This window comes from Deltaproteobacteria bacterium, assembly GCA_020848745.1.
In the GTDB taxonomy this organism is placed as follows: Bacteria; Desulfobacterota; Binatia; order UTPRO1; family UTPRO1; genus UTPRO1.
The window spans coordinates 230,686-276,862 of sequence record JADLHM010000098.1 but is presented as its reverse complement, the minus strand read 5'-3'; the positions used below and the strand labels follow the sequence as shown (position 1 = coordinate 276,862).

General features: G+C 72.2%; 41 protein-coding genes (1 of these 41 cut by a window edge). 21 read left to right on the top strand and 20 right to left on the bottom strand.

Translation table 11 applies throughout. From position 1 onward, the window contains the following. Nucleotides 1-383, top strand: a 383-nt coding sequence (locus IT293_15110; GenBank protein ID MCC6765986.1) for a phosphoketolase, incomplete at its 5' end; no start/stop codon positions are given. Beyond that, a complete protein-coding gene (locus IT293_15105) occupies nt 380-2,683 on the top strand; it encodes a hypothetical protein (protein ID MCC6765985.1) in 2,304 nt (767 codons plus the stop codon). The genes IT293_15110 and IT293_15105, both read left to right, overlap by 4 nt. Before the next feature lie 109 nt (nt 2,684-2,792). Here the strand turns inward: IT293_15105 and IT293_15100 are convergent, their stop codons facing one another. The 4 genes from IT293_15100 to IT293_15085 all read right to left on the bottom strand — a co-directional run bounded on the left by IT293_15100 (nt 2,793) and on the right by IT293_15085 (nt 6,835). Beyond that, the gene (locus tag IT293_15100) at nt 2,793-3,416 is read right to left on the bottom strand and encodes a hypothetical protein (GenBank protein ID MCC6765984.1); all 624 of its coding nucleotides are present in this window, start codon (nt 3,414-3,416) and stop codon (nt 2,793-2,795) included. A gap of 249 nt (nt 3,417-3,665) precedes the next feature. Next, entirely contained in the window at nt 3,666-4,943 is a 1,278-nt protein-coding gene (locus IT293_15095; GenBank protein MCC6765983.1) for a hypothetical protein, read from the bottom strand. A 118-nt stretch (nt 4,944-5,061) separates the two neighbouring features. After that, nucleotides 5,062-5,799, bottom strand: a complete 738-nt coding sequence (locus IT293_15090) for a hypothetical protein (protein MCC6765982.1) — start codon at nt 5,797-5,799, stop codon at nt 5,062-5,064. A 4-nt stretch (nt 5,800-5,803) separates the two neighbouring features. Further along, on the bottom strand, nt 5,804-6,835 hold the full coding sequence (locus IT293_15085; protein MCC6765981.1) for an SPFH domain-containing protein: 1,032 nt from the start codon (nt 6,833-6,835) through the stop codon (nt 5,804-5,806). A 226-nt stretch (nt 6,836-7,061) separates the two neighbouring features. Between IT293_15085 and IT293_15080 the strand changes: the two genes are divergently transcribed. Both IT293_15080 and IT293_15075 read left to right on the top strand, forming a co-directional pair. Then, complete coding sequence (locus IT293_15080) at nt 7,062-7,331, top strand: type II toxin-antitoxin system Phd/YefM family antitoxin (protein MCC6765980.1); 270 nt, start codon at nt 7,062-7,064, stop codon at nt 7,329-7,331. A 5-nt stretch (nt 7,332-7,336) separates the two neighbouring features. After that, the gene (locus IT293_15075; GenBank protein ID MCC6765979.1) at nt 7,337-7,732 is read left to right on the top strand and encodes a type II toxin-antitoxin system VapC family toxin; all 396 of its coding nucleotides are present in this window, start codon (nt 7,337-7,339) and stop codon (nt 7,730-7,732) included. 20 nt (nt 7,733-7,752) lie between these two features. Here the strand turns inward: IT293_15075 and IT293_15070 are convergent, their stop codons facing one another. Then, nucleotides 7,753-8,664: an LLM class flavin-dependent oxidoreductase gene (locus IT293_15070; protein ID MCC6765978.1), complete on the bottom strand. Its 912-nt coding sequence runs from the start codon at nt 8,662-8,664 to the stop codon at nt 7,753-7,755. Between the two features lie 168 nt (nt 8,665-8,832). On the opposite strand from IT293_15070, the gene IT293_15065 reads away from it, so the two are divergent. From IT293_15065 to IT293_15035, 7 genes are all read left to right on the top strand, one after another. Further along, on the top strand, nt 8,833-9,072 hold the full coding sequence (locus IT293_15065; protein MCC6765977.1) for a type II toxin-antitoxin system Phd/YefM family antitoxin: 240 nt from the start codon (nt 8,833-8,835) through the stop codon (nt 9,070-9,072). After that, nucleotides 9,069-9,455, top strand: a complete 387-nt coding sequence (locus tag IT293_15060; GenBank protein MCC6765976.1) for a type II toxin-antitoxin system VapC family toxin — start codon at nt 9,069-9,071, stop codon at nt 9,453-9,455. The genes IT293_15065 and IT293_15060 overlap by 4 nt, the downstream gene beginning before the upstream one ends. A 110-nt stretch (nt 9,456-9,565) precedes the next feature. Beyond that, the gene (locus IT293_15055; GenBank protein MCC6765975.1) at nt 9,566-10,363 is read left to right on the top strand and encodes a crotonase/enoyl-CoA hydratase family protein; all 798 of its coding nucleotides are present in this window, start codon (nt 9,566-9,568) and stop codon (nt 10,361-10,363) included. Between the two features lie 2 nt (nt 10,364-10,365). Next, nucleotides 10,366-11,892, top strand: a complete 1,527-nt coding sequence (locus tag IT293_15050; protein ID MCC6765974.1) for a hypothetical protein — start codon at nt 10,366-10,368, stop codon at nt 11,890-11,892. Between the two features lie 104 nt (nt 11,893-11,996). Next, nucleotides 11,997-14,732 (top strand): hypothetical protein, encoded by a 2,736-nt coding sequence (locus IT293_15045; GenBank protein ID MCC6765973.1) that lies wholly within the window; start codon nt 11,997-11,999, stop codon nt 14,730-14,732. Nucleotides 14,733-14,896: 164 nt separating this feature from the next. Beyond that, nucleotides 14,897-15,160: a hypothetical protein gene (locus IT293_15040; protein ID MCC6765972.1), complete on the top strand. Its 264-nt coding sequence runs from the start codon at nt 14,897-14,899 to the stop codon at nt 15,158-15,160. Between the two features lie 67 nt (nt 15,161-15,227). After that, nucleotides 15,228-15,695: a GFA family protein gene (locus IT293_15035; protein MCC6765971.1), complete on the top strand. Its 468-nt coding sequence runs from the start codon at nt 15,228-15,230 to the stop codon at nt 15,693-15,695. Between the two features lie 67 nt (nt 15,696-15,762). On the opposite strand, the gene IT293_15030 is transcribed toward IT293_15035, so the two are convergent. Then, entirely contained in the window at nt 15,763-16,113 is a 351-nt protein-coding gene (locus tag IT293_15030) for a type II toxin-antitoxin system PemK/MazF family toxin (GenBank protein MCC6765970.1), read from the bottom strand. Beyond that, complete coding sequence (locus IT293_15025) at nt 16,100-16,390, bottom strand: hypothetical protein (GenBank protein MCC6765969.1); 291 nt, start codon at nt 16,388-16,390, stop codon at nt 16,100-16,102. Before IT293_15025 ends, IT293_15030 begins: the two co-directional genes overlap by 14 nt. 110 nt (nt 16,391-16,500) lie before the next feature. On the opposite strand from IT293_15025, the gene IT293_15020 reads away from it, so the two are divergent. Genes IT293_15020 through IT293_15010 form a run of 3 tightly spaced genes read left to right on the top strand, consistent with a single transcriptional unit; the run spans nt 16,501 to nt 19,881 of the window. Further along, complete coding sequence (locus IT293_15020) at nt 16,501-16,911, top strand: EVE domain-containing protein (protein ID MCC6765968.1); 411 nt, start codon at nt 16,501-16,503, stop codon at nt 16,909-16,911. Nucleotides 16,912-16,930: 19 nt separating this feature from the next. Further along, a complete protein-coding gene (locus IT293_15015) occupies nt 16,931-18,751 on the top strand; it encodes an acyl-CoA dehydrogenase family protein (GenBank protein MCC6765967.1) in 1,821 nt (606 codons plus the stop codon). After that, complete coding sequence (locus IT293_15010) at nt 18,751-19,881, top strand: hypothetical protein (GenBank protein ID MCC6765966.1); 1,131 nt, start codon at nt 18,751-18,753, stop codon at nt 19,879-19,881. The genes IT293_15015 and IT293_15010 overlap by 1 nt, the downstream gene beginning before the upstream one ends. A 25-nt stretch (nt 19,882-19,906) precedes the next feature. On the opposite strand, the gene IT293_15005 is transcribed toward IT293_15010, so the two are convergent. Next, on the bottom strand, nt 19,907-20,863 hold the full coding sequence (locus IT293_15005; GenBank protein MCC6765965.1) for a DMT family transporter: 957 nt from the start codon (nt 20,861-20,863) through the stop codon (nt 19,907-19,909). 417 nt (nt 20,864-21,280) lie between these two features. On the opposite strand from IT293_15005, the gene IT293_15000 reads away from it, so the two are divergent. Continuing rightward, nucleotides 21,281-22,342 carry a 3-deoxy-7-phosphoheptulonate synthase gene (locus IT293_15000; GenBank protein ID MCC6765964.1) on the top strand — a complete coding sequence of 354 codons (1,062 nt, stop codon included), beginning with the start codon at nt 21,281-21,283 and terminating at the stop codon, nt 22,340-22,342. Between the two features lie 36 nt (nt 22,343-22,378). On the opposite strand, the gene IT293_14995 is transcribed toward IT293_15000, so the two are convergent. The 3 genes from IT293_14995 to IT293_14985 form a co-directional block, all read right to left on the bottom strand. Next, complete coding sequence (locus IT293_14995) at nt 22,379-22,786, bottom strand: hypothetical protein (GenBank protein ID MCC6765963.1); 408 nt, start codon at nt 22,784-22,786, stop codon at nt 22,379-22,381. 104 nt (nt 22,787-22,890) lie between these two features. Further along, on the bottom strand, nt 22,891-24,117 hold the full coding sequence (locus IT293_14990; GenBank protein MCC6765962.1) for a M20/M25/M40 family metallo-hydrolase: 1,227 nt from the start codon (nt 24,115-24,117) through the stop codon (nt 22,891-22,893). Between the two features lie 67 nt (nt 24,118-24,184). Further along, on the bottom strand, nt 24,185-25,168 hold the full coding sequence (locus IT293_14985; GenBank protein MCC6765961.1) for a hypothetical protein: 984 nt from the start codon (nt 25,166-25,168) through the stop codon (nt 24,185-24,187). A 68-nt stretch (nt 25,169-25,236) separates the two neighbouring features. Here IT293_14985 and IT293_14980 point away from each other — a divergent pair, with 68 nt between their 5' ends. Further along, nucleotides 25,237-26,187 (top strand): hypothetical protein, encoded by a 951-nt coding sequence (locus IT293_14980; protein MCC6765960.1) that lies wholly within the window; start codon nt 25,237-25,239, stop codon nt 26,185-26,187. 25 nt (nt 26,188-26,212) lie between these two features. Here IT293_14980 and IT293_14975 read toward each other — a convergent pair whose 3' ends face one another. The 4 genes from IT293_14975 to IT293_14960 form a co-directional block, all read right to left on the bottom strand. Beyond that, entirely contained in the window at nt 26,213-26,800 is a 588-nt protein-coding gene (locus IT293_14975; GenBank protein MCC6765959.1) for a Uma2 family endonuclease, read from the bottom strand. 37 nt (nt 26,801-26,837) lie between these two features. Further along, nucleotides 26,838-28,703, bottom strand: a complete 1,866-nt coding sequence (locus IT293_14970; GenBank protein MCC6765958.1) for an electron transfer flavoprotein alpha/ beta subunit — start codon at nt 28,701-28,703, stop codon at nt 26,838-26,840. A 4-nt stretch (nt 28,704-28,707) separates the two neighbouring features. Next, the gene (locus tag IT293_14965; protein MCC6765957.1) at nt 28,708-29,394 is read right to left on the bottom strand and encodes a 2-hydroxychromene-2-carboxylate isomerase; all 687 of its coding nucleotides are present in this window, start codon (nt 29,392-29,394) and stop codon (nt 28,708-28,710) included. A 61-nt stretch (nt 29,395-29,455) separates the two neighbouring features. Continuing rightward, the gene (locus tag IT293_14960) at nt 29,456-30,565 is read right to left on the bottom strand and encodes an S-(hydroxymethyl)glutathione dehydrogenase/class III alcohol dehydrogenase (protein MCC6765956.1); all 1,110 of its coding nucleotides are present in this window, start codon (nt 30,563-30,565) and stop codon (nt 29,456-29,458) included. A 134-nt stretch (nt 30,566-30,699) separates the two neighbouring features. Here IT293_14960 and IT293_14955 point away from each other — a divergent pair, with 134 nt between their 5' ends. Next, nucleotides 30,700-32,292: an ABC transporter permease subunit gene (locus tag IT293_14955; GenBank protein MCC6765955.1), complete on the top strand. Its 1,593-nt coding sequence runs from the start codon at nt 30,700-30,702 to the stop codon at nt 32,290-32,292. Then, nucleotides 32,289-32,960: an amino acid ABC transporter ATP-binding protein gene (locus tag IT293_14950; protein ID MCC6765954.1), complete on the top strand. Its 672-nt coding sequence runs from the start codon at nt 32,289-32,291 to the stop codon at nt 32,958-32,960. Before IT293_14955 ends, IT293_14950 begins: the two co-directional genes overlap by 4 nt. A gap of 38 nt (nt 32,961-32,998) precedes the next feature. On the opposite strand, the gene IT293_14945 is transcribed toward IT293_14950, so the two are convergent. The 4 genes from IT293_14945 to IT293_14930 all read right to left on the bottom strand — a co-directional run bounded on the left by IT293_14945 (nt 32,999) and on the right by IT293_14930 (nt 40,520). Then, complete coding sequence (locus IT293_14945) at nt 32,999-33,406, bottom strand: VOC family protein (protein ID MCC6765953.1); 408 nt, start codon at nt 33,404-33,406, stop codon at nt 32,999-33,001. 43 nt (nt 33,407-33,449) lie between these two features. Then, nucleotides 33,450-34,745, bottom strand: coding sequence for a DUF1329 domain-containing protein (locus tag IT293_14940; GenBank protein ID MCC6765952.1), 1,296 nt, complete (start codon nt 34,743-34,745; stop codon nt 33,450-33,452). A 157-nt stretch (nt 34,746-34,902) separates the two neighbouring features. After that, entirely contained in the window at nt 34,903-36,585 is a 1,683-nt protein-coding gene (locus IT293_14935) for an alpha/beta fold hydrolase (GenBank protein ID MCC6765951.1), read from the bottom strand. A gap of 113 nt (nt 36,586-36,698) precedes the next feature. Next, entirely contained in the window at nt 36,699-40,520 is a 3,822-nt protein-coding gene (locus IT293_14930; GenBank protein MCC6765950.1) for a DEAD/DEAH box helicase, read from the bottom strand. 690 nt (nt 40,521-41,210) lie between these two features. On the opposite strand from IT293_14930, the gene IT293_14925 reads away from it, so the two are divergent. Both IT293_14925 and IT293_14920 read left to right on the top strand, forming a co-directional pair. Further along, nucleotides 41,211-42,830, top strand: coding sequence for a carboxylesterase family protein (locus IT293_14925; GenBank protein MCC6765949.1), 1,620 nt, complete (start codon nt 41,211-41,213; stop codon nt 42,828-42,830). A 150-nt stretch (nt 42,831-42,980) separates the two neighbouring features. Next, the gene (locus tag IT293_14920; protein MCC6765948.1) at nt 42,981-43,892 is read left to right on the top strand and encodes an alpha/beta hydrolase; all 912 of its coding nucleotides are present in this window, start codon (nt 42,981-42,983) and stop codon (nt 43,890-43,892) included. Between the two features lie 18 nt (nt 43,893-43,910). On the opposite strand, the gene IT293_14915 is transcribed toward IT293_14920, so the two are convergent. Then, nucleotides 43,911-44,162 (bottom strand): DUF2442 domain-containing protein, encoded by a 252-nt coding sequence (locus tag IT293_14915; GenBank protein ID MCC6765947.1) that lies wholly within the window; start codon nt 44,160-44,162, stop codon nt 43,911-43,913. Nucleotides 44,163-44,432: 270 nt separating this feature from the next. Between IT293_14915 and IT293_14910 the strand changes: the two genes are divergently transcribed. Then, nucleotides 44,433-46,177, top strand: the 5' portion of a protein-coding gene (locus IT293_14910) for a tetratricopeptide repeat protein (protein ID MCC6765946.1). The gene runs 112 nt beyond the window's last position; only the first 1,745 of its 1,857 coding nucleotides appear in the window; its start codon is at nt 44,433-44,435; its stop codon lies off the right edge, out of view.

Sequence of the window (46,177 nt, the reverse complement as noted above, 5' to 3'; positions counted from 1 at the left end):
TCTTCACGACCGACAAGCCGGTGATCTTCGCCTTCCACGGCTACCCGTGGCTGATCCACCGCTTGACCTACCGCCGCCACGGCCACGAGAACCTGCACGTGCGCGGCTACAAGGAGGAAGGCACGACGACGACACCCTTCGACATGGTCGTGCTGAACGACCTCGACCGCTTCCACCTCGTCGGGGACGTCATCGACCGCGTCCCCGAACTCGCAACGCGCGCCGCCTACGCGAAGCAGGCGATCCGCGACAAACTCTTCGCGCACAAGCAGTACATCGCGCGCTTCGGCGAGGACATGCCGGAGATCCGCGACTGGCGCTGGGGCGGTGCGGGCGGCGGCGCGCCAAGCGCTGGCAGCGACACGGCGGCCGACAACACGTGAGCCGTCGTCGCGCCGCGGCCGCAACGCCTCAGCGCACGGCGCCTCGTCACACGACGCCGCCCGTCGCGGCCACCCCGCGGCCGCTGGTCGCGACTCGTGCGGCCGCATGGACGGCCGTCGCGCTCGTCGGCGCCGCCTTCGGGATCCACCACCTCATGGATCCCGACCTCTTCCAGCACATCGCCGTCGGGCGCGAGATCCTCGCAAACCCGCGCTCGCTCGGGGTCTCGAACTTCATCGAAGCCTACCCCGACTACCCGTACGTCGAAGACAAGTGGCTCGCCTGCGTCGTAGTGGCGCTCGTCGAGCGGCTCGGCGGCATCGACGGCGTGATGCTCTACCAGATCGCACTCTGCGTCGCGGTCGCAGCGGCGTGGTACGACATGCAGCGCGCCTGGGGAGCGTCACGCGCGGTCGGCGTCTTCGGGGTCGTGGTGGCGCTGCTGGTTTGCGCGTTCCGCCTGGAGCCGCGACCCGACACGGTGAGCCACGCGCTCCTCGCGCTCACGATCGCGATGGTCGCGCGGCCCGTCCCCTTCCGGCGCCTCCTCGCGCTCACGGCGGCGCTCTTCGTCGTCTGGATCAACGTGCACGGCTACTTCGTGAACGGGATCCTCGTGCTCGTCGCGGCGGCGGTCGCGACCGCGCTCGGCGACCGGAAGCTCCGTGCGCCCGGCATGCCGACGGCGGGCGAGCGCACGCTCGTCGTCGCGGCCGCGCTCGCCGCCTGCCTCGTTCACCCGCAAGGCTGGTGGGCGCTCGCAGGGCCGGTGCTGCAGCTGACACTGATGCGGAGCGCGACGTATCACGGCGGCATCCAGGAGCTCGAGCCTATCGGGCGGCTCTTCACGGGCGCATCGACCTTGCAGTGGGTGGTGTTCGCCGTGCCGTACGCCATCGCGCTCGCGCTCGCCGTCCGCCATGCAGCCGGAGGCCGCGGCAGCTCGGCGACGCCGCGCCAGGCCGCCGCCGCGCTCGCCGCGCTGCCGTGGCTCGCCTGGCCCCCCACCGGCATGGCCGACGCGCTTCCCTATCGCGCGACGATGGCCCTCTGGGTCATGGCGAGCGTCGAGGTCCTGCCGGCGCTCGCAGAGCGCCGCCTCTTCGCCCCGCTCGTCTTCGCCGGGTTCACCGTGCTGGCAGCACCCGCGGTGCGGAACCTGCCGCTCGTGGCTCCCGCCGGCCTGCTCATGGTCGCCCCGGCATGGACCGCGATCGAGGAAGCGCTCTCGGAGCGTGCGCGCGGGCGGGCGCTCACTCGCGCCGCGCTCGTCGCAACCGCGGCCCTCGTGGTGTGGCTCCGAGTGAGCGACCGGCTGAACGGCTTCGTCCGCGCTCCGACACGGACGGGGTGGGGCGTCGACGCCGATCGCTTTCCGGTCGGCGCGGCCGATTTCCTCCTCCGCAACGACCTTCCCGGACCGCTCCTCAACGGATTCGACGTCGGCGGCTACCTCCTCTATCGCGTCCATCCCGCGCGGCGCGTTTTCATCGCGGGCAACACGTCGATGTACCCGCTCGAGTTCTTCGAAACGTACATGCAGCAAGTAGGCGGTGCGTCACCGAGTCTCGACGCCATCGCCGCGCGCTGGCCCTTCGAGACCGTCGTGTGGGATCTCGCCTCACCGTCGGCGCAGTCGCTCCTCCCGGTGCTGGCCGCCGACCCGCGCTGGAAGCTCGTCTACCTCGACCACGGGGGGGTGGCCTTCACGGCCGCGCCCGCCGCGGCGCCGCTCGACCTCCCGGCACGGGTCGCGGAGCTCGCGACCCGCGCGGTCGAGCAGCCGGCGCTGCCGACGTGGCTCGGCGGCAAGACCTTCGGGTATCCGGTGATGAATCTTCCGGCCTTCCTCTTCAACACCGGGCACCCCAACCTCGCGCTCGCCTTGGCCGAGCCGCTCTGGACCGACGCGCCCTCCGAAGCGCTCGCGGTCCTGATCGGTGCCGCGGCGACGCAGACGAACGCGGTCGGGCCGCGCCTCCCGATGCTCGAAGCGGCGCTCGCGCGCTGGCCGACGTCGCGGGATCTCTTCACGCTCGTCTTCGTCGGGAACGGACACGAAGCGAATCGGCTGCTCGCCCGCGGCGCCGCGGCGCAAGCGCGTCCGCACCTCGAGCGCATGCGCGCGCTCCAGCCTCAGGCGTGCGGCCCGTACACCGGACTCGCGCGCGCCGCGATCCTGTCAGGGGACCGCGCCGAAGCGGCCGCGATGGCGCGCGCCGCGCTCGCGCGCGACGGCGACGGCGCCTGCCGCGGCTTCATCGCGAGCGATCCGTCGCTCGCGGCGCTCCTGCGCTGAACGCCGCGCGCGAGCGTCCTGCCGCGGGAGCGAAACGAAAAAGCGGCGGCGTCGCCTCGCGAAGGAGGCGACGCCGCGTCAGGATCAGATTCGGCTGCGAATCAACGCTTCAGGGAATCGCGAGCCCGGACATGCCGATCTGCGATCCAAGGCCTCGACAGGACGGATCGCCGAATCCGATGGTCGCGGGGACCGTGTTGTTGACGACGGTCATGCAAGTGCCCGCCTCGGGCGCTCCACCGAGTTGACCCCAGACCTCGGCACCGGTGATCTCGATGCTTCGTCCAAAGCCGGGCGGCAGCAGGGTCAGGAGACCCGCCAGGCTCATCTTGGTCTTGCCCTTGCCCCCCTTGAGATCGACGGGAACCGGAACCTCCACCCCGGGGATGAGGAGCGGAGGTCCAGCGATCGCCGGAAGGTAGAGCCTGATGATGACGACGTATTCGCTCCCGTCGAGGATCGCGCCGGGCGCGGCGTCCTTGAGGCTGTCGTTGAAGACCGTGGAGGTCGTCAACGGCGCGCCCATCGAGTCGGTCACACCGGCGAGCGCAACCGAGAGATCACCCTTGTCGCTAAGCTTCAGCTGGCTCTTCGGCGACAGGGTGGGGTTGGCGGCCGGGGCGACGGCCGAGTTCGTAACGAGGTTGGTCGCGTACTTCGTCCCGGCCAGGGCCGGCGCCACCGGCATGGCGAGCGCCATCGCGATCAAGGCAAGCTGCTTCACACTGTTCATGGCTTCTCTCTCCTTGGGAATTCCCGCCTTCAGCGGGGGGTTGGTGCTGACTCCGTCGAAACGCCCGCGTGCGTCACGAGGTACGGCACACCTTCTCCTGAAATCGCGGGATACGGTTGGGCATAGTCTGACCGTACGGTCTGGGTCAAGGAAATTTCTGCGCGTCGATGACGCCGAGCGGCATCACGAGGCCAGCCGCAACTCCCGAGCGCGCAGGGCCTATGGCGCCGCGCGCGGGCGCGCGGACGCTCAGGCGCCCCCGCAGCGGAAGAGGCCGGCCTTCGTACCGCCGCTTCCGGGCGGCTGCTTCACGTTCGCGCTGTACGTCACCCAGGCGCCGCTCCGCGACACGCCGATCTCCTCGAAGATCTTCTGGTAGCGCGAGCCGGGCAAATACATGCCGACGGGCACCGCGCTCAGACGCGTGACCACCGCCTCGTCGACGCCGTCGTAGAGGAAGACGCCCTCGTGATCAGGATCCGGCGCGACGTTGGCGCGGAAGCCCGCGCGCGCGCCGTCCGTGAGGTTCGGCTCGGTGATCGTGCGGAGCGTGCCGCCGGTCGGGGCCGCGTCGCGCGTGCGCGCGAGCGCGGTCGTCGCCGGACCGACCGGATCGTAGAGGAAGAGCCCCGTGCCGCTCGCCGACCCGGTGATCGCCGCGCGGACGAGGACCTGATCCGAGGCGTTCAGATCGGGATCGCCGAGGAAGCCGGCGTAGGTGGTGCCGGCGACCGGGGTCGCGTCGCCCGCGAGCGCGACGCGGTCGATGCCGAGGCCGGTGGCGCGATAGACGCCGACCAGCTCCGTCTCGAGCGCGTCGGCGCACGACACCTTGGTGCCGACCTGGAAGGCCGTCGTCGTCGCGCCGAGCCCGACCGCCGGCGCGAGGAAGGAGCAGATCTCGCGCCCGTCGAGCGTGGCGTCACCGACGCGCGCGATCGACGCGACCGTCATGCTGCCCCCGTCCCAGAGGAAGATGCCGCTCGGGCCGCCGTCGACCCGCGCGAGGAACGCGACGTCGCCGGCGGCGTTGATGCGCGCGAGGCCGTCGAAGCTCGCGTAGGTGCCGCCGCCCGGCGCCGCGTCGCCGGTGCGGGCGGCCGCGAGCGCCGCGCCCGCGGCCGGATCGACGAAGATCCCGGCGCCCGCCCCGAGCGTCGCCAGGAACGCGACGTCGCCGGCGTCGTTGATCGAGGGTTGGCGGAACTGCTCGTAGGCGCCGCCGCCCGGCGCCGCGCCACCGGCCTCAGCGAGCACGCTCGGCGCGCCGCCGTTCGGGTAGAGATAGAGACGGCGCGGACCGCCCTTGGGCGTCGCGAAGAACACCACGTCGCCCCCACCGTTGATCGCGGGGCCGCCGTGGCGCTTCTTGCCGAACTTGCCGCTGAGCGCGGCCCCGGCAGGATCGGCGAGGCCCTTGCGGGCAATGGCCTCGCAGGTCCACGTGAGCGCGTCGGCGGACGACGCGGCACAGGCGACGATCGCCGTCGCGACGACGGCACGGACGACTCGGCACTTCGACGACATGGGATCCTCCTGGCGGCGGCGCGGTGGAACGACGCCGAGCCTGACACGCGCGTCGCGACCGGCGCAAGCGCCCTGGCGGACGCGAGACGCGCGCGAGGACCCGAGGAGGGAGCGGAGCTCAGTCGGTCGAGCCCGCGAGCATCCCCAAGACCGCGCCGATGCCGGCGCCGACGAGCCCGATCGCGGCGCCGAGCTCGACGTCGCGCCCGGACTCGCGTTCGACGCGGCGGAAGAAGTCGTCGACCCGCAGGCGGTCCATCGCGAGGCGCGCCGGCAGCGCCGGATCAACCGTGCCGCGCTTCTCCTCGGCGGCGCTGAGCTCGCGGAGCACCCGCTCCACGTGCGCGGGGTCGAGGGTCGAGACCGGCGAGCGGCAGTAGTCGCAGACCGAGCCGCGCTCGAGATCGATCCCGGCGCCGCAGCCGTCGCAGCGGATCGTGCGGATGCGCTGCTTCAGGTCGGCGAGCTCGGCGGGTGCCAGCGGACGGACGAAGTCCTTCTCGCGCAGGAACTCGACGAACGTCGTGAGGCGCCCGTGCTCGGCGGGACAGCGCCAGTAGCGGAAGGCGACGTGGCGCTGGCGGTCGTGGGTCTCGACGAGCGCCACCCGGCAGCGCGGGCACGCCGGCCGTGCGAGCGGCCGCGGCTGCTGCTCGGCGCGATGCTCGTGGATCGACGTGAAGAGGGTGAGGATCGCCCCCGGCGCGAGCAGCAGGCTCTCGAAGCCGTCGAACCAGACGATGCTGCACGGAAAGCAGAGGTCGAGCCCGAGCGGCTGCCCGTACTTCCCCTGGAGCGCCTGCGGCGTCGTCGGCCGGCTGCAGCCGGGACAGGTGAGCGAACGAACGTCGCCCAACGCGTCAGCTCAGCTCGCCGCCGCACGCCGAGCAGAAGCGGCCCGGCTGCGTGAGCGGCGTGTAGCAGTAGGGACACGTCGTCGCCGCCGCCGCGGGGGCGGGACCGGGCTGCGGAGCGCGCGGTGCGCTCGGCCCGCCCGCGCCCGACGGTGGCGCCGCGCCGCCCGCGGCGCCCGCCGCGCCGATCGTCTGCGCCATCGCCTGCCCCATCGCGACGCCCGCCCCGACGCCGACCCCGGCACCGGCGGCGCCGCCCTCGCTCGCCGCCGCGAGCGGGATCGAGCGCGCCGTCTGGAACTGCGTGTAGCGGCCGAGGTCGCCGCCGACCATCGTCATGCCGATGCGCTCCTCGAGCCGCTTCTGCAGCTCGTCGGGGAGCGTCAGGCTCTCGAGCCGCACGTCGGCGATCGCGAGGCCGAGCGGAGCGCAGTCGGCGCTCGTGCGCGCCGCGACCGCGGCCGCGAGCGCGGGCTGGTTCGCCGCGAGGTCGAGAAACGGCACCGCGCCGGTGCCGAGCTCGGCCGCGAGCGCGCTCACCAGCATCGCGCGCAGCTGCCCCTCGAGGTCGGCGACCCGATAGACGTCCCGCGTCCCGGAGATCTGCTGGTGGAAGAGCCCGGCGTCGACGATGCGGAAGCTGTAGACGCCGAAGGCCCGCACCTGCACCGCGCCGAGCTCGCGGTCGCGCACCGTCAGCGGCTGCGGCGTCCCGAACGACTGCCCGACGCGCCGGCGCGTCGAGAAGAAGTAGACCTCGCTCTTGAACGGTGACTCGAACATCTTCGCCCAGTGCCGGAGGTTCGTGAGGACGGGCAGGTTCCTGGTGCGGAGCACGTACCGCCCCGCCTCGAAGCGGTCGGCGATGCGGCCCTCGTCGACGAAGACCGCCACCTGGGTGTCGCGGACGATCAGCGCGGCGCCTTGCTGGATCTCGAGGTCGGCGGTCGGGAAGCGCCAGGCGAGGACGTCGTCGCCCTCCTCCGTCCAGTCGATGACGTCGATGAACTGCTTGCGGATGAAGCCCGCGAGTCCCATGGGAGTGCCCTCCGCTGATCGCACGGAGCAAAGCGGATGCCACGGGACTCGATCCCCGCGACCGGTAAGTCGCTGACGAATCGATGGCATCGCGAACCGGGAGCGCCGCCCCCGGCGCCGAGCGTCAACTTTGCGTCGCCGCCGCGCATGGAACGGCTCGTCACATGCTCGACGAAGGTCCAGGAGCGCGTTGCTCGTCCGGCAGCAGTATGGTCATATTGGTCACATGCGGAAAACCTCGCTGGCGGACGCCAAGGCCCGTCTCTCGGCGATCGTCGACGATGCCGAGCACCGCGGAAGGCGCATCTTGATCTTGCGTCACGGCAAGCCGGCCGCGGCCATCGTGCCCGTCGACGTGGCGTTTCCTCCCGCCCCGAAACGTCGTCGGGGTCGCCCCGCGACCGTCCGCCGGAGCATCCGAACGTTCGTCGACGAATTCAGCGCGTTCGAGCCCGGGGTATCCGCCGTCGAAGATCTCCGGCGAGGACGGCGTTGACGTTCGTGCTCGACGCATCGGTCGCGGTGGCGGCGTTGCGAGCCACCGAGCCCGGGCACGCCGCCGCGCTCCGCCGGTGCGCTCGGCTGTTCGAGGGCCGGGACGACATCGTCGTGCCGGTCCTCTTCGACGTGGAGGTGACGTCGGCGCTCGTCCGTCGGGGCATCCCACCCGAACGGATCCTCGCGTTCTTCGCGGAGCACCTGCCGTCGCGTCGGTTGGTCACGCTCGGCCCGCGTGCGGCTCGCACCACCGCGACCGTCGCCGCGACGACCAGGCTGAGGGCGGCAGACGCGGTGTACGTGTGGGTCGCCGCGCGGGAGAACCTTCCCCTCGTGACGAGCGACGAAGAGGTGCTGGCGCGTGCGCCGCTCGCGGGCGCACGCGCGGTCGCACCGTGAGCGTCACCCCTCCCGCACGGTCACGACGCTTGCTTCGGTACGATCCCCTTGATCGCCGCAACCAGCTTCCCGCCCGCGCGCGCTGCGAACTCGTCGGGGTCCATGAGCGGCGAGAGCACGAAGTGGCGGCAGCCGGCGTCGGCGAAGCGCTGTAGCTGCTCGAGGCAGTCCTCGGGGCGGCCGAGGAGGCAGTACTTCTTCGCAGCGTCGCGGAAGGGCCGGTTGTAGATCATCTGGAGGAGATTGGCGGCGCCGTCGAGCGCGCGCTCGTAGTCGTCGTCGAGGATCGTGAAGAGGAACGCGGCGGTCTCGAACGGAACGTCACGGCGGCCCGCCTCCTCCGCGTGGCGGCGGATCGCGGTCATGTTCCCGGCGTACTGCTCGGCGGAGCACATGTGGGAGATGTAGCCGTCGCCGAGCCGGCCGGCTCGGCGGAGCGCCGGCGCCTTGCGGCCGCCGACGACGATCGGCGGGCCGCCCGGTCGGACGGGCTTCGGATCCATCGAGATGGGGCCGAACTCGAAATGCCGCCCGTGATGCGCGACGCCGTCCTCGGACCAGAGGCGGCGCAGGAGGCCGATCGCCTCGTCGGTGCGGCTGCCGCGTTCCCTCACCGGAACACCGCTCGCCTCGAACTCGGGCGGGAACTCGCCGCCGACGCCGACCCCGAAAAGCAGGCGCCCGCCCGAGAGCACGTCGAGGGTCGAGACGGCCTTCGCGGTCGTCGTCGGGTGACGGAGCGGCAGGAGATACACGCTGCTGCCGATCTTCACGCGCTCGGTCGCGCCGGCGACGAACGACAGCAGCGTCAACGACTCGAGGATCGGCACGTAGAAGGAGACGTGGTCGCCCGCCCAGACCGAGTCGAAGCCTCCGGCCTCGAAGGCGCGCGCGAGGCGGAGCACCCCGTCGCGATGTTGGGAAGTGAGCACGGCGCCGCACTCGACGCGGGAGCTCGGGATCAAAGGATCGGCCATGGTCGAGCGGTGTGCGACGGAACGCGACCGCTTGCAAGCGTCGCTCCCGCGTCGCCGACGCAAAGGCACGTGAGCGCCCGGCCTGCCTTGTCCCTCTCCGATTGACCAGATAAGATGACCAAGATGGCTCGGAAGCTCCCGACCCAGGTCAACGTCGCCGAGGCGAAGGCTCGGTTTTCCGAGCTCGTCCGGCGGGCCCTCGCAGGCGGGGAGGTCGTCATCGCCAAGGACAACCGTCCCATCTTGCGGCTCGTTCCCCTCGAGCAGCGCACGCCGCGAAAGCCCGGATCGGCGCGGGGCACGATCCGCATGGCGCCGGACTTCGACGCAACGCCCGAGGACTTCAAGGACTATGTGAAGTGAGACTTCTCCTCGATACCCACGTCCTCCTGTGGTGGGCCGAGGACGATCCAGCACTTTCGCGGCGCGCCAAGACGGCCGTCGCGGATCCGGGCAACGATTGTCTCTTCAGTCTCGGAAGTCTCTGGGAGATGGCGATCAAGCTCAGTCTCGAGAAGCTCGATCTCCCGGATTCCGTCGATGTTTTTGTCGAGCGACATCTCGTGGGGGGCGGGTTCCACGCGCTCGCGATCGAGCTCGCTCACGTCGCCCGTGTCGCCAGGCTTCCCTTCCACCACCGCGATCCGTTCGATCGCCTGCTCGCTGCCCAGGCCCTCGAGGAGGACATCGCGATCGTCACGCGCGATCCCGTGTTCACGCGCTACGGCGTGCGTAGGATCTGGTAGGTGGCGGCGATCGATTGGGCGGCATACCCCCTGTTCGTGGTAGACGGGCTCGCCATCGAACACGCCGGGCCGGCGCCCGAGCGATCGAACCGCTCCCGAAGGATGACCCCATGAACACCGACCATTGCCTCGTCGAACGTCACGCCCACGTGCTCGTGATCACCTTGAACCGCCCCGAAGCGAAGAACGCCCTCAGCCCCGGCATGCTCGCCGGCATGTACCGGGCATGGCGCCGCCTCGACGACGATCCCGAGCTGCGCGTCGCGGTGCTGACCGGCAAGGGCGACGTCTTCTGCGCCGGCGCGGACCTCAAGGCGATGGGCGCGGGCGAGGTCGACGACGACTTCATGCAGCTCATGTCGGAGGTGCCCGACATCCACTGGCAGGCGCTGCTCCGCCACAACCGCCCGACGAAGCCGATCGTCGCCGCCGTCGAGGGCTTCGCGGTCGCGGGCGGCACCGAGATCCTGCAGGGCACCGACATCCGGGTGGCGGCGGAGGACGCGACCTTCGGCGTCACCGAGGCGCGCCGCGGGCTCTTCCCGCTCGGCGGCTCGAGCGTGCGCCTGCGCCGGCAGATCCCGTACACGCTCGCGGCCGAGATCCTCCTCACCGGGCGCCACGTGACCGCCCGCGAGGCGCTCGCGTTCGGGCTCGTCGGCCGGCTGGTGCCGAAGGGCCAGGCGCTCGCCGAGGCGATGCGGGTCGCCGAGCAGGTGGCGGCGAACGCGCCGCTCTCGATCCGCGCCCTCATGCGCATGCTGCGTGAGATCGACGAGAGCTGGTCGGAAGTCGACGCGCTCGCGAAGGAGCTCGAGCACGGCAGCCCGATCTTCGGCACGCGCGACGCGAAGGAAGGCATGCGCGCCTTCGCCGAGAAGCGGACGCCGACCTACACGGGAGAGTGACGGTGGCCGCGATCGACGGGCTCGACCCGCGGACGCCGGTGATCGTCGGGGTCGGGTTCCGCCAGGAGAAGCTCGAGGACCCGAAGGCAAGCGCCGAGCCCTACGTGCTGATGGTGGAAGCGGTGCGGCGGGCCGCCGCCGACGCCGGCGCGGAGGCGCTCGTCGGAGCGCTCGAGTCGATCGCGGTGCCGCAGGGCATGTGGGAGTACCGCAACCCCGCGAAGCTCGTCGCCGACGGGCTCGGCTGCCCGAAGGCGACCACGATCCTCGCCGGCCTCGGCGTGCTCCAGCTCCAGCTCGTGACCGACCTCTGCGACGCGATCGCCGCCGGCGAGCGCGAGGTCGGCGTCGTCGCCGCTGGCGAGGCCAAATATCGGCGCCTGCGCAGCACCATCACCGGGGAGCCGGTGAGCGAAACGGCGACCGACGACCTGCCGCCGCCCGACGTGCACCAGACGTCGCAGGACATGTGGTGCTCCGACCTCGAGTCGCGCCGCGGCCTCACCTCGCCGGTCGAGTTCTTCGCCATCATCGAGTCGGCGCTCCGCCACGCGCGCGGGCTCGACGTCGAGCGCCATCGCGACGAGCTCGCCGCCCTCTACAGCGGGTTCAGCGCGATCGCGGCCGAGAACCCGCACGCGTGGAAACGCGACGCGCTCCCGGCGGCCGCGATCCGCGACCCCTCGCCGCGCAATCCGATGCTGGCGTTCCCTTACACCAAGGCGCACGCGAGCCAGTGGAACGTCAACCAGGCGGTCGCGATCATCGTGTGCTCCGTCGGGCGCGCCCGCATGCTCGGTCTCGATCCGCGCCGCTGGGTCTTCCCGCGCGGCGCCGCGCTCTCGAAGCACGTCGTGCCGCTCGCGCAGATGCGCCGGCTCGAGAGTCATCACGGCAGCGTCGTGACCGGCGAGCGTGCCCTCGCGCTCGCCGGCGTCCGCCGCGCCGACGTCACCGACGCCGAGCTCTACAGCTGCTTTCCGGCGGCGATCCAGTCGTTCGCGCTCGATCTGCCGATCCCCGAGGGTTGCCCGTGGACGGTCACGGGATCGATGGCGTTCGCCGGCGGTCCCTTCAACAACGCGACCCTCGAAGGCGTCGGCCGCATGGTGGAGGTGCTGCGCGGCAACGGGGCGTCCGGCGGGTCGCGCGACGCCGGCCGAGCGCGCGTCGGCATCGTCTCGAACCTGAGCGGCATCTTCAGCAAGCAGGCGTGCATGGTGCTGGCGAGCGCTCCGGGACCGCACGGCTGGCGCTCCGCGGACGTGACCGAGGAGGTCGCCGCCGCCGACCCGCCGGTGCCGCTCCGTGACGACTACGTCGGCACGGCGACGGTCGCCGGCTATACGGTCGTCTTCGCGGGCGGCGCGCCGTCGCACGCGATCGCGATCTGCGACCTGCCGGACGGCGCGCGCACGGTGGTGCGGAGCTCCGCCCCGGCTCTCCTCGACGCGCTCATGCGCGAGGAAGCCGTCGGGCGCGCCGTCCGGGTGGCGGCCGGCGGCGATTTCATGCTCGCGGCGCCATAGCGCCCGCCACGGCGCCGAGTGCGCCGCGCCGCCGGCGTCGCTCGGAACAACGGATGACCAAGGCCCTTGACGCGTCGCGCGCCCGGAAGCGACGATAGGGCGCCATGCTCCCCACGACCTGCTCCACGCCGCATTCCCCTGCCCGCCGCGCGCGCTCCGTCGCGTCCGGCCTGGTCCTCGCGCTCGCCCTCGTCGTCGCGGGCGGCGGTGACGCCGCCGCGGTCAAGCTCAACGCCGCCCTGCCGATGGACTACGCGATCGACGCGTTCGCGCTCACGCCGAACGGACAGACCGCCGTCTACGCCCTCGCCGACTCGGGATCGGGCTACGTGCTGCGGCTCGTTGCGGTCCCGGTCGCGGGCGGCGGCGCGACCACCCTCGTCGACATCCCGGTCTCGGGAGCGCAGCGCTCGGTCGATTCGTGGAGCATCACCCCCGACGGCGCCGGCGTCGTCTTCCTCTCCGACAAGGACGCCCAGCAATTCCGCATGGACCTCTTCCGGGTCCCGATCGACGGCTCCGCCGCGCCGCTCAAGCTCAACACCGCGCCGGCGCCGAACGACGTCGACACGTTCCGGGTGGCGAGCGACGCGTCGCGGGTGGTCTTCGAGGTGGCGCCGACGGACGAGATCTACAGCGTGCCGACGACCGGCGGCACGCCGGTCGAGCTCGGGACGGGGACGGGCTCCTTCCTGCCGCGCTATCGCATCTCGCCGGACGCGGCGCGCGTCGTCTTCACGTTCGACGACGGCATGGGCGGCGGGCGGCAGATCTACAGCGTGCCGATCGACGGCTCACAGGCGCCGCTCGAGCTCACGAACCAGCCCGCGATCGTCCTGCCCGGCGAGAACAGCCCCCAAGCTCCTGCGATCACGCCGGACGGCACGACGGTCCTCTTCTTCTCGCGTCCGAACGCGATGAATCCGCAGCAATACGAGCTCTGGGCGACGCCCATCGCCCAGGCCGCGCCGACCAAGCTCGCCGGCCCGCTCGCGATCTACTTCCCCGACTTCCGCCTGACGCCCGATGGAACCTACGCCGTCTTCACCGCCGGCACCTACCCCGCCTTCCGCCTCTACCGCGTGCCCGTGGACGGCAGCACGAGCGAGCAGCCGGTGAGCGGCGTCGGCCAGAACGTCGTCGTCTCGGACTACGCGATGAGCCCGAACGGACAGTCCTTCGCCTATCGCGCGTTCGGCGGCGGCAAGTATCGGCTCTTCACCGTGAGCCTCGCGGGGGGCGACGACACGGAGCTCACGCCACCCGTGCTCGCGGGCCTCGGCGCCTGGGACCACTTCGCGTTCGATGCCGCGAGCGCCCGCGTCGTCTTCGCCGCCGAGCTCGACGCGGCGGGAGTCATCGAGCTCTACAGCATCCCCGAGAACGGCGGCACGGCCGTGAGGCTCAGCAAGAACCCGATGCCCGCGAGCGGCGACGTCGATCCCGCGGGGTTCACCGTCAGTCCCGACGGCGTCACCGTCATCTACCTCGCCGACCAGGACACCGACGGCGTGAACGAGCTCTTCAGTACGGGCCTCGCGAGCGGCGGTCCCCAGAAGGTCCATCCGAATCTCGCCCCGAACGGCGACGTCGCCCGCGGCGCGGTCTTCACGCCCGACGGTCAGACGATCGTCTACCTCGCCGACCAGGAGAGCGCCGACCTCCTCGAGCTCTTCGCGACCGATGATCCGGCACCCGGACCGACGCCGACGGCCACGTCCGGCGGCGGCGCGACGCCGAGCGCCACCACGACGGCCGCCGGTACGCCGACGCCACTCGCGACCCGCACCCCGGCGCCCGAAGCGCCCGATCGCTGCGACGACTGCCTCGACAACGACTTCGACGGCGCCGTCGACCGCACCGACCCCGACTGTCCGTCGTACGCGGACGGCGCGGGCGCCGGGCTCGCCGGCGACGCCGCGAAGACGGCTTTCAAGTGCCAGAAGAAGCTCGGCAAGCTCGGAACGGATTTCGCGACCAAGCGCGTGAAGGCCCTGTCGGCGTGCCTCCAGAAGGCATTCGCGTGCGTGCAGGCCGGCGGCGATCCGGCGTGTCTCGCGAAAGCGGGCGCCGCCTGCGCCAAGGCCGAGCGCGCGCGCCAGGCGGCGATCACCAAGGTCCGGGCCGCCGTCGCGAAGAGCTGCGGCGATCCGCCGCTCGCGGCCGCCGACCTCGGTGCGGCGGCCGGGCTCGGATTCGCGAGCGAGGACGCCCGCTGCGCCGCCTTCGGCGCGTCGCTCGCGGACGCGGACGGCGTCGCGACCTGTCTCGTCGCGCACCACGCGTGCCGCGCCGAAGCGCTCGTCGGCACGGAGATCCCGCGCGCGCGCGCGCTCCTCGTCGCGACCGGCCGCGACGCGTCGCTCGAAACGCCGTGCCTCCCGGCGGTCGGCCCCGGCGGCGCGGCCGGCGACGCAAAACCCGTCCTCAAGTGCCAGAAGGCGCTCGCCAAGGCCGCCGCCGCCTACGGCGCGACCCGCCTCAAGGCCGGGCAGAAGTGCGCCGACGGCGTCTTCCAGTGCGTGCAGCCGAAGGGGAACGATGCCGCCTGTCGCGCGAAGGCGGAGGCGAAGTGCGCGAAGCTCGCCGTCAAGATCACCGGGGCCGCGGCGAAGCTGCACGCCGCGCTCACGAAGAGCTGTCCTGCCCTGGCGGATCTCGCGGCTGCGAACGGCGTCGGCTTCGACGCGCGGAGCGCGGAGTGCGCCGCGCTCGATACGCCCGCCGACTCGATCGCCGGCGTCGCGAGCTGCGTCGCCGCGCATCACGCTTGCCGCGTCGATCAACTGCTGATCGGCCAGACTCCCCGCGGCCAAGAGCTCGGCGCCCTGACGCCCTGAAGAGCCGATCCCGGGTCGTTCGCAGCGGGGCGGAAACGGATGGCGGGCATTTCCCGCGATCGGGAAAGGCCGGAGCGGTGCGCGGCGCAACGTCGCGATTCCGCGACGCGTCGCGTTGGCGAGCCGCTTGCACCACCTCTTCTTGACGAAGGGAGGTGACGATCATGACGGAGAAGCGCTTCGATCTCGGTGCGATCGTCGAGGATCTGAAACAGCAGCGCGACGAGATCCGTGTCCGTATGCACCTCGCCAAGGCCGACGCCCGGGACGAGTTCGAGCGCCTGGAGCACGAGTGGGAGCACGTCCGGGCGAAGCTCGGCGTCATCGGCGAAGAGGCCGGCAAGGCGGCGGTGGAGGTCGGGGCCGCGCTGCAGCTCGCCGTCGACGAGCTGCGCCACGGCTACCAGAAGGTCCGCGAGCTCCTGTAGTCGCGGGGGCCGCGCGCCTCGCGTGCGCTCGGCCGATGCGCTACCGACACCGGGGGAGGTCGGCACGATGGTCGCACTACCGCTCACCGGCGGGTGTCAATGCGGGGCGCTGCGCTACGAGATCACGATGGCGCCGCTCATGGTCTACAACTGCCACTGCACGAACTGCCAGAAGATCGGCGGCGGCGCATTCTCGACGCCGATCACCGTCCTCGAGGCGGCGTTCCGCGTGGTCGCGGGCGAGCCCCGGGTCGTCGAGTGGACGTCCGAGGCCGGCAACACGCGCTGGGGCTCCTTCTGCGGCGCGTGCGGGAGCCGCATCGGGCACGGGGCGCGGCCGTCGAACGGTGTGTTGAGCATCCGCGGCGGCACGCTCGACGACACGAGCTGGCTCGAGCCCGTCGCCGATATCTGGACGCGCAGCGCGCAGCCGTGGATCGGGCGCGCGGCGGGACGCCTGGAGTACGACCGGCAGCCGGCCGACTACGGGCCGATCATGGACGCGTTCCGCGCGCAGGGGCGCTTCGCGAGTTGACGCGGGGGTCGCAGTCGGCGGCGGTCGCCCGGCGCGCGCGATCCTGAAGTTCGTCGGCGACGTCGCCTCAGCGCGGCGCGCCGATGCCGAGCGCCACGCCGAGCGCGCGATCGACACGCTCGAGGTACGACCGCGGCAACGTGCCCACCGGCGTCTCGAGGTGCGCCTTCCGCAGGGTGTAGACCTCGTTGCACTTCACCGTGCTCGCCGCTTGCAACCCGGCGACGCCGCGCGGCACCTCGACCTCCCACTGGAACGGATCACCCGAGCGCTGGGTCGTCGTCAGATGGACGACCATCACCTTGGGGTAGAGCTCGTTGCGGTTGAACGCGTCGAGCGAGACGACGAGAAAGGGCCGCCGCTTGCGCGATCCACCGGGGAGCGGCGGCGCTCCCCACCACACGTCACCGCGCCGCACGCGGAGCTTTCCTTGCCGGCGGGCGCCGACGGGAATGCTCGCCCTCGTCGAAGCGCTGGCCCACCACGAGATCGACGTCCTCGTCGGCGTGGCCGGCGGCGCAATATCGCGCCACCTCGTCCTCGAGCAGCGCGTCGTCGATCCTTGCGAGCTTTTCGTCGACCGCCTCGCGGACGAACTCCGACAAGGTCCGATACCGCCCCTGCTTCACGAGCCGCATCGCCCGCTCGATCTGGCGGGGCTCGGCATTCACCACGGTCCGTCGTTTGGTGCCCATGATGTGACACTAATCTGATGCACCAATAGGTACAACTGCCGAAATCTGACAGGCGCGCGAATTGACGGTCCACGTCGCGCGTGTTTAGGCAGCCACGGGAGGTGCCCCAAGTGGCGAGCATCTGGCTCTTCAAGACCGAACCGAGCGCGTACGCGTACGGCCAGCTGGAGCGCGATCGGAAGACCGTCTGGGACGGCGTGAAGAACCCCGTCGCACGCAAGCACATCGCGGCGGTGAAGCGCGGCGACCAGGTACTGATCTACCACACGGGCGACGAGAAGGCGGTGATCGGGATCGCGAAGGCGCTCTCGGACGGCTATCCCGACCCGAAGCAGAAGGACGCGAAGGCCGCGGTCGTCGACCTCGCGCCCGTGGAGCGCCTGGCGCGCCCCGTGACGCTCGCCGAGCTGAAGCAGCGTCCGTCGTTGAAGGACTTTCCGTTGGTGCGCCTGCCGCGGCTCTCGGCGATGCCGGTCGCGGCCGCGGAGTGGAAGGAGATCGAACGTCTGAGCCGCGCCTGAACGGCGACCGGAGGCAGCGATGGAACCCACGAGCGAGAGTCCGTCCCCGGAGGTCGTCCGCCTCCCCGGCAACCCCCGCGGCGGCGCCTTTCTGATCGAGCCGATCGGCAGCCGCGACATCTTCATCACGGGCGAGTTCACCGAGGAGCAGCTCGCCTACGCGGAGACCGCCGAGGAGTTCGTCACCAAGGAGATCCTGCCGCGGCTCGACGCGATCGAGCGCAAGGAAGAAGGGCTCATGCCCCGGCTCTTGAAGCGCGCCGGCGAGCTCGGCCTCCTCATGATCGACATCCCCGAGCGCGACGGCGGGCTCGGGCTCGACAAGGCGACGTCGATGCTGGTCTCCGAGCGCGCCGCGAAGTGCGCATCGTTCAGCGTCTCCTGGGGCGCCCACACCGGTATCGGGACCCTGCCGCTCGTCTACTACGGCACCGGCGAGCAGAAAGCGCGCTACCTCCCGAAGCTCGCGACCGGCGAGATGCTCGCCGCCTACGCGCTCACCGAGCCCGGGTCGGGCAGCGACGCGACCGGCGCCCGCACGACCGCCGTGCTCACCCCCGACGGCTCCCACTACGTCCTGAACGGCGTGAAGCAGTTCATCACCAACGCCGGCTTCGCCGATCTCTTCACCGTCTTCGCGAAGATCGACGGCGACAAGTTCACCGCGTTCCTGGTCGAGCGCGCGACCCCCGGCCTCTCGACGGGCCCCGAGGAGCAGAAGCTCGGCATCAAGGGCTCGTCGACGCGCCAGCTCATCCTCGAAGACGCGCGGGTTCCGGCCGCGAACCTCCTCGGCGAGATCGGCCGCGGCCACAAGATCGCCTTCAACATCCTGAACGTCGGGCGCTTCAAGCTCGGCTGCGGCGCCGCCGGCGCGGCGCGCGAGTGCCTCGACGGCGCGATCCGCTACGCCTCCGAGCGCACGCAGTTCGGGAAGCCGATCGCGTCCTTCGGCGCCATTCAGCAGAAGCTCGCCGACATGGCGACCCGCATCTTCGTCGCCGACGCGATGTCGTACCGCACCGCCGGTCTGATGGACGACGCGACGCGCGCCCTCGACGAGAGCGCGTCCGACTACCAGCGCCAGGTCGTCGACGTGCTCGACGAATACTCGATCGAGTGCTCCATCATCAAAGTCTTCGGCACCGAGTGTCTCGACTTCGTCGCTGACGAGGCGCTCCAGACGCTCGGCGGCTACGGCTTCATCGACGAGTACCCGATCGAGCGCCACTATCGCGACGCGCGCATCAACCGCATCTTCGAGGGCACGAACGAGATCAACCGTCTCATCATCCCGGCGACGCTGATGAAGCGCGTCGCCAAGGGCGGCCTGCCGTATCTCGGGTTCCTCCAGAAGGTGCAGGAGGAGATCGACGACGTCGGGCGGCGGCCGCTCTGTACACTGGGCCCTCTCGGCCAGGAGGCGCAGGCCTGCGAGATGGCGAAGCGCGTGGTCGCCTACTCGGTGCAGGTCATCATGCAGCGCGGCCTCGCCGACCTCGCGGCGAAACAGCAGCACCTGATGCTCCTCGCCGACATGATCATCGACGTCTACGCGATGGAGAGCGTGACGGCGCGCGTTCTCGAGCAGATGCGGATCCGACCCGACGCCGACGCGACCGCCGAGCTCGCCATGACCTACGTGTTCGTCGCGTCGGCGAACCAGCGCGTCGCCGCGCACGCCGCGCGCCTCCTCTGCAACGAGCTCGAGGGCGAGGAGCTGGAGCGGCACCTGGAGACGGTCCGCGCCTTCACCCCGTTCATCCCGCTCCGCACGATCGACACCAAGACCCGGCTCGCCGAACGCCTGGTCGCGGCCGGCCGCTTCGAGTTCATCTGATGCGGTGTCGTTGTCGCGCCGCCTTCGCGGCGCTCCTGCTCGCGAGCGTCGCCGCGACGCCGGGGCGGGCGCACGAGGGGCGCGGGGCGGAACCGCATCCGGCCGGGACCCCGGCGGCCGGCGCGGCGGCGACACCGAGGGCCGGGGCAGCAGCGGCGCCGGGGGCCGGCGCGGCCGCTCCGGGACCCGTGCCGGTCGCCTATCGCATCCGCCCGGAGGCGCGCGCCGACCTCGGCTGGACCGGCATCGCGCACGACGAGCCGTGGCCGAGCGAGCAACGCCTCGCGTTCGCGCTCGACTGCGGCGCCGGCGGGCCGCGCTGCGCCGCCGTCGGCGGCAGGCGCGGCGACTCCTTCGGCGCGCCGATCCCGCTCTCGTCGGGCGGCGTCCCGGCGTGCGTGGTGAATCGCCTGCGGACGGGCGTGGGCGGCAGCGTCGATCCGCAGACCGGATGCGGCGAGCTCCTGCTCCATCTCGCCTCCGCCATCTACACGGGCGACGAGGTTGCCCGCCCCTGCCCCGCCTGCCGCGGCGACGGGATGCCGAACGACGGCAAGCGCGACGGGCGGTGCCAGGGCGGGCGGGCCGACGGCCAGCCGTGCGACGCGCAAGGCGCGAGCTCCGACTTCGGCGCGACCTCGAACGATTGCGAGCCCGCGTCGGCCAAGAGCGCCGGCGACCTCACGATCGACCTCGCCCCCCTCACGACCGGCACGGCCGCGCTCGCCGCGACGCTCGTCTGCAAGGTGAGCACCGGCAAGGACGCGCCCCGCTGCTTCTGTCCCGCCCAGGTGCAGGCGAACCCCTGCGTCGGTGACCGCTGCGCCGCCGACGGACGCTGCCCCGAAGGGCCCGTCGACGGCGCGTGCAGCACCGCGCCGTATCGCGACTGTCGTCCCGGCACCGGCCGCGAGGACTGCGACGCCGTCGCGCCGGGGAGCGGCGAGTGCCGTCTCGCCGAGCGTCCGTGCTTCGGCGAGACGATCACCGCGACGGGCCGCTGCGACCCGACGCGCCCGACCTACGTCGCGGTCTTCTGCACGCCGCAGACGCGCGCCGCCGCCTTGAACTCGTCGGCGGGGCTGCCGGGTCCGTCGCGGCTGGTGCTGCCGCTCGAGCGGGTGGAGTAAGAACGCCGGAGCGCGCGGCGGACCATCAGTGCGCGCGCAGCGTCAGCGTCGGGACGCGGCGCCGCGCCGGCTCCGCGTGCGGCGCGGTGACGAAGGCGAGCACGCCGGCCGCCGTGAGCGCCATGCCGAGCGCCTGCCGCAGCGTCGGGACCTCGCCGAGCAGGGCGAACGACGCCGCGAGCGACAACACCGGAATCGACGGCACGACGATCGCGGTCGTGCGCGCGAGGTCGAGGCGGACGATGGCGGCGTACCAGACGATCGTGCCGAGATAGGAGAGCACGATCCCCTGGAACGCGAGGAGCGCCAGGCTCGGACCGAGCGCCGCGAGCGCGTCGTCGCCGCGGCCGAACGCGAGCCAGGCGACCGTGAGGATCGCTCCCCCGTACACGTAGCGCGCCCCCGTCAGCACCGACGGCGTCACGCCGTCGACGCCCCGGAGCCCGCGCAGCACGACGAGGTGCGAGAGCTGCCAGCAGAGCGGCGTCAGGAGGATCAGCCAGACGCCGCTCGAGGTGGACAGCTCGTGCGCGCCGAGGGCGAGCGCGAGGCCCGCGAGCAGGACGCCGAGCGCGAGCACGCGCCGCAGCGTCGGCCGATGACCGAGCCCGAGCCAGGCGCCGAAGAGCGAATAGATCGGCTCGACTTGCAAGCCGAGCGCCGCCTCGATCGCGCTCGTCCGCCGCGCCCCCGCGTAGAAGAGGACGAACGCGAGCGCCGTGCCGAGCAAGCCGACCAGCGCGAACCGCGGCGCCTTGCCAGGCGCGAACAGCACGCCGAGCTCGCCGCGCGCCCCGAGCACGGCGAGCGCGAAGGCGCCGGCGAAAAGGCTCGACACGGTCGCGACGAGGAGCGGATCGACCTGGACGCTCGTCAGCCGGGCGACGGCCGGCACGAACGCGCCGTTCACGGCGCAGAGCCCCGCGAAGACGAGCCCGGCGCGCTCGGCATCCGCGCGTCCCGGCCCTCCTCCGCCCCACATCGTCCCGTCTTACGGCAAACCTCGGGGCCGCGACAGCATTCGAGTACTCGCAGCCACGCGCGAGTCCGGTCAGGTCCGCATCGTGTCCGACGTGAAGGTGCGCGACGTGATCCGAAGCCGCGTCATCGCGCCGTAACCCCGCGCCGTACGGCACGTCGGATGGAGTTCTTCGCCGCGGCCGACGTGGTCTGAGCGCCGGCGCCTTTGACCTGGCCCCCGCCGCCGGTATAGGGAGCCTTCACATGTCGACGTTCGCCGCCGCCTATTTTGCGTACTTTACTTGGCCCGACCTCGGGGCAGGCGGCTGCGTGAACGGCTAGACGAGAGACCATTCCGCAGAATCCGAAGGCCCCGGGAGCGATCTCGGGGCCTTCGTTTTTTGGGGACCACGAGCCGGGGAAGACAAAGGAGCACGTCGTGATCGAGAAAATCGAAGACCGGAACGTGGAGGACATCATGCCGCTCATCTCGCCGCGCGCCGTGAAGGCGGCGCAGCCGCTCACGAAGCGCGCCGCGGACCTCGTGCTGGAGACCCGGCGCGCGATTCGCGACGTCCTGCACGGACGCGATCGCGACCGCCTGGTGGTCGTCGTGGGCCCCTGCTCCATCCACGACCCCGACGCGGCGCACGACTACGCGCACCGGCTGCTCGAGGTCGCGAGGGCCACCCGCGACCGCCTGATCGTCGTCATGCGCACCTACTTCGAGAAGCCGCGCACGACGATCGGCTGGAAGGGCCTCATCAACGACCCGCACCTCGACGGCTCGTGCGACATCGCGACCGGCCTGCAGCTCGCCCGCAAGACCCTCCTCGAGATCAACGAGCTCGGGCTGCCGTGCGGCGGCGAGGTCCTCGATCCCATCACGCCGCAGTACATCTCGGATCTCCTCAGCTGGGCTTCGATCGGCGCCCGCACCATCGAGAGTCAGACCCACCGCGAGATGGCGAGCGGCCTCTCGATGCCGATCGGCTTCAAGAACTCGACCGACGGCGGCTTGCAGGTGGCGCTCCACGCGATGATCTCGGCGCGCCACCCGCACACCTTCCTCGGCATCGGCGCCGACGGCGCCACCGCGATGATCAAGACGGGCGGCAACCCCGACCGCCACGTCGTGTTGCGCGGCGGCGGCGGCGGCCCGAACTACAGCGCGGCCGACGTCGCGCGCGCGGCCGAGATGGTGGCGGGCGAGGGGCTCGCGCGACCGGTCATGATCGACTGCTCGCACGGCAACTCGAGCAAGGACTACACGCGCCAGCCGATCGTCTGCCGCGAGGTGCTCGCGCATCTCGGCACGAGCAACGGCGCCGTGATGGGCCTGCTGGTCGAGAGCAATCTCGAGCCCGGCCGGCAGGACTGGGTCGCCGGCACCGATCTCCGCTACGGCGTGTCGATCACCGACGCGTGCATCGGGTGGGACGAGACGGAGACGCTGCTCGGCGAGATCGCCGCAGCGACGCGCACGAAGAGCGCGGCGTAGCGGCCGGAGCCCGGAACGCCGCGCGCCGCGCTCCGCTCAGCGCAGTCCTTCGAAGTCCGTCTTCACCGCCTTCAGCTGGCGGAGGTCGTGCTGCATCCCACGGATGCGGTCGGCGACGCGCTCGAGGTCGCTTTCGGCGCCGTCGAGCTCGTGCCGCGACACGGTCGCGAGCGCGCGCTCGAGCTGCTCGGCGAGCGCGAACAGGCCGTGCAGGCCGTTGAAACCCGCTTCGCCCATGCGGCGGTGCAGCTCGGACTCGAAGCGCATCACGGCACCGGCGTGCTCGAGCAGGCTCTGGGCGGTGCTGCCGGGACGCGGCGCGGACGCCGGCGTCGGCCGCTCCTGCAGGTCGAGTGGATTCGCCCCGAGATCGGGGGCCTGACCGCTTTCCATCGCTTTCCTCTGGGCCTCGAGATGCTGGAGGGCGTCGTAGATCTTGCTCATGGGTCCTTCCTGGGCCGCGCATTCTCTATAGAAGAGCGGAGTGGCGGCAGGGGCGGTGGTCGTTTCGTTTTGCTCGCGTCCGCAGCGCTAGTCAAAACCCCCGTTCAGCCGACGCAGAGCCGGGCGACGACGCGGCCGATCACTTCCACTCCTTCCTCGAAGGCGGCGCGGGCGATGCTCTCGTTCGGCTGGTGCGCCTGCCCGAGCTCGCCCGGACCGCAGACGAGGCTCGCGACGCCACCCCGCGCGAACTCGCCGCCGTCGGTCGCGAAGGGCGCGCCCCCCGCGCCGCCCGCGCTGCGGGGACCGAGCGCGTCCGCGAGCGCCGCCGCGAGCGGCGTGGCGCGCGGCGAGCGCATGCCCGCGACGACCGACGCCGCGCCAACGTCCACGCGCGCCGGCGCCTCGGGCGATCCCGGGTCGCGGAGATCGGCCGCCGCGAGCCGGCGCGCGACCTCCCGATGCACCGCGAGCGGATCCTCGTCGGGCAACGGCCGGTAGCTCACGGTCAGCGTGCAGCGATCGGCAATCATGTTGTCGGCGCTGCCGCCGCGCACGCCGCCGAGATTCAGCGGCGTGTACGGGCATTCCGGGAAGTCGGCGGCGCTTGCGCGCGGAGCCGCCGCGCGCAGCTCGGCCTGGTACGCGCCGATCACCGCGATCGCCCGCGCCATGACGGCGATCGCGTTCTGACCGCGCTCCGGAAGGCTGCTGTGCCCGGCCACGCCGTGCGCCGTGATCGTGAAGACGACGATGCCCTTGTGGGTGTGGTACACGCGCCACGCCGTCGGCTCGCCGATCCACGCGAGGGTCGGAAGCGGCACGCCGGCGAGGAGTGCGGGAAGCGCGGGGACGAGGCGGCGGGCGCCACCGCAGCCGATCTCCTCGTCGGCGGTGAAGACGAAGGCGAGCGGCCGCGCGAGCCGCGCGCGGTCGATCACCGCGGCCGCGGCGACGCACTGGGCGAGGAACCCCTTCATGTCGCTCGTGCCCCGGCCGTACGCGCGCGCATCGTCGACGGTGAAGGCCAGCGGGTCGCGCGTCCAGCCCGCCTGGTTCGCGAAGGGCACGACGTCGACGTGACCCGACACGATGAGGCCGCCGGCGACCGGCGGTCCGGCCGTCGCGACGACGTTCACCTTCGTCACGCCCTCGCTCTCGTACTCCTGACAGGCGACGCGAAACCCGTGACGGGCGAGCTCGTCGGCGAGCACCGCCGCGGCGCCCGCGTTGCTCCCGGCGCTCACCGTGTCGAACGCGATCAGGCGGCGCGCCACGTCGTGGAGGTACGAGCCCATGGCGGGCGTGAAGCGTCGGTCAGAAGGAACCACGAGTCAAGGCGCGGCGCGAGCCGACCCCCCGTTGTCAGACTTTTGACCACCGCTGCGGGAGTTTCCGTCACCGGGGCCCTTCTGCCCCTGGTGCCCGGACCGCGCGCCGCGCGGGACGGCGCGGTCGCGCTCGGCACGGGAGATGCTCCCTTCCCTCGTTTCCATGCTGTCCCCCCGCGTCCCCCTTCTCACCCCGCGCCGCGGTGTGACGATCGCGCTGGCGCTCCTGATCTCGTTCGCCGCGAGTGGCGCGGTCGTGCGACCGGTCCGCGCCGAAGCGCTCGCACGGCTCGACCTCTGCGCGCGCGCCATCACCCGAGCGGGCGCACGCGCGGTCACGACGCGGTTGACGCGGCTCGGCCGATGCCTTCGCGCCGTCGCATGGTGCGCTCGTATCCATCCCGGCGGCGACGCGTGCCGCAATCACGCACAAACCACGTGCGTCGCGACGCGCGCCGCGCTCGCCGAGGACACGCGGCGATTCGCCCGCAGGATCCTTCGGCGCTGCAACGCGACGACGGTTTCCCTCACCGAGATGCTCGACGCCAGCGGGCTCGGGCACCAACAGGCGGCCGACGGCTGCTGGGCCGACTTCGGCCTCACGCTCGACGATCACGGCGCGATCGCGGCATGCATCGCGCGGCGCCATGCGTGCGAGAGCGACCGCGTGCTCGTCCTCGAGCACGCGCGCGCCGGCGAGCTGCTGCGTCTGAACGGCGTCGACCTCGGAGACGCCGCCTGCCTTGCGGACTACGGCGGCGACGGCACGTTCGATCCCGCCGTTCCCGAGCTCACGAAGTGTATCGATGCCGTCGGAGTCGAAGGCGCCGGCCTCCTCGGGCGCCGACTGGCCGGAGATCGGCGTTGCCTCGAAGCGGCGCTGGCCTGCCGTCGGGAAGCTGGCGGTTCCGGGTGTCTCGAGCGCGGCGCGCGGCGGTGCGCCATATGGCGAGCCGACCTCGCCGATGCGACGGTCCGCTTCCGGCGAAACATCGAGCGCAGATGCGGTGCCGTCCCGTTCGCCACGCTGCTCGCTCCGAGCGGCGCCCACCTGTCGACCGTCGCACCGCAGTGCCTCGCATTCGACACCGCGGTCGAATCGCTGTCCGGGTACACGGAATGTCTCGTCCGCAGCCACACCTGCGCGAGTCTCGCCATTCTGCGAGCGGCCGTTCCGCAAAGCCCCTCGCTGCTGGCCACGATCGAGGCCGACGCGAGCGGCCTCCCCTGTCCGACGCCGGCGTACCCGACGACCCCGATCACGTCGGCGACGCCGACCGCGACCGACACGCCAACTCCAACGCCGACACCGACGCCCACCGCCACCGACACACCGACCGCGACCCCAACGCCAACGCCAACCGACACGCCGACCGCGACCGCGACCGACACCCCCACGCCCACGCCGACCCCAACGCCGACACCGACGCCCACCGCCACCGACACGCCGACCGCGACCCCAACGCCAACGCCGACCGACACGCCAACACCGACCGCGACCGGGACGCCCACTCGCACCGGCACGCCGACCAGAACCCGCACCCCCACGCCGACCCGCACTGCTACCCCGACGCTGACGGCAACGCGGACCGTGACGCCGACCCGGACGCGCACCGTGACACCGACGCGGACCGCGACCCCGACGCGCACCGCGACGCCGACGCTCACGGCCACCCCGACGGAAAGTGCCACGCCCACGCCGACCCTGACGCCTACCCGGACGCTCACGCCGACCCGCACCGCCACGCCGACACCGACCCGCACCGTGACCCCGACGCGAACGCGCACCGTGACCCCGACCCGCACCGCGACGCCATCACCGACGCGTACCGTGACCCCGTCGGCGACGCGCACTGCCACGCCGCCGGTCACTCCGACCGCAACGCCGACCGTGACCGAAACCGCAGTCGAGACGGTCAGCCCGACGCCGACCGAAAGCCCGGACGAAACCCCGACGCCCGAAGCGTCACCGACACCGACGGAAACCGAAACACCGTGAAGAGCATCGCGGACCGTCGGACACCGCACGATCGCGGCGGAGACCGGAGCAGTCCTCGAAGATCAGCGTAACGAGCTGCTGCGCCTCGCGGGGCCGTCAGCGCGTGGGCTCGGTCCCCGGCAGCCACCAGCGCGCGAGGTCGAGCGCGATGGCGTCGAAGGGCGCCGCGCGCACGACGTCGTCGCCACCGAAGTTCTCGACGACGACCCAGTGCCCCTCGTCGTCGAGGCGATAGACCTCGAGCGTGCGCGCGAGCGGCTCGACGAACCAGAGGTGCCCGACGCCTTCGCGCGCGTAGATGCGCATCTTGCGGCCGCGGTCGATCGTGCCGGTCGAGGGAGAGATGACCTCGCACACCCAGTCGGGCGCCTGGGAGATGAACGCGGCATTGGGTAGCTGTGGAAATCGTTCCCGCCGCCACGCAGCGACGTCCGGGACGAGAACGTCCTCCCCGAAGTGCAATTCCGGCTCGTACAAGACCCACCACCCGCCGGGTCGCCCCGGAGCACCGGGCGGACCACCGAACGGCCCCCCGAGATCGGCGATCATGACCGTTCCGGTGTACGCGTGCGGTGTCGCCGGGCGCGGGCTCACGATCAGCTCGCCCTCGATGATCTCCGCGACCTTCCATTCGGGGACCTGCATGAGGTCCTCGTACGTCGCCCGCCGCTTGGGTTCCGCCATGTCGCCACCCTAGCACGGCGTCATGCGGTGGCGATGGCTATTCGGAGCTCTTGCGTCGGGCCGCAAGCGCGTGCGTGAGGCGCGGCACGACCTCGGCCCAATCGCCGACGATTCCGAGATCCGCCTGCGCGAAGATCGGCGCCTGCGGGTTCTTGTCGACGGCGACGATCGTCCCGGAGCGGCGCACGCCGACCATGTGCTCGGCGGCGCCGCGGATACCGATCGCGAAGTAGCAGCGCGGCGCGATGGCGCGGCCCGTGAGGCCGACCTGGCGCTGGCGCGGCAGCCATCCCTTGTCGACGACGTCGCGGGTGGCCGCGGGCGGCGCGCCGCCGAGCGCCGCCGCGAGCGCTTCGATCACCGGGAGCGCCTCGGGACCGCCGATGCCGAGCCCGACGCCAACCGCGATCTCCGCCTCGTCGAGCGCGGCGGCACGCGCCGCCGACGGATCGCGCCGGCGGTCGACGACACGGAGCCGGCTCGCCGGGAGATCGACGAGCGACAGCGCGTCGGCTCGCGCCGTCGCGCCCGCGCGCGCCGACGCCGCCGGCAGCACGCCCGGACGGACCGTCGCCATCTCGGGGCGCGTGCGCGAGAGGATCGGCGCGACGACGTTGCCGCCGAACGCCGGCTTCCACTGCACCAGACGGCCCTCGTCGTCGATCGAGAGGTCGACGCAATCGCCGGTGAGTCCGAGCCCGAGGCGCCCCGCGACGCGCGGCGCGAGATCGCGGCCGACGTAGGTCGACGGCACCAATACCGCGCCCGGACGCTCGGCGCCGATCGCCCGCGCGAGCAGCGCCGCGTAGGGCTCGGTGGCGTAGGTCGCAAGGCGTGGATCGTCGGCGACGAGCACGCGATCGGCTCCGTGGCCCGCGAGGAGCGCGACGTGGCGGCCGACGTCGTGCCCGAGCAGCACCGCCGCGACGCGGCCGCCGCGCGCGGCGGCGAGGCGGCGAGCCCTCGCGAGGAGCTCGAGCGTCACGCGACGGACGGCGCCATCGAAGAGCTCGGCCACGACCCACACGTCGCGATCACGCGCCACCGCCCCCGCGCGTTCCGCCGTCGGAGCGGACGCCGCAGGCGCCGCGTCGCCCGGGTCGCCGATGCCGGCCGGGGCGAAGATCCCGCGCGCCTCGAGCTCGGCAACCAGTGTGGCAATCGCCGCATCGACGCCGCCCTCGAGGACGCGACCCGGGCGCGCGACGTCGATCGCCTCGAGCCCTTCGACCCAGGTCGGCGAGCCGGCGGCGCCGATCGTCGTCGCGTCGAGGCCGAGAGCGGCCGCCGTCAGCTCGACGATCGGCTTCACCTTCGCCGCTTCCTTGTCCCCCCGGCGCGGAAAGCGCTCCGGCGCCAGATCCTCGCCCGCCGTGACGAGCGCCGGGAGCGCGCCCGTCACGGTCTCCGCACCGTCGTCGGTCTCGCGCTCCGCGGTGAAGGTGCGCGCGGCGGCATCGACGACGAGCGTCCGGGCGCTGCACACTTGCGGCACGTCGAGCAGCTCGGCGACCTCGGGCCCGACCTGCGCGGTCTCGGCATCGACGCTCGCACGCCCGCACAGCACGAGGTCGGGGCGCTCGCGCGCCACTGCCGCCGCGAGCGCGCGCGCCGTCGCGAGCGTATCGGCGCCGGCGAACGCACGGTCGCAGAGATGGATGCCGCGATCGGCGCCGAGCGCAAGGCAGTATACGAGCGCTTCGCGCGCCGCCGGAGGCCCCATGGTGAGCACGACCACCTCGCCGCCGTGCTCGGCGCGGAGCTCGACCGCGCGGAGCAGTGCCCGAACGTCGAACGAGCTCACTTCCAGACGCACGCCCTCGCGCTTCAGCGTGCGCGTCTGCGGGTCGAAGGCGAGCTCCGCGACGGCCGGGACCTGCTTGATCAGAACGATCTGCTTCACGTCGTCACGTGCCGCGCTCGATGCGCTCGCGGTGCTGCCGCCGCATCGCCGACGCGCGCGGCGCCGGCGTATCGCTCTTGCCGAACGAGGTGCGCGCCAGCGGGTCGTCGCCCGCCATGAAGAGCTCGAGGTAGGGCAGATCGTCGTAGCCCCAGAAGATCTCCCCGCTCGCCTCCATGGTCGGCACGCCGAAGACGCCGCGCGCGATCGCGTCGTCGGTCTGGCGGCGGAGAGCGGCTTTCGCCTTCGCGGCGCCCGCCGCGGCGACGAGCGCCCCGCCGTCGAGCCCGACGTCGCGACACGCGCGCTCGATCACCTCCGGTTCGCTCACGTGCTCGCCCCGCACCCACACGGCTTCCATGAGCCGCGTGATGAGCTCGTCGCATTCGTCGAGGTCGCGCGCGAGCGTCGTCACCCGGAGCGCGAGCAGCGGGTTGAACGGGTGGAACGCCGGCGGGTTCAGCGGCACGCCCGAGAGCGCCGCCTTCCGGAGGTTGTTCTTCCACATCCAGAGCGCCTTCGCCGGCGTCTCGGCCGGCCCGCTCGTCCCGTGCGCCTCGAGCAGGCCCGCGAACAACACCGGCACGGGCTCCAGCACCCAGCCGTACCGCCGGGCGATCGTCGGCATCTGGAGCCAGGCAAGGTAGGCGTTGGTGGAGATGTAGTCGAAATAGAAACGAAGCGTCGCCATTTTCCGAATCAACTTACCGCCACGACCGGACGGCCGATGCAAGCGTGCCGACCCGCCGCTCCTAGAACGTCACGACGCTGCGGATCGACTCGCCCGCGTGCATCAAGTCGAAAGCGTCGTTGATCTTCTCGAGCGGCATCACGTGGGTGATCAGCGAGTCGATGTCGATCTTGCCGTCCATGTACCAGTCGACGATGCGCGGCACGTCGGTCCGGCCGCGCGCGCCCCCGAAAGCGGTGCCCTTCCACACGCGCCCCGTCACGAGCTGGAACGGCCGGGTCGAGATCTCCTGTCCCGCGCCGGCGACGCCGATGATGACGCTCACGCCCCAGCCCTTGTGGCAGCACTCGAGCGCCTGGCGCATGACGTGCACGTTGCCGATGCACTCGAAGGAGTAGTCCGCGCCGCCTTTCGTGAGATCGACGAGGTGCGGCACGAGGTCGCCGCGGACCTCCTGCGGGTTCACGAAGTGCGTCATGCCGAACCGCTCGGCGAGCGCGCGCCGACCCGGGTTCGTGTCCACGCCGACGATCTGCTCGGCCCCCGCCATGCGCGCGCCCTGGACCACGTTGAGCCCGATGCCGCCGAGCCCGAACACGACGACGCGCGCGCCCGGCTCCACCCCGGCGGTGTTGATGACCGCACCGATCCCGGTCGTGACGCCGCAGCCGACGTAGCAGACCTTGTCGAAGGGCGCGTCGGAGCGGATCTTCGCGAGCGCGATCTCGGGGACGACCGTGTGGTTCGCGAAGGTCGACGTGCCCATGTAGTGGCGGATCATCGTCGAGCCTTGCGAGAAGCGGCTCGTTCCGTCGGGCATGAGCCCCTGCCCCTGGGTGGCGCGGATCGCCTGGCAGAGGTTGGTCTTGCGGCTGAGACAGTACTCGCACTGCCGGCACTCCGGCGTGTAGAGCGGGATCACGTGGTCGCCCTCGGCGAGCGTCGTGACGCCGGCGCCGACCGCGACGACCACGCCCGCGCCCTCGTGTCCGAGGATCGCCGGGAAGAGCCCTTCGGGATCGGCCCCCGAGAGCGTGTAGGCGTCGGTGTGGCAGACGCCGGTCGCCTTGATCTCGACCAGGACCTCGCCGGCGCGCGGATCGGCGAGCTCGACGGTTTCGATGGAGAGCGGCTTTCCGGCAGCGTGGGCGACGGCGGCACGGGTCTGCATGGCGGCATCGTGTAGCGACGCGGCCCGCGGCTGACAAGACGCCGCGACGGGTCGCACGCTCAAGGCGCGAGGGAGCGACCGCGCAACGAAGCAGATCGCCCTTTTTCAGCAACCTTGCTAGAGCGCTCGGCGTGATGCGCGGCGCGTGCCCCCGGCGATCGGCATGGCGCGTCGTCGTCGCGGCGCTCGTCGTGACGGCGTGCCTTCCCGTCGCCGCCGCCCGCGTCGCCTGCGCCGAGGAGGACGACGAGCCCGCCGGCGCCCTCGGCCGCATCCGCTCCGCCGGCGAGCTGCGCTGGGGCGCCGACGCGCAAGGCGGCGCGCCCTACGTGTTCCAGGATCCGATGGACCCGAACCACCTGATCGGGTTCGAGGTCGACCTCGCGACCGCGCTCGCGGCCGAGCTCGGCGTCCGCGCGCGGCCGGTACAGGGACAGTGGGACATGCTGCTCGATCTCCTCGGACGCGGCGACTTCGACGCCGCGCTGAACGGCATCGAGGTCGCCGACGAGAAGCTCCGGGTCGCGCTCCTCACCCGCCCCTACTACGTCGCGCCCGAGCGTCTCACGGTCCGCCGCGGCGACGCCGCCGCGCCGCGCACGCCGGCCGCGCTCCGCGGGCGCCTCGTCGGCACGCTGCCCGGCTCGCTCGCCGAGCGCATCCTGCGGCGCGCGGGCGCCGAGGTGCGCACGTACGACGGCGGCCAGAACGAGATCTACGCCGACCTCGTCCTCGGCCGCACCGACGCGGTGCTGCTCGACGCCCCGATCAGCCTCTACTACGGCGAGATCGAGCCCGCGCTCGAAGCGGTGCCGGGCGACTTCGGCGAGGTGCGCTACGCGGTCGCGGTGCCGCTCGGCGAGGAGCCCTTGCGCGCCGCGCTCGACGACGCGCTCGCGCGCCTCGCCGCCGACGGCCGGCTGCGCGCCATCTACGAGCGGTGGGGCCTCTGGAACGACGCGACCGCCGCGCTCCTCGGCGCGCCCGCCGGCGGCGGGCGCGGCGTCGCCGAGGCGCTCGAAGCGTGGCGCACGGCGGTCGGGAAGCCCCCGCCCCTCCTCGAGCGCCTGCGCGATCGCTACCCGCGCACGCTCGCGCTCTTCGCGCGCGGCGCCGCGCTCACGCTGGCGTTGTCCTTCACGGCGATGGCGCTCGCCGTGCCGCTCGGCATCGGGCTCGCGCTCTGCCGGAAGTACGGGCCGCTGCCGCTCCGCGCGCTCGCGATCGGCTACATCGAGTTCGTGCGCGGGACGCCGCTTCTCGTGCAGCTCATCATGCTGTACTTCGGGCTGCCCGAGCTCGGCGTCACGCTCGACCCGTTCGTCGCGGGCGCCGTCGCCCTCGGCCTCAACTACGCCGCCGCCGAGGCCGAGAACTACCGCGCCGGGCTCGAGAGCGTGCCGGCGGGACAGCTCGAAGCCTCGTGGTCGCTCGGCCTGTCGACGATGCAGGCGCTGCGCTTCGTGATCGGACCGCAAGCGGTGCGGGTCGCGATCCCGCCCGCCACCAACGACTTCATCGCGCTCCTCAAGGACAGCTCGCTCGTCTCGCTCGTGACGCTCACCGAGCTCACCAAGACCTACTTGAACCTCGCGAACGCGATGCGCGACCACCTCGGCCTCGGCCTCCTGGTGGCGGCCTGGTACCTCGCGATCGGCCTGCCGTTCGCGTGGCTCGCCCGCCGCGCCGAGGCGCGGCTCGGGCGGCACCTGCGGAGCGCCGCGTGAACGGCGCCGCGCTCCGCGTCGAAGGCCTCGCCCATCGCCATCGCGGCGCCGCCGCGCCGACGCTCCGCGACGTGTCGTTCGCGGTGCCGGCGGGCGCGATCGCGGCGATCGTCGGCGAGAGCGGAGCGGGGAAGACGACCTTGCTCCGCTGTCTCGCCGGACTCGACCGCGCCGAGCGCGGCACGATCGCCGTCGGCGATCGCGTCGTCGTCGCGGGACGCAGTGCCGCCGCGACCCTCCGCGGCCACATCGGCCTCGTCTTCCAGAGCTTCGAGCTCTTCCCCCACCTCACCGTGCTCGAGAATTGCGTGCTCGCGCCGCGGCGCGTCCGCGGCGCGGCGCGCAGCGCCGCCGAGGCGGGGGCCCGCGAGATCCTCGACCGCCTCGGCCTCGCCGCCAAGGTGGACGAGCACCCGGCCCGGCTCTCCGGCGGGCAATGCCAACGGGTCGCGATCGCGCGCGCGCTCGCCATGGCGCCCGCCTGCCTCCTCTACGACGAGCCGACGAGTGCGCTCGACCCGGCGCGGCGGAGCGAGCTCGTAGAGGTGCTCGCGCGGGTCCGCGCCGACGGGATGACCCAGGTGGTCGTCACGCACGACGCCGCGCTCGTGGAGGCGGCGGCCGATCTCGTGTTCCGGATCGACGGCGGCCGGCTCGCCGCGGCCTGACGGCCGAACGCGAAGGGTACGCACGCGCCGCGTCGCGGCTACGCGAGCGCGCGCGGATTGATCGGCTGGCCGAAGGAGAACTCGACCCAGTTCCGGTCCGGATCCTCGACGATGCAGAAGTAGCCGACCACCGGCCCGGCGTCGCGCGGTCCCTCGCGCAGGATGCCCTCGGCGCGCGCCCGCGCGGCGAGCGCGTCGACGTCGTCGCGGCGCGCGACCGAGAACCCGAAGTGGTGCACGCCGGAGCGCTCGCCTTCGGAGTGCGCCATCGGGATCAGCACGAAGACGAAGGCGGGATCCTCCGCGCGCTCGGCGAGCCAGACCACGCGCGTTCCCTTCTCGTCGCGCTCGTGGGCGACGACGAGACCGGCATAGCGCGCGTAGAAGTCGATCGAGAGGTCGAGGTCGGCCGCCCGGAGCGCTATGTGCGTGAGGCGCGGAGGCATGCCGGCACCGTCGGCGAATCGGGGGCCGTGAATCGCCGCCCGCTCAATGCCCCGCGCTGATGAGCGCGGCGATCGTGAACCACTCCTCCTCGCCGCCGTACTTCGGACCGACGTCGACGTACCAGCCGGGCTCGTCCTGGAACGCCATGCCCGGGATCGCGACGCGCGTGCCGTGCTCGAGCTGCATGTCGACCACCGTGAACGCGTAGATGAACATGCGTTCCTCGGGATACTCGAAATTGACCTTCGGATTCGGCCTGTTCGACGTGCGGATGCTCTGCATGACCGTCTTCCAGAGCTCGCCGCCACGATCGTAGAGGTCGGTGTAGACGATGAAGAAGCTCTCGTGGTCGAGGTAGATGACGCGCTTCGAATACGCGTACGCGTCGGCCTTCGGCGTGCCCTCGACGACGAGCACTTCCGGCCGCATCTCCCAGGCCTCGCAGAAGGTCATACCGCCGTCGGTCTTGCACGGCACCGGCGGCATGTTCTCGCCGTGGAGCGACGCGAGCATCGGCTTCTTGGTGAGGAGCTTCCACGTGAACCACGGGATCTGCCCCGCGTAGCCGCCGTAGCTGTCGACGTCGATGTCCTGCCCGAAGAGCGCCTCGGAGCGCTGCGCGCTCGAGAGGCGACGCACGCGGCGCAGGCTCGGCAGGTAGAGCCAGAGGTCGTCCTGCCGGAGCGGGTCGAGGTAGCGGTAGTTGAGGCCACCGATGCCCTTCAGGTCGAACGGCTCGACCACGGGATAGAGACCGGCCTTGCGAAACGCACCGTCCTTGTTCGGTTCGATCTCCGGCTTCGGGTCGATGTGGAGGCGGCCGGTGAACTGGAGGGCGCGGAGCCAATCGAGCACGAAGTGGCGCTCGACGGTGTAGCGTTGGTTGCCGCCCTGATCGACCTGCAGCTGGCCGGTGTCGGCGTCGAAGAGATGGAGCGCAAGGTCGTCGGTGAAGTAGTGGGTGCGCTCGAAGTTGTACATGAGCTTCGTCGCCGCCTTCGGATCGGCCATGTCGACCTGAGGGAACGGCCGGCCCGCGACGTACCCCTCGAGCGTCTGGTCCTCCTTGAGCTTCACCTGGGAGGCGTACTTCTCGGTGGCCTCCTGATAGAGCTTCGGCAGCGGGATCTTCTTGGTCGGGACGATCTTCATCTCCATCCCGCGGTTCACGCACCACTGCACGCCGTCGGCGACGAGCCCTTTGATCTTGTCCTGGTTCTCCTTGGTGATCATGTCGCCCGGCTGCACCTCCGCACGGCCGACGGGAGGGGAGCCGAGCGCGAGACCGCAGGCGAGCGTCAGTGCGGCGGTGAAGCGAAGCGGCGTGACCTTGGACATCGGACGACCCCTTTCGAGCCCGTGATGCGGGAGCGACGCCTGGAGCGGCGCCCGTGGTGCGTGTCGATCCCCCCTCGGAGCGCGGGGACCATACCGACGGCCTTCATTGGGTGTCAATGCGCGGGGCGCCGACGCTCCGTGCACGATCGCCGCGGTGCTACTCCTCGTAGGCGAGCGAGAGGTCGGCGTTGTCCGCGTCGATCCGGCCCGTGATCATCCGCCCGCCCGACACGCTGCCGCGGAGCTTCGCCTCGAAGAACGCCACCGACCCCGCCTTCGCGAGCGCGTTCTGACGGCCGTGCAGCATGAAGCTCGGCGGCGGGAGCGGGCAGATGGGCTCGCAGAGCGAGCCGCTCGGGTCGATGCCGAGGGCCGGGCCGCCGAGGAAGTCCGGCGGCAGATTGGCCTCGAAGGTGACCGGCCGCGGGTCGCCCGGCCCCACGAAGATGCTGCAGCCGACCGCGTCGTCGCCGTTCTCGTTCTGGTTGAAGAGGAGGCGATCCGAAAAGCCGAGGTGCGTGCCGCCGTCGAAGGTCATGAGGTACTTCGGCGCGTTCACGAAGCCATACGGCTGGAGGTGATTGCTCGCGTACCGCGTGATCATGTCGACCGTGCCGCCTTCGATGAGGAGCGGCGCGGTGGAAGCGTCGAAGAAGCCGTCGAGGAACATGCAGCCGAGCGGCGAGAGGGCGACCGCGGCGTCGATGCGCGGATCCCGGAGCGTCGCGTGGTACGTTGCGAGGAGCACGGTCGCGCCGCCGAGCGAGTGACCGATCGCGCCGATGCGGGACGCGTCGATGCGCTCGAAGAGGAAGCTCGTGCCGTTGGCGTTCTCGGCGAGGAAGTGGTCGATGAGGAACGACACGTCGCCCGCCTGGTTGCCGATGTCGGCGAGGGTCGGACCGCCGGGGGCGCTCAGGTTCGAGAGCGGGAAGTCGGGCGCCACGACGACGTAGCCCCAGCTCGCGAGCTGGCGCACGATGTAGGTGGAATCGCGCCGCAAGCCGGAGAAGCCGTGGGCGCGGACGATCAACGGGAAGGCGCCGCCGTTCGGCGCAATCGCGACGTTCGAGGCCTCGTTCACGCCGTTCGGCGCGGCCGGGTACCAGATCTCGGTGACGAGGGTCCGCTCGGGCGCGCCCGCGTACGACCCGTTCGGCGGAGTTGCACGCAACGTGTCGATCAGCGTGACCGTACGCACGCCGACGCCGTACGGACCGGGCTGCGAGTACGTGGACGTGTCGCGGTCGGCGACGTCGGCCTCGACCTCCGCGCACGACGCGCGCACGTCGTCCCCGACGGTGCCGCCGTCGCCGCTGGTGGGACAGGCCCCTGCGCCCTTGGTCTCCGCCTTGCCGTACGCCGCGGCGAGCTTCGCGTCGCACGTCGAGAAGTCCGGCGTCATCCCCTTCAGCGTCGCCGTCGCTTGGACCTTCTGGAGGCAGGCGCACTCCTTGCCCGCCGCCTTGAGCTTCGCGGCGACGCACGCCGCGGCGTCGCCCGTCGCGCCGCTCGCTTGCAACGACGTCGAGAGATCGGTCACGAGATCGACGAGGCGGCCGTCGACCGTCGCGTCCTCGCCGGTCGCTGGACACGAGCCCTTGGCCTCCGCCTTGGCGAAGGCGTCGGCGAGCTTGCCGGCGCACTTCGTGAAGTCCGGCGTGGCGCCGCTCGCGAGCGCCTTCGCGGCGACGGCGTGGCGGCACTCGCACGCCTTCCCGGCCGCCTTCAGCTTGGCCGCCTGGCACTTGCGCGCGGGCGACGGGCCCGCGGCGGCGATCCCCGCTCCCACGACGGAAACGGCGCAGAGGGCGAGCACGGCATGGAGCAGACGGCGCATCGGGATCTCCTGTTCGACTGAGGTGGGGGATCGCATCCGACACGGCGCCGCGATCCTCCCGCACCCTGCCAAAGGGCCCCGTGCGCCGTCAATTGGTTTCCGCGATTCTCGGGTCACTCCTCCAACAGGAACTGGAGGGCGTCGCGGTCGAGCGCGCGCGCGAAGCCGTCCTCGCCGAGGAGCTCGCGCGAGAGGGCGGCCTTGCGCTGCTGGAGCTCCCAGATCTTCTCCTCGATCGTGCCGCGGACGAGCAGGCGGTAGGCGATCACGGTCTGATCCTGGCCGATCCGGTGCGAGCGGTCGATCGCCTGCGCCTCGACCGCGGGATTCCACCACGGGTCGAAGAGCACGACGTAGCTCGCGGCGGTGAGGTTCAGCCCCGTACCGCCCGCCTTCAGCGACACCAGGAAGACGCACGGCTCCGGATCGTTCTGGAAGGCGGCGACCACCTGCTCGCGCCTCTGGGTCTGGCCGCTCAGGAAGTGCTGCTTCACGCCCCGCGCCGCGAGCGCCGGCTGGAGGAGCTTCAGCAGGCTCACGAACTGCGAGAACACGAGGACCTTGTGCCCCTCGGCGAGGAGCGGCTCCAGGAGCTCGACGAGCGCCTCGACCTTTCCCGACCCGAGGCCGGGGTCGCCGCCCGCGAGCGCCGGATGGCAGCAGATCTGCCGGAGCCGCGTGAGCGCGGCGAGCACGGTGATCTTGTTGCGCTCGACGCCGCCCGGCGCCGCCGCGAGCGCCTCGACGAGCGCGCGGCTGCGGCGGAGCTCGGCGAGATAGAGATGGCGCTGCCCCTTGGTGAGCTCGCAGTCGCGCCGCTCCTCGATGCGCGGCGGCAGATCCGGCGCGACCGCGCGCTTGGTGCGTCGCAGCAACATCGGACGGAGCTTCGCGGAGAGGAGCGTGCGCGCGTACGGCGGCGCCTCGGGACCGTCGTAGCGTTCGCCGAACGCGGTGCGGTTCCCGAGGTAGCCCGGATTCACGAAGGACGCGATGCTCCAGAGGTCGAGCGCGCGGTTCTCGAGCGGCGTGCCGGTGAGCGCGAGGCGATGGCGGGCGCGGAGCGCGGTCGCGGCGCGCGTCACCGCGGCGCTCGGATTCTTGATGTTCTGCGCCTCGTCGAGGATCACCGCGCGGAGATCGATCGCGCGCCAGCGCTCCGCGTCGCGCCGCAGGAGCGCGTAGTTCGTGACGACGAGGTCGTGGTCGGCGATCGCGTTCCACGCGGCGTGTCGGCCCTCGCCGCTCGTCAGCAGCAGCACGCGCAGCGACGGCGCGAAACGCTCGGCCTCGCGCGCCCAGTTGTGGACGACCGACGCCGGGCAGGCGACCAGGCTCGGCCCGCCGAGCGGGTCCAGGCGCCGGAGATGCGTGAGCCACGCGAGCGCCTGCACGGTCTTCCCGAGCCCCATGTCGTCGGCGAGGATCGCGCCGACGCCGAGGGACGACGCGTGCGCGAGGAAGTCGAATCCGGCCTGCTGGTACGGACGGAGCTCGCCTGTGAACTCGGACGGCGGCGTGACGGTCGGCAGGCCGGTGAAGCCCGCCACTCGCTCCCGCAACGTCCGCGCCGCAGCGAGCGTCTCGGCGTCGGTGCCGAGCCGCTCGAGGCTCGCAAGCGACTCGGGATCGGCGCCCGCGAGCTGCCACACCGTCACCTGCTGCGGCTCGTCGCCGAGCTCGAGACCGAGGTCGGCAAGCAGCGTGCTCATCTCGTCGAAGCTCGCGGTCACGTCGCGGCGCACCCAGCCCGAGTCGAGCTTCACGAAACGGGTCATCGCGGCGCGGAGCTTCGCCAGGTCGGCGTCGGAAAGCTCGCGACCCTCCGCTTCCCACGCCGCCGATACCTTGAACCAGTCGACGCCGCTCGCCTCGATGCGGACGCGCGGCGCGACGCGCTGGGCCCCGGCGAGGAGGCGCCGCGCGCGCTCGGAACCGTACCAATCGACGCCCGGCGGCCGCATCTCCCACACGTCGGCGAAGCGCTCCATCCGGCGCCGGCCGCAGAAGATCCACCAGCCGCGCTCGCGCGCGTCGTCGGGGGGCGCGACGCCTCCGGGGCCGCGGCGCGCGCCCGCGGCCGCGCCGGTCTCCTCGAGCCAGGCCACGAGCGGCGCGACGTCCTCGCCGCGCGGGACGTCGAGCCAGACCTCGATCGGCGCCGGCGGGCCGTCGCTCGGCGCATCGGCCGCGTGGTCCGCCGCGGCGGCGCCCGGCGGCGCGGCATCGGGCTGGAACGCCGCGAGGCCGTCGATCCCGACGCCGCCCGGCAGCGCGCTCCGCGGGCAGCGCGCCCAGCGCCCCTCGGGAAGGTACTCGAACGCGACGTCCGCCGCGTCGGCGGCAGCGGCGCGCGCGAACACGCGGAGCTGGATCCAGTCGTCGGCGCGGAGATCGAGCGCGACGATCGGCGTGACCGCGTGCGTCCGCGTGTGCGCGACGAGCGACGCTTCGAGGTGCGGGAAGCTCGTCGCGAGGAGCCCGAGCGTCTCGGCGCGCGACTCCTCGGGAAGCGGCAGACCGCCCGAGGCCGCGAAGAGCTCGACGACCGACTCGGGCGGCTCCTCGCCGACGACCCAGAAGGCGCCGTCGGCGAGCACGAGGCTCACACGGCCCGACGGCGACCAGCCGCCGGGATCGCGCAGATAGACGGCGTCCTCGCGGCGGTGCTCGCGCCCGTCGGGCCAGACGAAGCGGAGATCGACCCACACCTCGCCCTCGCGCGTGACCGAGGCCGGCAGATAGCGTACGAGGTCGCCGCCGAGCCGGACGGGGTCGCCGGCGCGCACGCCGGCCGCCGCCGCGAGCCCGGGCTCGATGTCGTCGCGCCAGGCGACGAAGGGCAGGCTCGTCACCCGCTCGAGGAGGCGCGCCAGCAACGCCGGCGCGATGCCGGTCTGCCCGGCGTAGTAGTCGTGCCGGCCCCCGACGTTGTGGTCGCAGAGCCAGTCGAGCGCCGCGGCCTGGTCGGCCGGCAGCACGCCCGGCGTCCGATGCACCTGCGTCCGGAGCTGGACGAGCTGCATCAGCGAGCGCGGCTCGTCGTTCATCTGCGTGCTCGTGACGCGCGCCTCGACGGTAACCGTCGGGCCGACGCCGGGGCGGTCGACGAGGCCGAACAGGAGCCGCAAGCTGCGCGGCGTGACGGCGGCGCGCCGCCGCGCCCACGACGCGAGCTCTTCCAGCAGCTCGGCGCGTGCCCGCTCGGCGTGGCGCGCAGCCAGGTCGGGACGATCGCGGTAGGGCCCGAGCTCGCGCGGCAGCCAACCCTCGGCACGCGTCTGGATCTCCTGCGCGAGCCGCCAGCACATGAGGTCCGGATCCTCTTCTTCGAGGATCTCGGGAAACGGCGGCAGGTAGCCCGAGAGCCCGCGCGCCGGACCGCCCGCGAGCAGCCGCTCGAGCGCGTGCTCGCGCTGCCATCCCGGCGGCGCCGCGCGCAGGCGCTCGAGCGTGGACGAAGGCGCCGACGCCGAGCGCGCCGACGACGACGTGCGCGCCGCGGCCTCGCGGCGCCGCTCGCCGCCGGCTCCTCCCGACGCGATCGGTACGACCGCGCCATCCTTCGGAACGAGGCCGGCGGGCAGGAATTGCGCCAGGCGCGGATCGACGAAGCCGTGCTCCTCGTGCGCCGCGGCGAGCAGGCAGCACGCGAGCGCGTAGGCGTGCTTGCAGTAGGGTCCGACCGGACACGAGCACGCCGGCCGGCTCGCGTCGAGGCGCCCCCACGACCACGCCGCGTCGTAGAGCCGCGAGCCGTGCACCTTGGCGCGTACGGCATCGTCCTCGAAGATCAGTCGTCCGACGCGGCCGCTCCGGGCGTACTCCTGGCCGCGATGCCGCACCATCGGCGGGAACGCGCGCAGCTTCGCGACCACCCCGCGCAGCGCATCGACCGGGGGCCTGCCGCCGTCATCCTCCACCGGACGCGCCATGACAGGCCAGGCTGCCGGTCGGCGCCCCGTGTTGCAAGTCGGCGGCGCACGGGTGGCGCCTCGGTTCGATCATGCAGCAGAGCCTCGGTCTGTCGCAAGCCGCCTGCGTTCGGTGTCGGCGGTGGGTGGGTCCAGGATAGTGCCTACGGTCGCCGGGGTCCTGCCACCCGGCGCGTACAGCTCGCCGGTGCCGCCCTGGCCTGCGCACAACGCGAGCTGCCGCTCCCCGGCACCATCCTGGACCCACCCACCGCCGAAGCGTCGCAGCACGGCCCGAGCGACCAGCGCGCCGACTCGCCGTGCCGCATCCGACGGCGGCACGAAGATGCCCGCACGAAGAATCACGAAGAATGAGGTCTGCTGCGGCAGACGGGTGGGTCGGGGCGGACCTCGGGGAGCCGCAGCTCGCGTCGTGCACAAGACAGAGAAGCACCGGCGGGTCGTACGCGCCGGGTGGCAGGACCCCGGCGACCGTAGAGGCCCGCCTCGACCCGCCCACCTGCGGCCACCGCTTCCGCATCACTCCGCCTTGCGAGAATTGCACTGAGACACTTCGGCGCACGGTCGCTCGTTTCGCCCGAGATTTCGCTTGCCGATCCCGAGGCGCTTCGCCTACGGTGTGACGACTTCGCCGATCCGATGCGCCCGCGACACGTTGCCGCGCCTCGCGTCACAAAGGGAGAGCCCACCATGAACTTCGTTCGGTATCCTCGCATGCTGCGGCTCGCCGTGCTGACGATCGCCATCGCGGCCGCGGCGCCCGTCGCCGCGCGCGCCCAGGGCATCCAGACCGGCACGTCGATCACGCTCGCCGACGGCCCGGTGCAGGGCCACGTCAACGGCGCGGCGCGCGAGTTCCTGGGGATTCCCTATGCGGCGCCCCCGGTCGGCGTGCTCCGGTGGCGGCCGCCGGTGCCGAACGCGCCCTGGGTCGGCGCGCTCGACGCGTCGTCGTATCCGCCCGCCTGCGCCCAGCTGGATTCGCTCACGAGCGACGGCAGCGACAGCGAGGACTGTCTGTACCTGAACGTCTGGACGCCGGATCCGGCGCCCGCCGAGCCGCTGCCGGTCATGGTGTGGATCCACGGCGGCGGCGACGTCGCGGGCGCCTCGGGCAACTTCGTCCCGTTCCCACCCTACGAAAGCTACCGCCTGTACGACGCGCACAATCTCGCCGGCGACCGCAACGTCGTCGTCGTGAGCATGAACTACCGACTCGGCGTGTTCGGGTTCTTCGGACACGCGGCGCTGGCAGGCGAGGATCCCGGGTACCCGTACACGGGGAACCAGGGGCTCCTCGACCAACGGCTCGCGCTCGAGTGGGTGCGCGACAACATCCTCGCCTTCGGCGGCGATCCCGCGAACGTGACGATCTTCGGCGAGTCGGCCGGCGCGTGGAACGTGTGCGCGCACGTCGCGTCGCCGACGTCGCGCGGGCTCTTCCACCGCGCGATCAGCGAGAGCGGCGGCTGTACGGCGGGCATCGCGACGGCCGCCGAGAGCGCGACCCGCGCCGACGGCATCACGGCGGCGGTCGGATGCGACGGCGCGCTCGACGTCCTGGCGTGCCTGCGGGCCGCTCCGGTCGCCGCGCTGCTCGACGCCTTCGGGAACGTCGAGCTCGCCGGGACGCCGATCTCGATCGACGGCGCGTTCCTTCCCGCGCACCCGCGGACGCTCTTCGACACCGGCGCCTTCTCCCACGTGCCGTACATGCTCGGGTTCAACTCGGACGAAGGGACCCTGTTCTTCATCGGCTCCACGCCGATCGCGACCCCCGCCGAGTACACCGCCGCCCTCACCGCCCGCTACGGCGCGCTCGCGCCGCAGGTCGAGGCCGTCTACCCCGTCACGAGCTTCCCGACGCCGCAGGACGCGTTCGTCCGCGTCGTCGGCGACGCCACGCTCGTCTGCCCGACGATCGACGTCGCGCGGCGCGTGTCGGCGGCGAAGAATCCGCGCACCTACGTCTACAACTTCGCGCGCGTCATTCCGCTGCCGTTCGTGAACATCCTCGACCTCGGCGCGTTCCACGGCGCCGAGATCCCGTACGTCTTCAACTCCGTCCCGGCTCCGAACTTCTTCGATGCCCAGCTCGGCAGCCGCATGCAGGAGTACTGGACGAGCTTCGCCCGCAAGGGCCGCAATCCGGGCGCCACCAAGAGCGCGGCGTGGCCGCGCTTCAAGGAGCGCCCCTGGCCGATGCTGCGCTTCGACGCCCCCGAGATCGCGAACGGCATCAAGCGCATCAAGCAATTCCGGCGGACCGAGTGCGAGTTCTGGTCCGGCGTCTACGACGCGATGCCGTAGGACGCGGGCGCGCGCTCGGCCGTCGGCCGCCGAACGCGGAACACACTCGCCGCCGGCGCTGATCCGACGCCCGAGCGGACGCATCGCCGCACGCAACGGTTGTCGTCGCCGCTTGCATGACCGTTCGATCTCTCCCATGTATCGCCGACCATGCGCGCGCCGATCGAAGCCTCCGTGTCCGTGAACGGCGTCTCCCTCACCTATTTCGAGTGGGGCCGCGGCGCCGCGGGCGATCCCTTGGTGCTCGTGCACGCGACGGGCTTCCACGCGCGCTGCTGGGATCAGGTCGTGAGGCAGGTCGGGCGCCGGCTCGGACGACGGCGGGTGATCGCGATCGACCAGCGCGGCCACGGGCGGAGCGACAAGGTCGACGCCATCCGCTGGCGCGAATTCGGCCATGACGTCGCGGAGATCGCGCGCCGACTCGACCTGCGCGACGTCGTCGGGGTCGGCCACTCGGCGGGCGGGCACGCGATGGTCGAGGCCGCGGCGCTCGAGCCGGCCCGCTTTCGACGCCTCGTGCTCGTCGACCCGACGATCCTGGCGCCCGAGCACTACGCCGCGCGCGGGGCGGCCGGAGACGGCGCCTGGATCCGGGTCGCCGCGGCCACCCATCCCGCCGTGAAGCGGCGCCGCCACTTCACCTCGATCGACGAGATGATCGAGCGCCTGCGCGAACGACCCTCGTTCGCGAGCTTCACGGCGGCGGCGCTCCGCGACTACTGCACGTGGGGCCTCGTACCGAGCGTCGATCCGCCCGGCTTCGAGCTCGCCTGCTCGCCGGAGATGGAAGGCGCCGTCTACAGCGGCGCGTTCGGCAACCCGGGAATCCACGAGCACGTCTGCGCCCTCGACCTGCCCGTCACGCTGCTCCGCGCGATGGAGCCGCGCACGCCCGCCGACCTCGCCGACTTCCGCTACTCGCCGACGTGGCCCGCCCTCGCGTCGCAGCTCCGCCGCGCCCGCGACGTGCACCGCTCCGACCGGACGCACTTCATGCCGATGGAGGACCCGGCGCTGGTCGCGTCGGTGATCGCGGAGGCCGAAGCGCAGGGCGGCTGAGGAGCGCCGCGCGACTCGTCACGCCGCTTCGGTAGAGGTCGCCCGCGCGTAGGGGGTTTCCGGGGCCACGTCGGCACCGTTCGGGCACGACACGGTCCCGGCCTCGACCACGAAACGCCGGAAGTACTCGACGTCCTTCAGCGGCTCGAAGATCGGCCTCTGGATCCAGCGCGAGAAGTCGATCGTACGCTGGACGCCGTCGTTGAAGAGCACGTGGATCTTGTACTCACCGCGGTGCTCGGCCCGTACGACGACGGGGAGGAAGGTCATGCGCGATCTTCATTCCAAAGGTGCGATCTTGTCCAGACCCAAACCTGCCTTCATCCGCTGCCAGGACGATACCAAAGAAGGACGAAACCACGGGCGCGATCGCACGACCGTGAGCGCGCGCCGTTCGAGGGACAAGAAGTCCGAGTAGGCCTTGTGTGAGAATCATAGAACGATACGCCGCGAGGTTTCGTTGCTTCGTTGGCACCACACCCAAGAGCGTGCCCAGCGCGCCTGGCGTCCCGCTGCGGTTTCCTCCAAGCTCCGGCGCCGATGCCGCGTCCCGCCGAGCGCTTGCTGCCGCTGCTCATCGTCGGCGGCGTGCTGATCGCGTACGCCAACGCGCTCCGCACGCCGTTCCTCTTCGACGACGCCGGCATCCTCGAGAATCCCGCGCTGCACGAGTTCTCGTGGGCGACCGTGCGCGGAACGTCGCGGCCGCTCGTCCAGCTCTCCTTCGCGCTCGACTGGGCGCTCGGCGGCGCGAACCCGGTCGGCTACCACGTGGTGAACGTCGCCGTGCACTGTCTCGCGGCGCTCGCGCTCTATGGCGTGGCGGCGCGGACGCTCGGCGCGACGGCGATGGCGCTCGCGATCGCGCTCGTGTGGGCGGTGCACCCGCTCCAGACCGAGAGCGTCACCTACGTCGTACAGCGCGCGGAGTCGCTGACGGGGCTCCTCTTCCTCGTGACGCTCTACGGGGTGATCCGGGGCGCGGTGTCGGCGCGTCCGGCGCCATGGTACGGCGCCGCGGTCGCGGCGTGCGCGCTCGGAATGCTCTGCAAGCCGGTCATGGTGACGGCGCCGCTCGTCGTCCTCCTCTACGACCGCACGTTCCTCGCCGGCTCGTGGCGCGCGGCGTGGCGGCACCGGCGCCGGCTCTACCTCGGACTCGCCGCGACCTGGGGCATCCTGCTGCTCCTCCTCGTCGGCCAGGAGCACGAGTCGGCGGCGACGGCGGGCTTCGCGATGCGGGACGTGTCGCTCGCCGAGTTCGCGCGGAGCCAGCCGGGCGTGGTCCTCCGCTATCTCCGGCTCGTCGTCGCGCCGCGCGGGCTCGTGCTCGACTACGGGTGGCCGCCGGCGAAGGGGCTCGCGGTCGTCGCGCCGACCCTGGCGCTCGCCGCCGGCATCGGAGGAATCCTCTACGCGCTTCGCGGCCGGCCGCGCCCCCGCTTCCTCGTTCTCGCGTTCCTCCTCGTCCTGGCGCCGAGCTCGAGCGTGATCCCGATCCGCGATCTCGCCTTCGAGCACCGCATGTACCTGCCGCTCGCGCCGCTCGTGGCGCTGCTCGTCCTCGGCGCCTGGACGGCGATCCGACGCGCGCGGCTCGGGCGCATCCGCGAACGCCGGGTCGCGACCGCCGCCGTCGCGATCGTCGTCGTCGCGCTCGTCGCGCTCACCATCGGCCGCAACCACGACTACCGGAGCCCGCACGCGATGTGGACCGACGTCGCCGCGAAACGCCCCGCGAACCCGCGGGCGTGGAGCAACCTCGCGCAGGCATGCCTCGCCGAGGGACGCGTCGACGACGCGGCGGCGGCGGCGCGGCGTGCGCTCGCCGTCGACCCGTCCTACGCCGAGGCGCACGTCCACCTCGGCCGTGCGCTCGCCGACCGCGGCGCGCGGAGCGAGGCGATGGCGCACTACGCCGAGGCGATCCGCTTGAAGCCGACCTCCGCCGACGCGCACAACAACTGGGGCGCGACGCTCGCCGACGAGAAGCGCTTCGCCGAGGCCGAGCCGTACTACCGCGAGGCGCTCCGCCTCCGGCCGGGCTACGCGGAGGCGATGAACAACCTCGCGGTCGCGGTCATGCAGCGCGGAGCGTGGGACGAGGCGACGGCGCTCTATGCCGAGGCCATGCGGCTCTCGCCCGGCTACGCCGAGCCGCACAGCAACCTCGGCAACCTCCGGATCCGGCAGGGGCGTGCCGCCGAGGCGATCGCCGAGTACGAGCGCGCGCTCGCGCTCCGTCCCGACTACGCGGAGGTCCACTTCAACCTGGCCCTCGCGCT

Coding starts and splice junctions, on each gene's coding strand:
- IT293_14955 (MCC6765955.1), top strand. CDS start 30,700: ATGCGCGGCGCGTGCCCCCGGCGATCGGCATGGCGCGTCGTCGTCGCG.
- IT293_15085 (MCC6765981.1), bottom strand. CDS start 6,835: ATGGGACTCGCGGGCTTCATCCGCAAGCAGTTCATCGACGTCATCGAC.
- IT293_14975 (MCC6765959.1), bottom strand. CDS start 26,800: ATGGCGGAACCCAAGCGGCGGGCGACGTACGAGGACCTCATGCAGGTC.
- IT293_15095 (MCC6765983.1), bottom strand. CDS start 4,943: ATGTCGTCGAAGTGCCGAGTCGTCCGTGCCGTCGTCGCGACGGCGATC.
- IT293_14960 (MCC6765956.1), bottom strand. CDS start 30,565: ATGCAGACCCGTGCCGCCGTCGCCCACGCTGCCGGAAAGCCGCTCTCC.
- IT293_14915 (MCC6765947.1), bottom strand. CDS start 44,162: ATGACCTTCCTCCCCGTCGTCGTACGGGCCGAGCACCGCGGTGAGTAC.
- IT293_14930 (MCC6765950.1), bottom strand. CDS start 40,520: ATGGCGCGTCCGGTGGAGGATGACGGCGGCAGGCCCCCGGTCGATGCG.
- IT293_15040 (MCC6765972.1), top strand. CDS start 14,897: ATGACGGAGAAGCGCTTCGATCTCGGTGCGATCGTCGAGGATCTGAAA.
- IT293_14945 (MCC6765953.1), bottom strand. CDS start 33,406: ATGCCTCCGCGCCTCACGCACATAGCGCTCCGGGCGGCCGACCTCGAC.
- IT293_14920 (MCC6765948.1), top strand. CDS start 42,981: ATGCGCGCGCCGATCGAAGCCTCCGTGTCCGTGAACGGCGTCTCCCTC.
- IT293_15005 (MCC6765965.1), bottom strand. CDS start 20,863: ATGTGGGGCGGAGGAGGGCCGGGACGCGCGGATGCCGAGCGCGCCGGG.
- IT293_15065 (MCC6765977.1), top strand. CDS start 8,833: ATGGCTCGGAAGCTCCCGACCCAGGTCAACGTCGCCGAGGCGAAGGCT.
- IT293_15055 (MCC6765975.1), top strand. CDS start 9,566: ATGAACACCGACCATTGCCTCGTCGAACGTCACGCCCACGTGCTCGTG.
- IT293_14935 (MCC6765951.1), bottom strand. CDS start 36,585: ATGCGCCGTCTGCTCCATGCCGTGCTCGCCCTCTGCGCCGTTTCCGTC.
- IT293_15045 (MCC6765973.1), top strand. CDS start 11,997: ATGCTCCCCACGACCTGCTCCACGCCGCATTCCCCTGCCCGCCGCGCG.
- IT293_14925 (MCC6765949.1), top strand. CDS start 41,211: ATGAACTTCGTTCGGTATCCTCGCATGCTGCGGCTCGCCGTGCTGACG.
- IT293_15100 (MCC6765984.1), bottom strand. CDS start 3,416: ATGAACAGTGTGAAGCAGCTTGCCTTGATCGCGATGGCGCTCGCCATG.
- IT293_15035 (MCC6765971.1), top strand. CDS start 15,228: ATGGTCGCACTACCGCTCACCGGCGGGTGTCAATGCGGGGCGCTGCGC.
- IT293_14965 (MCC6765957.1), bottom strand. CDS start 29,394: ATGGCGACGCTTCGTTTCTATTTCGACTACATCTCCACCAACGCCTAC.
- IT293_15015 (MCC6765967.1), top strand. CDS start 16,931: ATGGAACCCACGAGCGAGAGTCCGTCCCCGGAGGTCGTCCGCCTCCCC.
- IT293_15080 (MCC6765980.1), top strand. CDS start 7,062: ATGCGGAAAACCTCGCTGGCGGACGCCAAGGCCCGTCTCTCGGCGATC.
- IT293_14980 (MCC6765960.1), top strand. CDS start 25,237: ATGTCTCGTCCGCAGCCACACCTGCGCGAGTCTCGCCATTCTGCGAGC.
- IT293_14995 (MCC6765963.1), bottom strand. CDS start 22,786: ATGAGCAAGATCTACGACGCCCTCCAGCATCTCGAGGCCCAGAGGAAA.
- IT293_15025 (MCC6765969.1), bottom strand. CDS start 16,390: ATGGGCACCAAACGACGGACCGTGGTGAATGCCGAGCCCCGCCAGATC.
- IT293_15010 (MCC6765966.1), top strand. CDS start 18,751: ATGCGGTGTCGTTGTCGCGCCGCCTTCGCGGCGCTCCTGCTCGCGAGC.
- IT293_14940 (MCC6765952.1), bottom strand. CDS start 34,745: ATGTCCAAGGTCACGCCGCTTCGCTTCACCGCCGCACTGACGCTCGCC.